We start from the raw sequence: 57,671 nt of genomic DNA on the forward strand, positions 1-57,671 counted from the left end.
ATGTATATGACAACCCTGACATGGTTTTACAGAACCTGGAAGACTGTGAAGATGGCACCACAGGCAAACAAAGCTTTAACCTGAATGATGCAGTAACCAATGCCGATGGCGGAACTGTTAGCTTCTACAGCACACTGGCCAATGCCAATGCAGGCACATCCGGGATTGCAAGCCCGTCAGCCTACAGTGTGAATATCGGTCAGACAACGCTCTGGGCACGGGTAGACAACAGCAGCGACAGCGATGAAGGCTGTTACTCGGTAGGCAGCTTTACCATCGATGTGAATCCCTTACCCCGCTTAACGAGTCCTTTAACGATTGACGGAGGTGTTTGCAGTAATCAGCAATTTACTTATACGCCTGAGTTCTCGGAATCTAGCAATGGAACCTGGGAATGGTCGAGGGCTGAGGTAGAGGGTATTCGTAACCCCGGGGCTACCGAAGGAGGTAGGCTGGATCTTCCGAGGGATATTACAGAAACGTTGGAAAATGTGACAAACGCTCCGATAGATGTTGTTTACGAATATACTTTGACGAGTGCAGAGGGCTGCTCGAATGTTTATTCTGTAACGGTTACTGTTAATCCTACTCCTGAATTTGATTTGGAGGACGAATTTGTTATTTGCGAGGGAGAAATTGTTACATTAAATGCTAATCCGGGTTTATTGACGGGGCTGACCTATGTATTGACTTATGATGAAGGAGCTTATAATGATGGCACCTATCCCGACACTCAGGCTCCGACAGCCATCACGAATCAAACGGGAGAATTTAGCCTAAGCCCGGTGGTGGGAGTTCATACCTATGTGTTAACAGTATCGAATGACTACTGTGCCTATTCCAAGGTTTTCACTGTAAAGGTATTTCCTATTCCGTTTTTAAATGTATCCCCTTCGTGCTTTGAACGTGCTGTAACAGTCTCCAGTGATCTTGAGGAAGCCAACTTTACAGGTGGTGATCGAGGAACTGTGGAATATTATTACGAGAATCGGTTGCCTGATGCATGGACGACAGAGGAAACGTGGACAGAAATTCCTTACCAGACAGTTACCGTTCATGCCCGAAACACGGCATACCCTGATGCGGCATGCGAAGCTGTTGTTACGGTTATCATTGGCTTGGAGACTGTTGAATCGTATGATGTGAGTATTTGTCAGGACGACCCTGTTTCGTTGCTGCATGCGCTTGCCTTGTGTTATGGCTGGAGTAATAAATCACACGTGAAAGATGTAGACCCACAAGTGGAATATAATTTGGAAGTAGATCCGGATTACCCGGATGGTGTAACTGTTAATTACGGACTCACCGATATCTTTAAAGTCGATGAAGACAAGCCGCAAGTAACCTTTAACGATTGTAATAATAAAGATATCTTCAGTTATTCTCTTTACGAGTACCCATTTAACCCAGCCAATCCTTCGGTCAATTTTGTGACTTTTATTCCCGTTGGTGCGGCCTGTAACTCGTTTACCCTTTCAGGTCTTAATCCTGACAAGTACTACCAGTTGGTGGTGAATGACTATGATCCGAGTTCTGGTGAAACGGTAAATATTCAGTTTAATCAGAGTGATAAAGCTGACTTTCTGGAAGGAACGGCCAACGATATTCACTGGTATGATGAGAATATGAATCCGATTTTTAATGGTACTCCCTTTGATCCGGTGGCCAATGGGGATATTCCAAGTACGAGTATTCCCGGCGATTGGACCTTCTTTGTCAATTGTGGCGATGATCCAGAATGCAACCAAGAGGTTCATTATCGTATTTATCCGAGGATAGTCGAAATTGAAACAACAATTGATGAAAATGTTATTTGTTCAACCGATGAGGTTGAGATTGAGCTGGTAAGTTATGGTGTAGATGCAGGGGGCAATCCTTATCCGATAACAGACCCCGCTATTGCCGACCTGATTACATACACCTGGTCGGCAGAGGTCGTTTCCGGAGATAACACTTCCGTTGAAATTACCCCCGCGTCATGTGCAACAAATTGTGGCGATGTAATTTCAGCAATCATTACCAATGACGGAACGACAGAGGTTAACGTTCGGTTTACCATAACTGCTACATCGGACGAATGTTCAGAAGTAACTAAGACGATAGACATTACCGTTCAGCCAGAGCCCACCTTCGAAATTGTAAACAACAATGATGTAATCTGTCCTTCTGAAGATCCGCAGATTGATCCGATACGTGTTAATACCCTGACTGGGCGGTTGATCGAGGGATTGATTTACAAATGGTATTATACAATACCGGCAGGGGTTGATGTTACAGCAGTGCCTGCCAGCGGCGAAACCAGCAATGTTGATTTCGATATTTCAGGCGTATTGGTTAGCGGGTTACCGCGTCAAATACAAACGGTACAATTAACCGTTGAAGCCTGGGTAAACGGACATAACTGTGTTTCGAAAACAACAACATTGCAAGTAGGAGATAACTTAAAGCCCGAAATTACCTGCCCAACTTCTCCTTCAGAACCGTTTGATTGCTATGAGGATTTGCCTGCACCTGCTACTGATTATGACTCATTTGTAGACATTGGTGGTTGGGCAGATGATAATTGTACTAAGCCCCCATTCATTACCTATGAGGATGATTTAGAGGGAACTGAGTGTAATGGAGTAATAACCCGAACCTACCGTGCTAAAGACTATGCAGGCAATATCAATGAATGTACTCAGCAATTTACAATCACTGCCCCGCCTCTGGAAGTTACGGTTGATCAAAATGAATTTGAATGGTGTGTGACCAAATTGTTTGCAGCTACTTACGATGGCGTGATTGGTTGGGCTTCGGATATTCAGGAAGACCGGCCAGACTATTATGATCTCACTATTGGAGATAAAGAAATGTTAGATAACAATGTTCATACCGGAGATGTTTGTACGACGACCAACTTGCAATGGTCTTTGTATGCCGAAGATCCCAATAATCCGGGGCAACCGGGTACTGCGGTCGTTGAATACCTATCAGGCGGTCAGCCTCTGGTTGATCAAACCGGAACCATCGCTTCGCGAACGATACGACTAATGGGTGCCGACAGTGATAATGATGATCCCTCTTTTCCGAACAAGCATTACTATTTGATTTATGAGTTGGTTGATGACTGTAATAACGTGTCAGAACCTGCAACGGTAAGAATAACGATAACACCGCGGCCCCAGGTGCTAAAAGTGAGCATACCTTAAAAACGAAATAAAAGAACAAGATAAATGAAAAACTTAAAACAAAGGCCTATGATCAAAAACGAATAAACAACTCTGCTTACCCAAAGAACCAGGCATTCCTGCCGGCTGCTACACAACCAGCAGCCATTATTCACCAAGCCGCTTAGGACCCGGCTTACCGAACAGGAATCGTGCTTCAACCGGTAAGCAACCTTTTGGCGCCCGGGCAGCCCGGGTGTTGAAATTCCCCTTGGGGAAGCACGGAACGGACTCCTCCTGGTGAATCAACAGAACAATTGATCACCGGGACGAACAAACAAATGAAACCAACCGGCAAGCTTGCCAAAAAGCAAACCAACCGGTAGAAACAAACATTTTCACGAATGATAAATACACGAATTAACAAACAATTAGATCTTAAAACTTAGTATTCATTTTAAATTTTGACACAATGAAAAAGCAAATTTTATTTCTAACATTTTTGGTGCTAGTTGCATTACTTAATGTAAATCATGCATTGGCACAGGGGCCTGTTACAGGTACTATTGCAACTCCAATAATTGCAGATGGTAATCCAAATCCTTATGTAGATTACTTAGCAACAGCAACACCGGCCACAGCTTTAGTTACAGATCCAGGCTGTTTGCAAGGAACAAGTTCTCTTACTCCACAAGTTGGGGCTACTTATACATATGAAGTAACTGTTTCTGATCCTGGAAATGATAGGATTCATTGGTTTGTTACTGATGAGGTAAATATTCTTGCCGCTATAAATAACATTACTGGAACTACTGTAGATCAGGCAGATGGTAGTGAGTATATAATGACTGCAGGTACGGAATATAATAATGCAACAAATACTGACAATACTATTGATATTAGTTGGAATGCATTTACGACCACTGATCCTGTATTATTGGTTACTTATGTTGTTGATGCTGCAGGTTGTACAGATAATATTAAAGTTTACCGGATTGAACCGAAATTTAAATTCACATTGGATCTCGCTGCATATACTGATGAAACTGGTTCTTCAGTTGTTACTGATGGATCTGGAAACGATTGTGTTTCACCAATAGAAAGTGCAACTTTCTCTCTTGATGCAGATGGTTCAGGTACTCAAGGCTTGATAGTTGACTACGGTGAAAACTGGATTTTCTTCTCAGTAAGTGCAGCTTATTTTTCACACTCATGGCAACCGTCTTTCCGTTTAAACTATGCTGGTCAAACATCCGAAGTTCTTGAAGTATATTGGAATTATGAAGACCAAGCAACCGCTAGTGCTGCCGGATGGAATGCAGTAACTGAGTCTACAACTGGTTCAGGTATTTATGATGTCACAGCCCCTGTTTTAATACAAAATTCTGATGGTACTGATGATGGAACAGGAGAAAGCATTGTTGTTGCTGTACGTGTTGATCATGGAACAGTAGAAAATCCGGAGGCAGGCGATCGTGTACTTACTTTTGCGGTTAACGGAACAATGTATAATGGAACAGACTATAGTGATTCTAGTTTGGATGATTTAGGTCCGGATACTTTACTTGCAGATGGAACATCTGGTACTGACGGAGAATGTGACCAAGTTGATTTTGATGACGAAACAACTTTCACTCTGACTCCAAGACCTTCTGTTCAGTCAAATACACCAGCTAGTTCAACTGATGCTACATTACAACTGTTTGTCCCTGTTAATCCATAGAATAAAATATTGCTTTTTCATTCCCGTCCCTCCCGACCTCGAACCCTCGGGGTTGGGAGCGACCCAGGGAAAACGGAGAAGCGTCCCCAGTGAAATCGTCACTACGTGAATTTCACGGGGTAAACGAAGCGTAAATAATATGGAACACGGAGAAAGGAACACGGAGAAAGGATATGAGTAGTGAGAAGGACTTTAAACGAAGGCACGAACACACGAAGGCAGGAAGGCACGACTGGAGGAAAGAGTCGTGAGTATCTGAGAATCTGAATATCCGAACATCAAGATTATGGAAGACGGAGAAAGGAATAGGAAGGAAGGAGTTGCGAGTCAACGGAGTAGTCAACAACCAAACGTTGACAGGTCTGCCGAACTGTCAAGTTTGCAAACCAGGTTCTGATCGACCTGTCAGCATGCAAAGTTTCTGACAGCGTCAGAAAGAAGAGGTATGGAAAAGTTGCAAAAATCCAGTATCCGATGATCCGCATATCCAAATAGTAAGGAAAGGAGGACAACATGAGTCGTAAGGAACCAAAGAACTGTGACAAGGAACAGGAATTTGATGTTAAGGAACAGGAAAAGCACGGGAAGGAATGGCTCAGGCGTCAAAAGGAATCCGAATCCAGCGATAAGGAACCTAAATCTGATGTTAAGGAATATGCAACAGGAAAGAAGGAGTTGCGAGTCAGCTGCTTTAGTCAACAACCAAACGTTGACAGGTCTGCCGACGCTGTCAAGTTTGTGAATCAGGCTCGGATCGACCTGTCAGCATGCAAAGCTTCTGATAGCGTCAGAAAGAAGAGGACTGAAAAGTGGCAAAAATCCAGTATCCGAAGATCAGAGTATCTGATAACTGACAACTGTGAACTCTAAACTGATAATTTATCCTGTGAAATTCACGGAGTGAGCATTTCATAGGACTGTCAACTGTCAACTGATTTAAAATGAAAAACAAATGCCTATGAAACCTTTAGGAACCAGGCCTCCGGCACGGAACACCGGAGCTTCGAACAAAGATGGGCCACCTGTCTTTCGGCCGCCAACCGGTTGGGCGCACATTCGGGGCAAACCGCGCACACGCGAACCCGTGGCAGACCATCCGCCGGACAACAACCACCCACCATCCCATTCCCGGACCAGCACCGCTGGCTACCGAACAGGAGAGGAATGGTTGAAGTGAGTCGGGAGTTGAAGACGAGCAAAAGAGCGAGTATAAAAACGTTGACAGGTCTGCCGATGCTGTCATGTTTAAAAAGCTCAGCTGGAACACCATTCACCAATGAGTGTACGAAATTTCAGACAGTAGCAACGAAATAGCAAAAAGGTTAGAATGTAAAAAAATGATGCAAGAACGACTCATACAGGGAAATTACTACCACATCTACAACCGTGGGAATAACCGCTGTGATTTGTTTGAACGTGCTGATAACTACGAACATTTTCTGGGCTTGTATGATAAATACATCAGCCCGGTAGCAGATACCTTTGCATGGGTACTTATGCCGAATCATTTTCATCTGCTGGTGAAAATTAAAGAAGATGTAGTCTATCAATACACGAACGTTGACAGATCTACCGATGCTGTCAAGTTTGAAAATCACAAATGGGAAACGATCGACCTGTCAGCGTGCAAAGCTCCTGACAGCGTCAAGAAGCCTGTGCCACATCGTCATTTTGCACATTTATTCAACGCATATTCAAGGTATTTCCAACAGTATTCAGGCCGAAGCGGCAACCTGTTTGAAAGACCTTTCAAACGAAAACCAATTGAAAATGAACATTACTTGAAACAAGTCATCCTCTATATTCATAACAACCCGGTCCACCCGGTCAAATAATTTTAAATTTTTTTAGTATGAGAGATTATTACTACACCTATGTATTAAGAAGCCTGAAGGATGGTAAGAACTATACAGGCTACACTCAAAATTTAAAATTAAGATTTGAACAGCACATTAATGGGGAAGTAGCATCGACAAAACACAGAAGGCCTTTAATCTTAATCTATTTTGAAGGTTGTCTAGATAAACAAGATGCTACACATCGGGAGAAGTATTTGAAAACACATTATGGGAAACTGTTTTTGAAAAATAGATTAAAGCAATGGAGTTATGATGAATCAAATCTTATTTGACAGGGTCCACCACGGATTTTGTAGTCACCCACTGGAATATCCATGGTCAAGCTACTTATCCTGTGTTTCGATCAAGCCAACAAAACTCAAACGAGAGAAGGTAATCGGCTGGTTCGATGATCAGGCCAACTTTAAATATGCACATGAGGGGCAAGTTGAAATTGAAAAAATAGAGCAATGGCTGCAACTAAATTAAACAGACTATGGAGCGAAGACGAAAGAACGAACTTACGAAGACACGAAGTCACGACCGAGAGAAAGAGTCGCGAGAATCTGAGCATCCGAAAATCTGATAACTGATAACTGATAACTGACAACTGTGAACTCTAAACTGTAAACTGACAACTGATTGACGTGAAACGATTGATGTACCATATAATCCGTCTGGCGCTGGCACTCTTGCCGGTGATGCTGACTGTGGCTTCTGCTACGGCCCAGATGCGTACGGTATATCAAGGCGAAACCACGGAACTGAGTATCGAACAACAGGCTGGCGACAGCTACACCTGGGATTTGTATAACGATCCGAGTGTCAACTTTGCGACAGTGGACGGCAACGCGTTTGCTTCCGAAGCGTTCTTTGTAGATGACATCAACACCGGGCCAACCGTAAATGTTACCTGGCTTGAACCCGGTATCTATTTCTACCGCGTGCTGGCGGTGGATGAGGAAGGCTGTACCAACAACCTGAAAGTGGGGCGGATTGAAGTGCTGGAAGCGCTGCCAACCGCCGAGCTGGCAACCAACGAAATCTGTATTGGCGATCCCGGCTTTATCACCGTTACCTTAACCGGAACAGCGGTTTGGGAGATTAAACTTGAAGCAAGAAACCAAGCCGGAGAGGTCACGGATGTAATACCCGTCACGGTAGGCGAGAATGATCCGAATCCGTTTAATATTCCAGTTAATCCGATTGAAACAACCATTTACCGGGTGATCGAGCTAAAAGATAAGAATGGCAATAACCTGGATCCATCAGAAAGTGTCACTTTAACGGTGCATCCATTGCCGGTGAACTCAAAAATTTATCGGGTAACGCAGTAAGACGGAAGAACGAAGGCACGAGGGCATGAACGTACGAGGGCACGAAGACAAGAGGAAGAAGGAAGAAGGAGAAAGGTTAAAGGATAAAGGATAAAGGGAGAAGGCAGTAGGCAGAAGTAAGAAGGAGAGAGTGTGAGAATAGGAGAGTGCGAGAATTTGGGAAACTGTGAATAGACAATAGACAACAGACAACAGATAACTGACAACTGATAATGAAGGCACGAAGACACGAGCACACGAGGGGTAGCAACTATCAACTGAAAACTGATAACCGCTTACAGATGACAACTGTGAACTGATAACTAAATATGAACAGGCTGAAATACATACTCATACTGCTGATGCTGACTGTTACCGTCCAGGTAATGGCCCAGGGAAGCTATGTCATTGATGAAGTATGTATTGGAGCCGAACGAACCTACCGTATCGATGGAGAAGAAGGTTCTACCTGGGAATGGCAACTAACAGCTGCCGATGGCACCAATCAGCCATTGAGCAATCCTTCGGGAACCGACTTTGCCGATAAAGCACAGGATGGCAGCCTCGTCTATGGCAGCGAGGTCTCGATCGACTGGAACGTGGCTCCCGGTATTTACAGCCTGTGGGTTCAGCAAACCAGCATCTTTACTTGTCAGGATCATGAGCTGGGCACCATCGAAGTCTTCCCGATTCCACTGGCTAAGGCCGGAGAAGACCTCACGGCTTGTCCAAATGAAACCATTGAACTAAGCAATGCCACGGCCAGCCATTACAGCAGCCTGCAATGGACTACCTCGGGCGATGGTACATTCACCGATGCCACGATACTGAATCCGGGCTACACTCCTGGCCCTAACGACTTGCAAAGAGGAAGCGTACGGTTAACTTTAACGGCCACAAATCCCTGTACTTCGCGCATGAGCGACATCACCATCACCATTCTGCCACAGAACCTGCCTCCGGTAGCTATGGCTGATCAGACTTCAACAGAGCACGCCACAGAAGTCATGATTGATGTACTGGCCAACGACTCGGATCCGGAAGGTAGTCTGGACGGCACAAGCCTGCAGGTAACCGCTGAACCCGCACACGGAACCTGGCTGGTGAATGACGACCACACCATTACCTATATTCCGGAGACCGGCTACGTAGGAGACGACCAGTTCACTTACCGCATTTACGACACCGACCCCTGCGAACCGCTTTACGACGAGGCTGTGGTGAGCATCTCTATTGCTTCGCCCAACCAGGCGCCTATTGCTGATGTGGATCGGTTTGTGGGAGCCTGCGAAAGTATTTTTGGCGATCTGCTGCAAAATGACTACGATCCGGACGGCGACCAGCTGGTCATTAACACCACGCCAATCAAACAACCCGTGAATGGAACAGTGACGCTGTATGAAGATGGAACCTTCCTGTATGAATTTACTCGCGGCACCGCCTTTACCGACAGTTTCAGCTATGGGGTTTGCGACGACCATATCCTCACCCTATGCGACCAGGCCATGGTTTACATTACCGTGGAACTGGATACCGACTGCGACGGCGTACCTGATAACATCGACATTGATAAGGACGACGATGGTATTGTAGACTGGGTAGAAGGCGATGATTCGGTGGATACCGATGGCGATGGTATTCCCGATTACCTCGACATTGATGCGGATGGCGATGGTATTCCGGATAATATTGAAGCGCAGGAGTTCTATCCGTACGTACCTCCTTCCGGCGTGGATGAAAATGGCAATGGACTGGATGATATTTATGAAACCGATGGCCGCCTGGGATTGGATCCAATCGATACAGACAAGGATGGTATTCCGGATTACAAAGATACTGACTCGGACAACGACAATGTGCCCGATTATATTGAAGGTTATGACATTGGTGCCAAGGGAATCGCTGAGGTTGATCCACACCACTCCGACATTGACCGGGACGGGCTGGACGATGGTTACGACAGCTTCTACGGAGGCGTGGACTACAACAGCCCGGATAGTCCGTACGGATCGAACCCGCACTTGCAGGACTTTGACGGAGATGGTATTCCTGACTGGCGCGATACCGATGATGATGCGGATGGTATCCCAACCAAATTCGAGGACTTGAACCTGAACGGTATTTATTACGATGATGACCTGGATGGCGACGGACATCCGGAGTACCTTGATATTAATGCCGACTGTGTCATGTTCATTCCTGATGCCTTCTCACCCAATGGTGATGGCATCCACGACTACTTCCAGATTTTCTGTATTGAGAAGTACCCGAATGCCAAACTGCTGATTTTTGACCGCTGGGGTAAAAAAATGTACGAGCACGAGCATTACGGAAACCTGGATTACTGGGATAGCTTCGAGAAAGCCTGGTGGGATGGCACACGCACCAACGATGGTGGATTGGATCAGCAAAAGCTGCGGCCGGGCAACTATTTGTATGTGCTGGTTCGGGGAGACGGAAACAAGGATAGCGGAACGGTCATGCTATCTTACTAAAATTGATTAATATCGTGAGCAAGATGAAACGAAGCATAACATATCCAACAACGCACCAACCATTAGCACGGATGCTTATCCTGTTGATACTGGCCGTGCTGTGGGCTGTGCCTTCGTTTTCACAGTCCGATCCCATCTTTACCCAATACATGAACAGTATTCAAACCGTAAACCCGGCCTATGCGGGTATGTGGGACAAGGTAGGGATGCAGGTATTTACCCGTCAATACTACGTAGGACACGATCGTGCCCCGCTCACCCGGTCGATCATGTTCTACAAACCCATCAAAAATGAAAACAATGCCATTGGTCTGGATATTATTGATGACCGGCTGGCTTACGAGAAGAAGCTCACCATCACGGCTGACTATGTGTATCAGGTACGGTTGGACTGGAAAACCAACTTGCGCTTGGGACTAAAAGCGGGAATTGTGAATTACGACAACCTCCTGACCAAATACGAGTTATACCCCGATGGCATTGAAGACCCCATGTTCCTGAATGATGTGGATATCCGGCTGATGCCTACTTGGGGAATTGGTGCAATGGTCTATACCAAGGACTACTTCATCAGTTTGTCCATTCCACAGATTATTGCCAACAGCTTCCAGGCTAATCGTACCAATTATTCCTCCCTGGCCGATGTGCAGTACGCTTACTTAATTGGAGGTTATCTGTTTGGCACCCAGCGCCAGATTCGCTTCAAACCCACCATCATGGTGAAGGGGGCCATCAATGCTCCGGTGCAGATGGACCTTTCGGCCAACATTATGCTGTACGATAAACTCTGGCTTGGAGTCATTTACAGAACCACGCACACCGTAGCCGGCGTATTGCAGCTGGAAGTGATGCGCAACCTAAAAATCGGGTACGCCTTTGACTATTCGTTGTCGCAGGAATTCAGCAAATACCACTACGGAACCCATGAACTCCGAATGATTTACGAGTATGATTTCTACCGGCGTCCCTACACCAAGAAACGCTATTTCTAGGAGCCAAGAGCAGAGGGCGAAGAGCATGGGAAGAAGGAGATGCAAGGTTAAAGGGAACAAGGATAAAGGTTAAAGGTAGTAGGCAGAAGGCACTCACGAAGGCACGATTGCACGAACTGTCAACTGATAATTTATCCTGTGAAATGCACGGAGTGCGTATTTCATAGGACCGACAACTGAAAACTGACAACAGTCTGCTTAACCGCCAAGACGGAAAGCATCGCAGCGAACAGAGCACACGAAGGCACGAAGGGAAGCTGTCAAATGGAAATGGTGAGAATCGAGCATCCAATGAATGACTATTATTGACAACCAATGACTAATAAGGTCAAGTTTTTAGCTTTAATCACAGAGGACTACAGCTGGTTTCCACCGAGTTACACGGAGGAAGACAGTGGTGAGTTGGACAACTGATAACTTTCAACATTTTTTTTCAAGTCCCTCATTTCGCCGTAGGCGAAAGCAGAGGGGGCGTCAAACTCGCCCGGGCCGGCGACGGCGGGAGCGGTTTTTGGTGGGTATTCAGGGATGTGGTCCGGAAAGAAAAAACCGTGAGGCGCGAGGAAGGATAAGTTTGACAAGATTTTTTTCCTTGGTTTTTTCATCAACTGGAAAAAATGAAGTCCTGTCCGGAAGGACAAGTAAGCGATAAGGTTAAAGGGAACAAGGATAAAGAAGATGTAAGGTTAAAGGCAGAAGGCGATCACGAAGGCACGAACCCAGGAACACACGGTCGCACGAACTGTCAACTGATAATTTATCCTGTGAAATGCACGGAGTGCGTATTTCATAGGACCGACAACTGAAAACTGACAACAGTCTGCTTAACCGCCAAGACGGAAAGCATCGCAACGAACGCAGCGAACAGAACACACGAAGGCTGGAACCCTGATTGATTCCCCCCCCCCCCACCACTTCACCGCCAGGTGAAAAGTTCGGCCTACGAGGGTTTTGAAACAGAAAACAAGGGAAGGAGTCTGCGCGGGACTAGCTAAGAAAATCCTGTTTGACGACCAACGGGAGGAGTTGGTTTTCGGGGAGAGACTGATCCGCCGTTTTCGTTCAAAAGCATCGTCAGCCTAGATCTTTTCGTTCTTTTGGATCATGCCAAAAGGACAAGTTGGTTTGATGCTGATACCATTTTATTTAACCACCAAGATGCAAAGAAAGGAATACAATCACACTCGAACACACGAAGTCATGAAGGTACTTGGTTACTTTCAAAAAATCCGGCAACCTGAACATCAGGGAGTCCGAATATATGAAGGCAGGGAGCAGAGGGCAGAGGGGCACTGAGCACTTGAGAAGAGCTTTTTAGCTAGACAGTAGTTAGTAAGCAGAAGTAAAAAAACGATGCCCCGTACGCTCTGCTCTTTTTAGGAACTTTGTGATTTTCGAAGTCTAAAAGCACCAATTGAAAAAATATATTTTGTAGGAATTCATTAGAACTTTACCCGGACAGTTTTATTATCTTAGGCTCAATTCATTATCGTCAATGCAATCACTTGCAGGTGTTGCTCGGCGGATTACCGATGCTTATCGGAGGTCTGCAGATGCATGCAATAGAGTTCAGTATAGATTAGAATGAAAGTTTGATTTAAGACAAAAGAACCAACTATAAAACAAATAAACTTATGAAACGAAGAGATTTTTTACGGACTGGGGGAACTGCTTTTGCTGCTGCTGCCGGAGTTACCATCATTCCATCAACGGTATTGGGAAAGGCTTTTGGAAGCGTTGCTCCCAGTGATAAGGTTAATTTGGCTTGCTTTGGAATTGGGCACCGGGGAGGCGCTATCATTAAAGCGCTTCATAATACGGGACTGGCTAACGTGGTCGCTTTGTGTGATGTGGACATGGGGGCTGAGCATACCTTGGAGGTGATCCGGAAATTTCCGAAGGCTGCCCGCTTTCAGGATTTTCGCGAACTGTTTGATAAAATGGGAAATCAGTTTGATGCGGTGAGTGTGGGAACACCTGATTTTTCGCATTTCCCAATTACCATGCTGGCCATGTCGCAAGGGAAGCATGTATATGTGGAAAAGCCGATGGCACGTACTTTTGGCGAAGTGGAGCTGATGATGAAAGGAGCTGAAAAATATAAAGTGGTCACGCAAATGGGGAATCAGGGCCATTCAGAAGCCAATTATTTTCAGTTTAAGGCCTGGAAGGAAGCCGGGGTCATTAAAGATGTAACTGCTATAACAGCCCACATGAATGGGAAGCGGCGCTGGCATGGTTGGGATACGGGAATGACCAGATGGCCTGCAGGTGAACCTGTTCCGGAAACGATGGACTGGGATGCCTGGTTGACGACAGCTCAACATCATGATTACCACAAAGATTTTGTGCATGGGCAGTGGCGCTGCTGGTACGATTTTGGAATGGGTGCCTTGGGCGACTGGGGTGCTCACATTATGGATACCGCCCATGAATTTTTAAACCTGGGCTTGCCCTACGAGATTGATCCATTGAAAATTGAAGGGCACAATCCGTTTTTCTTTCCGCAGGCTTCTACTTTGGCGTTTAAATTTCCGGCACGGGACAACATGCCTCCGGTAACCATTACTTGGTACGACGGGGTGAACAATGTGCCTGAAGTCCCGGAAGGCTATGGTGTTTCCGAGCTTGATCCAACTATTCCACCAGCCAGCAATGGCAAGCTTCAACCTTCGAAATTGAATCCGGGCAAGATTATTTACAGCAAGGAGTTGACTTTTAAAGGCAGCTCGCATGGTAGCACCTTATCCATTATTCCGGATGAAAAAGGCAAGGAGATGGTAGCGAAGCTTCCTGAAGTACCAGTGAGTCCGTCCAACCACTTTGCCAATTTTTTGCTGGCTTGCAAGGGGGAAGAGTCCTGTCGCTCCTCATTTGATGTAGCCGGTCCGTTAAGCCAGGTTTTTAGTTTGGGCGTGTTGGCGCAGCGGCTGAATACCAAGCTAATTTTTGACCGCGAGAAGAAACAAATTACGAATAACCCATTGGCCAATGCCTTGCTTGCAGGCGCTCGTCCCCGCGCAGGATGGGAGGAATTTTATCAACTTTAATGGGGCTCGGATCAGTCTATGAATTTATGATTAGGCGGTGGAAAACAGTTGGTTCAGATTGTTTCTCATCGCCTTTCAACTTTATATGAGCATGTTGTTCTTCTATTGCATTTTGCAAGGATGAGATAGGCATGGTTGAATGATTTTCTCTTTGTAGGTGACTGTTCTTATTTTTTTTGCTCTTGCCCTTTGGTATGAGCGTTCGTAGCCCTTCATATTCGAATTTCCGCTTTTTAGCTAAAACGCATATGACCTGATTGCAATTGGATGCTTTTAAGCAGGAAGTTTGTGGCCTTTTGCTTTTTAATGAGGTTTTTAGGGGATTGAAGAGTTATCTCTCATTAGGGTTAGTAAAAATATTTATTAAATAGTTCTTGAAAACTAAAATATTTTAATTTACTTAGCTCTCCTAAACCAATAAAACTTTAGTGATGAGCCTTTCGATATTGATTTATACCCTTTTTTTATCGTGGACTGTGCTCGCTACTTCCAATGATAGTGAGGCTTATGGGAAGACAGATATTGCTGATCTGGTATTGATTTACCAAGGTGGAACTCATCGTCCGATGGAGTGGACAAAGGATCAGTTCTTACCTTATGTGGTGCATGAGAATCAACAAGGGGAGAAAAACTGGTTGTTTGATGGCTTCTTGTTTTTGGAGTTCAAGGATGGACAAGGACGCAATTATGCCCCGGGCTACGATAAACTGAATGCGCGGAAGCCGGAATGGGCATGGTTACTCGATCGCCGGTTTGAAAAGGGCAAAGCTTTCTCTGCATTAAATCAATGCATTGAAGATCAAATTTCGGAAATCGGAGCTCCCGGTTTTAAGCATAAATTAATTTCAGGTATTCCTTCTCCCATATTGAATCAAGAAGATTGGGGTGAAATAAATGGGCAAAAGTTGGACTTTCGTAAGCAAGAAGATCGACTGACAGCCGGAAAATGGTATATCGATCGTTTTCTGGAACGCTATGAGCAAGAAAACTACCAGCACCTTGAGTTGAAAGGGTTCTATTGGGTGGATGAGGATGTGCGTGGTTGTGCCGATATTTTGATTCCATTAGGTGATTACATTCGATCCAAAGGGCTCCAATTTTACTGGATTCCTTACTGGACAGCCCCCGGACGGGGAGACTGGGCAGAATACAAATTTGACTTTGCCTGGATTCAGCCTAATCACTTCTTCCATAAAGAAATCAGCGACGACCGATTGGATGAAACGTGTGACTTTGCCTGTGCAAAGAAGATGGGGGTAGAGATGGAGTTCGATGGCAGGGCCTTGGCAGATCATGAGTCGGGGTTCAGAACTCGTTTGGAAGCGTATATCGATGCCTATGATAAAAACGGGGTATTCGAGCACGCGTCGATTGCCTATTATGAGGGAGGTAATGGGGTTTACCGCTTTTCGAAGTCGAACAATCCGAAGGACAAAGAGCTGATGGACCGGCTGGCGAAGCATATTATTGAGCGAAAAAACAAACGATTTTTAAAACATGAATAGAAAGAATTTTTTATTGTCGATGGGTGCTGCAGCAATGGCGGGCCCTTTTCTTATGAATGATCTGCAAGCGGCAGCTCGAAAAAAATCAAACATTAAACCCATTGTTGGTTCGTGGTTCGAATTTCAGCACCACAGTGCTGCCGAAGGGAAGTACTGGAATCCGACTTTGGAAAAATTTACGGCTGAGCAGTGGGATGCTAAAGTAAAAGAGATTGCCGATGCCGGCATGCGCTACTTGGTTTTGCTGGATGTGGCTATTTACGGCAAAAGCTTTTATCCAACTTCATTGCTGCCAAAGCATGAAATGGGCTGTGAAGATCCGCTGGAAGTCGTGCTGACTGCTGCCGATAAATATGGGATCCGCTTTTTTGTGAGCAATGGATTCTTTGGCGAATGGACCAAGCCAGGCATGTTGATGCAGGATCGGGAGGTGAATAAATTGCGCTTGAAAGCCATGAATGAACTGGCCGAAAAGTATGGTCATCACAAAAGTTTTTACGGATGGTATTATCCGAATGAAACCGGTATTTACGGGCATTACGACGACTTCTTTATCAATTATGTGAATGAATCTTCGGCGGAGGCAGCCCGGTTGATGCCTAAAGCAAAAACCTTGATTGCTCCGTACGGAACGCGCAATGTGAAGGCTGATGATCAATACGTACGCCAGTTGGAACAACTGGATGTCGATTTTATCGCTTACCAGGATGAAATTGGAGTAGAGAAGACTCAGGTCGAGGAAAGTGCCGGCTTCTTCGAGAATTTATACAAGATGCATAAAAAAGCCGCTAAATCACGTCTTTGGGCCGATGTTGAGGTATTCCGTTTTGAAGGGAAAGTCTACCAGAGTGCCCTTTTGCCAGCTCCTGCTGAACGCGTAATTCAGCAACTGGAAGCTGTGTCTCCTTATGTCGAAAAGATTTTGATTTACCAGTACATCGGAATGATGAACAAGCCAGGATCAGAAGCCTTTGCCGGGCATCCGGATTCAACAAAATTATATACGCAATTGCGCGAGCATAAAGCGATAAAATAAACCGGATAGCGTGACTCATTTTGGAATAAACGTTACTTTTTGTCGTCGGCTTTGGCAGCAGAAGCAGCAAGGCTTTTGGATGATTGGGCTGATTGTCGGGTTGTTTGCTTGTGGGCAGCGAAATAGTTCTCAGGAGCAACCCGACAAATTCAATGTGGTTTATTCTGAAGGTCACTTGAGCTGTGAGTTTCAGCTTCCGGACAAGCAGTTGGCAGTAGAATTTTTCCCTTGCGGCGTTAATCAAATTTTTGCCCTAGGAAAGCTTGCTTATGATACCTCATCTGTAATGTCTGAAGAGAAACAGTCTACGCTTGAATTTCCGTCGGTGACAGATTGGGTTGGCCCGTATCAGGTAAGTTTGTTGGAGAATGCGTCCAGCGATCAGCCCAAACAATTTACAGGTGGCTGGCACGGTTCAAATGGAGATGGGGCTGGCGAGCCAACAGCTACGACGAAGCGTGTAGCTGTGACGGTTGATGGCGAGCTGAAGAGTTCCGGTTTCTCTGGAATGAGTGAGCAAGTAAGTTTGAATGTTGTGAATTTAATACAAGGGTATGATTATTCTGAAACAGCCAGCTACCTGCTTGAGGAGTCAGTCAATTATCAGCTTTTGCCTAACTGTTCAATCGAGGTTCGTGTAACCATTACCGCGCTAAACGATGTGGTGATTCACCGTTATTATGGAATGCAAAGTCAGAACTTCGCTGTTTTTGATTCGGTGAGTTATGCCTCTCCAACGGAGATCATGAATACAGAGCCGGTACGAACCAATAACTCATGTCTGAAAAATGACGCAGTCAATCGAATCATTCTGAGTGGAGAACAGGGGGAATATGAATTGGAACTTATTTTGAATACAGAAAAAGGCTTGGGTACATTTGATTATTTAGCAGATGGTGTGCCGTGGGCTTTTTCTGCGGATTACGGGAAATCATACTTCAACCTGGTGAATGGGAAAAAACTGATACTAAAGAAAGGGGAGTCGGTTTTTTGGGAAGGAACTTATGTGTTTAAATGAGTTTATTTTAAGAGTCAGAAATTAACGTAACTAAAGAATAAATCTAAACGAAAATGAATAAGGTAAAATTGAAGGAATCATCAGTACCAGAAGGACGTAAGAGGAATATTCTGCTCGGCTTAACTTGCTTTGTTGCATCTCTTGGTGGCGTTTTATTTGGTTTTGATACTGCTGTTATATCGGGAACCTTCGGCATGGTAGAAACTCAGTTTGGATTGTCGAAATTGATGGTCGGTTGGTTCGGAAGCTCCGCATTGATCGGAGCCATTGTTGGTGCTTTTATTGCCGGAACGCTGAGTGATCGTTACGGGCGAAAACCGATTTTGATTTTGGCTGCCTTTCTCTTTTTTATGTCAGCTTTTTTCTCCTCCGTACCGCCAAGTTTTACGTTATTAATTGTTGCTCGTTTGGTGGGAGGACTGGGTGTTGGAATGGCTTCTGTGCTTTCTCCAATGTATATTTCCGAGTTTGCCCCTGCAAAAATACGCGGACGCTTGGTGGCTTTGTATCAGTTATCCATCGTACTGGGGATTTTGCTGGCTTATTTTTCAAACTGGGCGTTGTTGCGCTATGCTGCTTCTCCTGACAATATTTTCACACACGGAATCCTGCAGAAAGTGTTTAATACTGAGATTTGGCGAGGAATGTTTGCGGCAGAAATGATTCCATGTGGACTGTTTATTGCGTTGTTGTTTTTAGTGCCCGAAAGTCCGCGTTGGTTGATCGATAAAGGCTTTGTTGAAAAAGGTGTGGCTCTGTTAAAACGGATCAATGGGGAATTGGACGAGAACCTTCTTCACCCTAAAAAGGAGGACAAGAAAAAGGATGTTGGCATACGGGAGCTGTTAAAGCCCGGAATGCGGCGTGCGCTGGCAGTAGGTATTGGTCTTTCGGTGTTTGGTCAGTTCACCGGGGTGAATATTGTGATTTACTATGGCCCGACTATCCTTGAAGGAGCTGGTTTTGCTTTGGATAATGCCGTTCAGTTTCAAGTGCTGATTGGAATTATTAACTTGATTTTTACGGTTATTGCACTGACAAAAATTGATAGCTGGGGACGTCGGCCTTTGCTCATTGGTGGTATGACAGCGGTTTTCTTTTCATTGTGTGCCATCGGAACCTTGTTTGTTACCAACATTGCATCGGGCATTTGGACTGTGGTCTTGCTTTGTATTTACATCGGTAGTTTGGCGATTTCGATCAACGCCGTTATTTGGGTGATTATTGGCGAAATTTACCCGACCCATATTCGAGGACGAGCCATGTCGTTGGCCACCTTTGCCAACTGGGGAACCAACTTTGCAGCAGCCTTCCTTTTCCCTTGGTATGTGGCAAATGTTGGCATGGGAGCTGGCTTTTTCACCTTTGCAGCATTCTGTTTGGCGGGCACCATCTTCTTCTACAAGCTTATTCCTGAAACCAAAGGGAAAAGCCTCGAAGAAATTGAGCGGTTTTGGAAATAGAAAAGTAAGAATGAGGGTAAATCGACAATTGGTAATCCGTTTATTTTGGAGTACTTGCATGTTGCTCCTAGGCTTGACTGCCGCTCAGGCGCAAGAGTTGGCTGATGTTCAAAACCGGGGAATTGCCGGAAACAGTTCTGCTGATCTTTTGAATCGGGTAGACGCTGACGTGTTAAGTTATCAGCCGGACCTGGTCGTTATTTTGGTGGGGACCAACGATCTGCTGAATACGAAAAAAATGGTTTCGGTGGCTGACTATTATCGCAATATGGATCAGCTGACTGATCTTATAATGCAGCAGGATGTTCAGGTGGTTTTGGTGAGTCCGCCAACGGTGGACACGGTGTATCTGTTTGAACGGCATGATGCTTCGCGTTTTCCCCAGCCTCCCATGCAGCTACTGGCTTTGTGCAGAGACACTTTGCAGGTCATTTGTCGGGAAAAGGAATTGCCCTTTGTTGATTTATTCTCACACCTTCAGCAGGTCGGGATTCCCTGTCATGATCAGGATGATATCATTCTTAATGAAAAGAACAGTGGACGGAGAGATGGCGTTCACCTAACGCCCAAAGGCAACCGCTTGCTGGCGTGGCTGATTTATGAGCAACTGAAGGAATCGTTTACTGATTTAGCTGGTTTGAAGATTGTTTGCTTTGGCGACTCTATCACCTTTGGCGTGTTTTTGGACGGAGAGGGAACAACCGAAGGTGACACGTATCCGGCTGTACTCAAGCAATTTATTCAGGATGGGATATAAGGAGTGAGCTCAGGGGTAGTGGGACCAGATTAGTTTAGAAAAAATATTTCTGCAGAAATAAGGACTTTGGGAGAAAGGACTTGGCAGAGGAAACTGCAATAGCAGAAAAGGGACCTTCTGTTAGTTCAGAAGATCCCTTTTTGGGGGCTATGCCCGACTGGGAAGAGTAAGCAAAAGAGGGGGTGTCAAAACGCGGAGATGGTAGTGTTCGATTTTCATTTTATATTGATAGATGGAGTATTTAATGATTTTTTTCATTTGTTCTTTGGGGTAAAAAACGGTTTGTTTTAATTAATTCTTATTTTTAGTGACTTCATTCATTGGGGACTCATGAAGGATTTAATTGACTGGAATAAAATAAGGGAAGGTGATAAATCAGTATTCGAAAGGATGTTTGATTTGTACTTTCAGCCTTTGTGTGGATTTGCGTCAACCTATCTGAAAAATAATCATATTGTAGAAGATATTGTCATTGAATGCTTTGTTGAGATCTGGGAAAAACGGGAGTCTATTGTCATCAGGTCCTCCCTTCACAATTATTTGCTTACGGCTGTTAAGAATTCTTCAATCAGTTTTTTGCGTAAAAATAAGGTTCAGTTTTCCGAACTGGAAGGCTTGACATTAGACTACGATGACTCCAAAAATCCCTTGGATGAGCTACCCATTCTGAATCGCCTGTACCTAGCGATTAACAAACTTCCTGAAAAGCGGAGGCAGATTTTAAAAATGGCAGCTTATGAAGGAAAATCTTACCCAGAAATTGCAGAAGAGCTTGGAATTTCAATAAACACTGTGAAAACACAGATGTCCCGCTCGTATAAGTTTCTTAAAGACGAACTTAACGTTTCCGATCGCTCTATTTTCTTCCTTCTTTCATTGTGAATTTGTCCGAAGGAGGATTACAGTTTGAGGTTTTTGGCTGAAAAATTGCATAAATATTTTTCTTGAAAGTGGCGTATTTCGAGGCTTTACGCGTTTTAAAGTAGTTGACTGTAAAAAAGATTGGATTTGCTGTCACCCTAAATGCATTCTTTGGCGTCAATGCTAAAAACGAACGAGGTGAAGAACAACGATAACTATTGGGACCGCTTGATTGAAGGAGTTTACCATGGCGAAAGGTCTAAAAAATATGATTTAGCAGAAGAGGCGGATTATCAGTGGGTAAAACGAACGCATGGGCGCTTGAAAGAAGTCTTTAATTGGGATCAATTTGATAAGAAAGAAGCAAGGCTACGGTTAGAACATCGCATGGGACGTAAACCTTCCCTCCTTCAACGTTTTAATCAGCAGGTCTGGATGAAAGCAGCCGCGCTTTTACTGGCGCTTATTACAGGAGCCGTGTTGCATGCAATTATTCCGATAAAATATCAGGATGCAAACTATTCTGAAGTTATTGTTCCACCGGGGCAAATGAGTCAGATCCGACTTGCTGATGGCTCTGTGGTGTGGTTGAACTCAGTCTCTGTTTTTAAGTATCCTTCTTCATTCGATCAGAAAAAGAGAGAAGTTTTTATTGATGGAGAGGCCTTTCTGGAAGTGGCACACAATCCGAAAAAGCCCTTTGTGGTCAATGCTCCTACGTTTGCCGTTGAAGTGTTAGGAACTTCATTTAATGTGGATGCTTATGCTGCTGATTCAAAGGCGAGTGTTACCCTCGTTGACGGGGAGGTGGTGTTGCATGCCAATGAAGAGAAGGAAATACAGCGGATGGCTCCGGGACAAAGTGTAAGTCTTTATCAAGGAAAGATTAATGAACTGACGAATGTGAATACCGACTTCTATACTTCGTGGAAAGAGGGAAAGATTGTTTTTCGCCAGGAGGCATTGGAAGAAATTGCAAAGAAGATGGAGCGTTGGTACAATGTTGAAATTCAGTTTGAGGATGAGATACTTAAGAAAATGGTGTTCTCAGGAACTTTCCTGAAATACAAACCGGTGGAGCAAGTGCTTCAATCATTAAGCATTATGAACGATCAAATTGACTTTATCTCCGAAAATAGAATCAACCAAAAGAACATTATTTATATCGTCAAAAAGAATAACTAAAAACGAATTTTATATGGCAAAAACCTAAACGAAGTACAATCAAAAAATGATGGGAATACCGCCAGTATCCCCATCTTTTTAAACTAATTCAAAAGCCGTTGGAGCGGCTAATTAATTAATTAAAAACCATTTCAAAACTATGAAAAAAAAACGAACAATTCATGGCTCAGGCGAGCTATGGGCTAAATTATTTTTAGTTATGCGGTTGGCTACTTTTCTATTCTTTGCGTTTGTTTTTGGGGCTCAGGCGAAATCATTTTCGCAGTCATCTAAACTGACGCTTGATTTAACAAAAACCCGATTGATTGATGTCTTGAATGAGATTGAAGAGCAGTCAGATTACTATTTTTACTTCAATCTCGATCTGAATAACTACCAGGTAGACGAGTTGAATGTTAAAGACAAGGAGATCTGGGAAGTTCTAAGTGTGGTGCTGACGGACTTAGGCTTAACTTATGAAGCAGTTGATCGTTATATAGTTATAAAGCAAGCTATTGATCCAGGCAGCTTAAAAGCTAATTCAAAAACTGGACAACAAATAGATATTACCGGAAAGGTTAGCGATAGTGCAGGAACACCAATTCCTGGAGTTGCTATTATTTTGAAAGGAACAACTAAGGGGACCACCTCAAATTCAAACGGAGAGTTTTTTTTATCAGCCATTCCTGGAAATGGTAGCCTTGTGTTTTCATTTGTTGGTTTAGAGACACTTGAAGTTCCTGTAAATGGACAAACGTCAATAGACGTTGTTATGCATGAAACTTCTATTGGAGTAGACGAAGTAGTTGTAACAGCGCTTGGGATAAAAAAAATGAAGAAGAGAGTTGGATACTCAGTACAGGAGGTTAAAGGCGAATCGTTGCAAAAAGCCAAAGCACCAACGGTTATTGAGAATCTGACAGGAAAAATTGCCGGTGTGATTGTAGCCAACACAAGTGAATTCTTTGGTAATCCTCAGGTGTATCTTCGTGGTAAACAACCTCTGATTGTTATTGATGGTGTTCCTGTTAGTGCAGATGGCTGGAATTTTAACTCGGATGATGTTGAAAATGTGAGTGTATTGAAAGGGCCTGTTTCTGCTGCTCTCTATGGATCACGAGGACTGAATGGAGCCATTCAAATTACCTTAAAGAAAGGTGTTCAGAAAGAAGAAAAAACAACCGTTAGTTTTAACAGTACTAATACTTTTCAAACCTCTTTTATTCGTATTCCAAGGGCACAGACTGAGTTTGGTCCGGGATCGCGTGGTCAGTACGAATACTATGATGGCCGTGGCGGTGGTATTAACGATAGCGACTACGATATTTGGGGACCACGATTTGATGGTCGCTTATTGCCTCAGTGGGATAGTCCCATTGATCCGGAAACCGGAGAGAGAATCCCAACTCCATGGGTAACACGAAATACAAATAATCTAGACGACTTCCTTCAGACAGGTTTTACCGGAACTTATAATTTGACGGTTAGAAATACAGGGAAGTATGGTTCGGTTATTTTATCAGATACCTATCGGAAAGTAAAAGGAATTGTCCCTGGAAGCAAATTGGATATTAATACGTTTAGAATTGCAGGAGATTTAAATCTATCAAAGAAACTGACGATTGAAGCTTCTCTGCAGTACAATACTCAGGAAACTCCAAACATTCCCCGAACGGATTATGGACCAACCAGCCCGATATATCTTATTTCTATCTGGGGTGGAGCGCATTGGGATATTAACGATATGAGAGACTACTGGGAAGAAGGGAAGGAAGGAATAGAACAACGTTTTGCTGAGAAATGGAGATACAACAATCCATGGTTTTGGGCAAAGGAGAGGAAAAGGAGTTACGATCGATCAGATATTATTGCTTTTGCTAAACTGAACTATAAAATAAGCGATAAGATGAATGTGTTTGTGCGTCATCATATTCATGATAATAACCTGATTCGCGAGAGCCGTGATCCATTCTCTTTTTATGATTATGATATCGCTGACAGAGAAGGGAGATACGCTATCTATAATTATAAAACAGTCACTAAAAATACCGATTTCCTATTCAATTATACGAATAGTTTTTTCAATGATGAATTAGAGGTAAATGCTTCCTTTGGAGGAAATATTCTAGATGATCATTATCAGAGTTCTTCGGCTCGTACTTCAAAATTAATTGTTCCGGGACTATATACCCTGAGCAACAGTACTGAGAAAGTATTGCCTGAAAGTTACTTGTCAAAGAAGGCTGTAAATAGTTTATATAGCTATGCTGATATTGGTTTTAAAGACATGGTATTTTTGAATGCCACTTTGAGGCGAGATCGTTCTTCTGCTCTAATTGATGGTAATGATGCTTTCTTTTATCCTTCCGTTTCGGTAAGCGCTATTGTTGATAAGATGGTAAAACTACCTGAGGTAATCAGCTTTTTCAAGTTGAGAGGAGCTTATGCCAAAGTAGGTGGCGATTTAGGAACCTACTCTGCAATTAATACTTTGGGAACTTCAACGAGACGGAATATGCCAACAGCATGGGTGTCGGGGACATTAATCGATCCCAACCTGCAACCACAATTCAATTCATCGTTCGAATATGGAGTTGATCTTCGTTTCTTTGATAATCGCTTAGGTTTTGATGTAACTTATTTTAACCTGATTAACGGACCGCAAATCTATAATCAATCAATTTCTAATGCAACAGGTTATGGTTACCATAAAACAAACGGACGAGAAGTTGAGCGTTATGGATGGGAAGTTGTTTTAACAGGTAATCCGGTTAAAACGAACGATTTTTCGTGGGATATGACCATTAACTGGGATATGTATCGGGAAACACTAAAAAGCTTGCCCGACAATCTGGATGGATCACCTCGTTTGGCAGAGGGAAGAACTAAGATTGGAGACAGAACCGGTAGTTATTGGTACTACAATTGGCAAAGAACCTCGGAAGGAGATCTGATAATTGGATCAAATGGTCTTCCGCTACGTACCGAACATGTGCAAAAACAAGGCTACTATGAGCCGGATTGGACTTTTGGTTTTACGAATAATTTGAGTTACAAGAATTTTGATTTGTCTTTCCTGATTGATGGTAGGTTCGGTGGATTTTTATTTGATAATCTTACCAGAGATTTATGGCGTTCAGGATCACATCCTGATGCAATAGGGCAAAATCGCGAGTTGGGTAATCAGGGGATAAAAACCATGCTGGTTCCCGGTAAAGTAGTGGTTTCGGGCGAGGCGACCTACGATCCCGAAGGAAACATTATTGAGGACACAAGAATGTACGAAGACAATACGCAACTGGTGTTTTACGAAGACTGGGCAAAGCGCTACAAAGCAGACTGGCCTAGCGTAACCTTGGAAAAAACCTTTATAAAACTTAGAGAAGTGTCTTTAACCTATAATTTCAATGATTTAGCATTGAAAAACCTACCATTTTCAAAAGCTAGCTTCTCACTGGTTGCTCGTAATTTATTCTACTGGACAAAGAATGACACTTATGCGGATCTGGACAGTTTTACTATTTCGGGTAAATCAGGAGTTAGAGATGAAGCTGGTTTACAGTTACCTTCAATGAGAACCATCGGTTTTAATATTGATTTGACTTTTTAATACTGAAAAAAAATATTAAGATGAAAAATAAGAAAATAATTACACTATTATCCTTATTACTTCTGTTCAGTAGCAGCTGTGCTGATTTCGAAGAATTGCGGGTGAATCCCAATGAACCTACTAGTGTGGCTCCCTCTTTGATATTTACGAATTTCTTACCTGTTGCCAGTAGTCCTTTTTCCGGCACCTACATGACTTCTCAACATCACCATTCTATTGGTGGAGATAGTGGCCCGGTTCTTTATGTAAATTACAGGGGGTACTTTTATCATAAAGACATACAGAGCCTTGAGTTTATGGTGGAAGAAGCCGAAAAGATTGGTGCGAGAGGATATGTTCCATTGGCAAAATTTCTGAAAGTTCATACCTATTTTGAGATGGTACGTCGAATGGGAGATATTCCGTTAAGTGAAGCTTTGCATTTGGAAGAGGGGATTATCTATCCGGTTTATGATTCTCAAAAAAGCATTTTTATTCAGCTTTTGAAGTGGTTAGATGAGGCAAATTCTGAAATTGCTCCTTTGGTAGAGGAAAGACTTACAGTCGCCGGAGATTTTTATTACAATGGCGACCTGAGTATGTGGCAAAGAGTGATAAACTCCTATACACTGCGTATTTTAATTGAGTTAAGCAAGAAAGCAGACGATTCTGAGCTGGATATAAAAGGCAAATTTGCAAACATTGTAAATAATCCGGAAAAATATCCGCTTTTCAGAGGGAACGAAGACGACATGAAATATGAACACTGGGACGAGGACGGTTTTCGTTTCGGGCTTAATCCTGACTCGCCAAGTGCCGTTGACCGTACGGTTGTAGGAGGTCTGTATGTTGATTTATTAAAAGCGAATAAAGATCCCCGTTTGTTTATGGTTGCTGATCCAACACCTGCTGCACTTGAAGCCGATCCAAATGCTACTTCCGATTTTGCTGCTTATGCAGGACCATATGTTTCAACAGCTTTAGGGGAGTTGCAAAGTGCTAAAAATGCCGGATTGTTTTCCAGAGTCAAGAACAGTCGTTACATCAATTATGTGGGTATTCCCAATGTGTTTTTAAGTTATGTGGAGCAGGAGTTTACTCTGGCTGAAGCAGCAAACCGTGGTTGGATACCTAATGCAAAAATGCACTACGAGAATGCCGTAACTGCATCGATGGAGTTTAACGGAGTTGCCCCGGAAGATATCTCAGGCTTCCTGAACGGATTGGGAGCGTATATTGGCGACAACATTGATGGCCTGGAACAGATTCTTACCCAAAAATACATCGGATTCTTCCAGAACTCCGGTTGGGAGTCCTTTTTTAATCAGCGCAGAACAGGTATTCCTGAGTTTGCTGTTTCTTCTGAAAATACGCCGAGGGAAAAGATTCCTGTACGCTGGATGTATCCTACTGTAGAAAGAGATACCGATAATCCTGTAAACTACAGAGAAGCTCTGGTTCGCCAGTTTGGCTCTGAAGTGGATGATGTTGACGATGTATTATGGCATATGAAATAATACGTTTGACATTTCATAATCAAAAAATGAATAAAGATGAAAAAATCATATAGTAACATAAAAACACTTCTTATGGCAGTTGTTCTTATGATGACAGCTGCCTGTGAGTATGATATAACAGACCCCAATATTGTTCCATATATCATTACAGAAGATAACAAGGCAATATTTACCCCCATTAATCCCGAGACTGGAAGTGCATATACTTCCGAAGAATTGGTCGAACTGGAATACAATCCGAACGAGGAAAATACTTATTTGGAAGACCAGACCATAGGGTTTGATTTTGTCCTGCGTCTCGAGCCAGTTAAACTGGAAATACTGGAATCGGACCAAGCTACTTTAATTAAAGAATTTACCGAATTTCAGAAAGAAGGAGCTACTTATAAGCTTTTGATAAATACAACTCTGGCAGAATTAGGTATTGGAGAAGGCAAAAGCAAAAAGATGCTTTTCAAGTTTTATTACTTTAACCCGAACGGGATTCCTTTTATCGAAGGAATGTTTTACACCGCGCGTTTTAAATCACCTCCACCTAAATTGCCTACAGGGTATGAGTTAATTCGTAAACAGGGTGAAAACAAACATATCCTGGCAAGCAATCCGGAGGCTGCACTTACTGTATTTGAAGCCAATCGTTACGGACACAGTTACGGCGGGAATGCTGCAAACTATACAACGGTTGAAGGCGATCCTGACCTTAATTTCAGAGGGACTAGCGATTTCTCCGTTTCTTTCTGGGTACGTACTTTGTCTTCGGTCAGCGATCCGGCAATGATGGGCGATCAGGATTGGGGCAGCTCAAACAATACCGGTTTTACAATTGCATTTACCGGCGATGCCTGGCGAGTGGCAATTTCGGATGGAAATGGCAACAAAGCAGACGCAAGTACCGATGGTGTACCATTTAATGACGGCGACTGGCATTTGCTGGCAGTTACTTTCGATCGCGATGGAAATATGTCCATGTACCAGGATGGAGTAGAAGTTGCCAGCGATGATATGTCAGCTGTAGGAAGTATTCTCAACGATTACTTTATTCACATTGGGCAGGACGGTACAGGAACCTATGGAGTCCCGTTCGTTGGAGATATTGCAGAAAGTAAAATCTACGATTATGTATTGACTCCGGCCGAGGTGGCTGAAATTTCCAAAGATCCTTCTACCGGTGTCACGGTTGAAATGGCAGCAGGTCTTAAGAAATTAATTCCGGTTGAAAAAACAGGTGACATTGCCATGGAGAATTTTGGCAATGGACTAAAAGGTTATCCGTTTAACGGAACCAATCAATACGCAACTTTGGCCGACGATGATCTTGGTTTCAGGTACGAAGGAGATTTTTCAATTTCATTTTGGGTGAATACAACTTCTGCAGACAGTGATCCGGTTATGATTGGAGACCAGGATTGGGATAGTTCCGGTAATACAGGTTTATCCATTGCTTTTCGGGGGGATAACTGGCGTGTAGCTGTATCTGATGGTGGCGGAAACAAGGCGGATTGGAGTACTTCGGGCGATGGTATTCCGTTTAACGATGGAAACTGGCATATGTTAACTGTTACCTTCGACCGTGATGGAAATATGACCATGTATCAGAATGCTGTTGCTGTAGGTGGCGCCGATATGTCGGCAGTTGGAAGTATTAACAGCGGAAATCCGTTAAGAATGGCGCAGGATGGTCCGGCCACATACGGACAATTTTTTGAGGGGAAAATGGCCAATGTTGTGATTTATGACTACGTCCTTACCCCTGAAAATATAACAGATTTGTTCAATAACTAATACTCGGAAGAACACAAATGAAAGGGGAACGGGCTTTGGGCTTGTCCTCTTTCATTCTTAAAACTTGCGAAACAACATTGATTATGAATCCAATTAACAACATAGTTGTTGGGACATTCTTGTTATTCTTTTTCTCCATTTCAATCGGCAATGCTCAAGACATAACAATCCAGCCTTATCTTCAGGATGTAACCCCCAATTCGGCATACATATTATGGGAAACGAATCAAACCAATGAAAGTGTGGTTGAGTGGGGAACTTCCAATGAACTGGGAAATTTAAGTTATGGAACTTCGTTTTCGGCCAACGCTTTGATAGTACACCAGGTTCAACTTGAAAACCTCTCCCACTATACCCGGTATTACTACCGGGTAAAAACGGGAAGTGCCGTTTCCGATATTTTCGAGTTCAAAACACCTCCTCTGGCAGCTGACGAAAAACCTTTGCGCATTGTTGCCATGAGCGATATGCAAAAGGATGGAGATCACCCTAACAAATTTAAAGAAATTGTGGAAGAAGGGGTTTTGAAATATTTCAAGACCAAGTATGGTGGTAAAATTACTGATAATCTGGCGTTGGTTATGCTTCCGGGCGATTTGGTGAGCAATGGCTTAACTTTTAGTCAATGGAAAAACGATTTCTATAATCCGGCAGAAAAATTATACAGCCAGGTCCCGGTTTACCCGGTTCTGGGAAATCATGAAGATAACTCGGCCTATTACTTTAATTACTTTAAATTGCCTGAAAACGGTACCGAAAACTACAAAGAACACTGGTGGTTTAAAGACTACGGGAATCTTCGGATTATTGGGTTGAATTCCAACAGTCCATACAATGGTAATGTTCAACTGGCATGGTTACAACAAACGCTGAACAATGCTTTAACAGCCGACTCTATCGATTTTGTATTTGCCCAAATGCATCATCCTTATAAATCGGAACTGTGGACACCCGGGGAATCCGATTTTACAGGGAAGGTGATTGAAAAGCTGGATAATTTTGTGGCACAAAGCGGAAAACCGGTAGTACACCTGTTCGGTCATACGCACGGGTATTCCCGGGGACAGTCGAGAGATCAGAAACACCTTTGGATTAATGTGGCTACCGCCAGTGGGGCCATCGATAACTGGGGCGAATTTCCCAACCGCGATTACGATGAGTTTTCGGTTTCGCAGGATGAATATGGTTTCGTTGTAATAGATGTAACCGATGGTAATGACCCGAAACTGGTTTTAAGACGGATTAGCCGCGGAGATCAGGATCAGGTGATAGAAAACCAGCAAACGGATGTTTTAACCATCCGAAAAAATACCTCTCTTGTAAACAGACCGGAAGGAGTCAGTCCTGCCAATCAAAAATTAATACCGGAATGTGTTGTTTTAAAGGCTGATAATTTTTCTTCGACCAATACAAATGCAGAGCATGCACAAAGCCACTGGCAGGTATCGACCAGCGCCACCGATTTTTCAAATCCTGTGGGCGACAGCTGGAAGACGTTTGAAAACTGGTACAACGAGGTTAATACTCAGGAAGGTGATGATTTAACCGATGAACCTATTGTCGGATTAAGTGAAAATACGAACTATTGGTGGAGAGTCAGATATCGCGACAAGGAATTAAACTGGAGTGAATGGTCGGAGCCACTGCCTTTTTCAACCGGTGAATCCCAATCGCTCCCCAACCTTTTAAAAAATCCGGGAGCAGAAAACGGACTGGATAACTGGCAAACGATACAAGGAGTTGTAGAAGCTTTGGGTGAGGGAGAATGTGACGGCACTAGTCCGTACAATGGTCAAAAATATTTTATTGTAGGAGGTTTATGCAATTCAAGCGCCGTTGCAAAAGCATCTCAATATGTCGATGTCAGTTCTTACAGCGATTCGATAGCCACAGGGAATTTTAAGGTAAATTATGGCGGGTACTTGTCGAATTACAATGGGAGCGATCGTCCTGAATTAAAAATCCGTTTTTATGACTCGAATAACCAGAAGATCGGCGAAGGAAATACGTTGACTACCCTCAATAGCAACTGGACTCTTTTAAGCGCGACAACGCATGTTCCGCAACATACCAAAACCATTAAATTTGAGCTGAAAGGGACACGGAATGCAGGAAACGATAACGATAGTTATTTTGACAACTTGTTTCTTACGGTAGGATCAGCGAAAGTAGATTGCAGTGTAGTTACAGTGGTTTCAGGGATCAAACATCCGTCTGTCTCAGAATTGAAGGTGGTGCCAAACCCGATGACGTCTCAATCCTACATCCAGTTATCCGACGAAAACTATTCCCAACTGAAATTTAATTTGGTTGATCTAAATGGACGTAGGATAAGCTGTAAATATCGGGTTGAAGCAAATCGGATTGTTCTTGAAAGAGAGTCTATAGTGGCAGGTTTATACATTTTTATAGTTAATAATGGAGAAGTGCCAATTGGACGAGGAAAGATGCTAATTGCTGATTAGCCGTCCGGATGGCATCTGTATTATAGCAATAGCAAGTTGAGGGAAATTGCTTTGTTGAATTACACCTCTGAATACTAAGGCGTTGGTTTTTGTGGTGTTTGATAGGGACAAAATAAATTATAATAGAAGTGCACCCATGGTCATCCTTCGTCAGAATATACAGATTTTAAAGGGGAGTTACATTAGATGCATAACAAATCAATAATTTCTAAAAATGAAAATTACGAGTTTACTTTTTTTGAGTGCTGTTTTAGTTATTTCTAGCTGTACTAAACCGCACAACCAATTGACAGAACAGGAACAGGCCGAAGGCTGGGAGTTGCTGTTTGATGGTAAAACCCTTTCGGGGTGGCGTGATTACAACGGGGAAAGCTTGACTGGCCCTTGGGTTGTAGAAGATGGTTGCATCAAGGCCGAAGGACATGGCAGCGATGCCAGTGGCTATGTGGTGAATGACCAGATCTACAAAAATTTTGTTTTGACTTGGGATTGGAAAATATCTCCGGGAGGAAACAGCGGAATGCTTTACCATGTGGTTGAAAGTCAAAAGTTTAAAACACCTTACCTTACTGGTCCCGAGTATCAGTTGATTGATGATGAGAATTTTGCTGAACCACTCGAAGACTGGCAAAAGTGTGGGGCTGACTATGCAATGTATCTGCCTGATCAGGCTAAATTGAAAGTAAACCCGGCAGGCCAATGGAACAACTCTAAAATTGTTTTCGATAATGGTCATGTTGAATATTGGATGAATGGCGAGAAGACACTGGAGTTTGAAGCTTGGAGTGAAGACTGGTTTAAGCGTAAAAACAGTGGCAAGTGGGAGAATATGCCGGAATATGGTTTAGCAACTAAAGGTGTTTTCTGTCTTCAGGATCATGGCTATCCAGCTTGGTTCCGGAACATTAAAATACGTGAGTTGCCTGAGAAAACGTTCAAAAAAGAGCTTTTTAACGGAAAAGACCTAACTGGTTGGGAAGCTTATGGAAATGAGAAATGGTATGTTGAGGATGGCTTGCTGATATGTGAAAATGGCCCCGATAAAGGCTACGGTTATTTGGCAACAACTCGTTACTACGACGACTATGACTTAAGTGTTGAGTTCAAGCAAGTTTCTAACGGAAACTCTGGGGTGTTTATTCGTTCGTTTGTTGAGCCAGGAGTTTTGGTGAATGGCTGGCAGGTTGAAGTCGCTCCAAAAGGACACGATACGGGTGGTGTTTACGAATCATACGGACGTGGCTGGTTGATCCAAATTCCGGAAGAAAAAGAAGATATTTTGAAGGAAGGTGAATGGAACACACTACGAATTCGCGTTCAGGACGATCATGTAACAACTTGGCTTAACGGTGAAGAAATGATGAACCTGACCGATGACGTAATCGGACGTGGTCAAGGTCGCATTGCCCTTCAAATACACGACGGAGGCGAAATCAAAGTCCTCTGGAGAAACCTAAACTTAGAAACCTTATAAATCACTAAATAGAGATGAAGAATATAAGCAGAAGAAAATTTGTAAAAGCAACTGCCTTGGCAGGCGCTGCATTCTCAGTAGTCCCAAGTACCGTTATGGGAAAATCATTTGGACATACTGCGCCGAGTGATAAACTGAATATCGCCGGAGTTGGTGTCGGTGGAATGGGACGTAACAACCTGCGTAACATGAGCGCTGAAAACATTGTAGCTCTGTGTGATGTGGATTGGAAATATGCCGATAAAACATTTAAAGATTATCCGAAGGCAGAACGATTTAATGACTGGCGCGAGATGCTGGATAAAATGGGTAACTCAATTGACGCGGTAATGGTGGCAACGCCAGACCATACCCATGCTGGTGTAACAGCACACGCCATGACTTTAGGCAAGCATGTTTACACACAAAAGCCTTTAACACACTCTGTATATGAATCACGCCTGTTGACCAAACTGGCTGAAAAATATGGTGTTGCCACGCAAATGGGTAACCAGGGGAACTCCGGTGACGACATTCGTCGTGTGTGTGAGTGGATCTGGTCCGGAGCCATTGGCGAAGTGACTGAAGTACATGCCTGGACTGACCGTCCGATCTGGCCACAAGGGTTACAGCGTCCAACTGAGAATGTGAAAGTTCCAAAAACCCTGGATTGGGATCTGTTTTTAGGGCCGGCTGCTTACCGTCCTTATCATCCTTCATACACACCCTGGAACTGGCGTGGCTGGTGGGATTACGGCACAGGTGCCTTAGGCGATATGGCTTGTCACGTACTTGATCCGGTTTTCTGGGCCTTGAATTTAAAATACCCTTCAAAAGTTGAGGCTTCTTCAACTTTGGTAAATACCGAGAGTGCTCCTCATGCCGAAAAGGTAACTTATACGTTCCCTGCCCGCAAAAACATGCATGATGTTGGTATGCCAGAGGTTAAAGTGGTATGGTACGATGGTGGTTTCCTTCCCGAACGTCCGATTGAACTTCCTGATGGTGAAGTTTTAGGTAAAGACAGCGGCGGTGGTTTGCTGTTTGTGGGAACCAAAGGTAAGATCATGACCAGCTATTATGGTATGCAGCCTACCTTGTTGCCTTACGAAAGAATGGAAGATTTTAAAGAGCCAACACCAACGATTGCTCGTATTCCAGGTTCAGAAGCCGGCCCTTGGTCGGGAGCGCACGAGCGTGACTGGATCCGTGCCTGTAAAGAATCGAAAGGCAGCCGGAAAGAGGCAAGTGCCAACTTCGCTTACTCCGGACCATTCAACGAAATGGTTGTGATGGGAGTGCTGGCCGTACGTCTGCAGTCGCTGAACCGGACCCTTCACTGGGATGGTGAAAATATGCGTTTTACGAATATTTCTGATTCAGATAAGATTAAAGTGGTAACCGTTGATAAATTTGAAGTGGTGGATGGCGATCCTCGTTTCGATCGTCAGTTTGCTGATTTCAATGCGAAAGCGATTTCAGAAGAGTGGATTAACCACACCTACCGCGAAGGCTGGGCTTTGCCACCAATGCCTAAATAGGCTAAAAGCAAAATACTTTAACAGGAGAAACCGGTGCAAGCTGGTTTCTCCTGTTAGAACACAAAACCAACAACAAACACTAAAATTGAAGGATAATGAGACAAACGATGAAGACTTGTGGTCTTTTTTTAATTGCATTAGTAATGGCATTTCCAGTAGTAGCTCAACCAAGTAAAAAATTAAAGAAAGCCGGATGGGAACTAGGCGTTCAGAGCTATACTTTTCACCGTTTTACTTTTCAGGAAGCAGTAGATAAAGCACAGGAACTGGGCTTGAACTACATGGAAGTCTACTACGGTCAGCCATTGGGAAAAGACATTGAAGGAACCATGGATTTCAAAATGGATAAAGCCACTCAAAAAGAGGTGTTGAAATATGCTAAATCCAAAGGCGTAAAAATTAAGGGCAGTGGTGTGGTTATTTGTAAAGATGAAGCAGAATGGGAACAACTGTTCCAGTTTGCGGATGCCATGGGCATTGAAATTATCACCTGCGAGCCCGAATACAAACACCTGAAGTTTGTTGATCAGCTGGCCAACAAGTACAAAATTGATGTGGCCATCCACAATCACCCCAAACCATCCAATTACTGGTCGCCAGAGTTGTTTTTGAAAGCTGTTGATGGATTGAGCGATCGCATTGGTGCATGTGCTGATGTTGGTCACTGGAAACGGATGGGCCTTGATCCGGTTGAAGGGTTGAAACAATATGGAAGCCGTTTGAAATCGCTTCACTTTAAAGATATCAAAGAAAAAGTGGAAGGCGAAGCCGAACAGCATGATGTAATTTGGGGAACAGGAATCCTGCCTTTGAAAGACATGTTGGAAGTTTTGAAAGAGGAAAAATTTGAAGGATTATTCTCCATTGAATACGAATACAACTGGGACAACTCAGTGCCTGATATCAAAAAGAACATCGCTTACTTCAATCAGGTAGTTGATGAACTATTCTAGAAACGTGTTAAGTTTTGGGTGGATGAAGTCCTTGCTGCTTGGTTTGGCTTTATGTTTCGGCCTGCTTGCACGAGCTGCTGAGCCCCAAAATCTTCAAAATACCAAACAGGAGACAATCCGGGTATTGAGCTACAATATCCGGATTGCTCATCCTCCTTCGGGAGGTTGGGAGCTGATCGACTTGCCGGCTATCGGAGAAGCAATTAACCGCATTAAACCTGATTTGGTGGCTTTGCAGGAAGTGGATGCATTTACCGAACGTTCAGGAAAAACAGTTCATCAGGCTAAAGAGTTGGCCCAAATAACGGGCATGAACTATTTCTTTGCCAAGGCCGTTGACCGCTCGGGTGGCGATTATGGTGTGGCCGTTCTTTCCCGCTTCCCAATTGTTGAGGCTCAGGCTTATCGCTTGCCTGTTCGTGATAGCATCAAATCTGAAATCAGAGCATTCGCCTTGGTCAACGTGCAGTTGCCTGATGGCAGCCTGCTGGCTTTTGGTTCAGCTCATCTCGATCATCTGTCGGATGAAGACCGTTTGCTACAGGTAAAAACCATGATCAATGTGATCGATGCTTATCAACAATTTCCGTTGGTTATTGGAGCGGATCTTAATATGAAACCGGACAATTCGGTCATGAGTGATTTGAAAGAAGCGCTTGTTCCAGCTTGTGTCAATTGTCCGTTAACCTTCCCTGCTGATAATCCGGATCGTACGCTGGACTACATCTTATTGAATAACCAGGCAAATGATCAATTTGAAGTCTCGGACTATCAGACTGTGAATGAAACTTATGCTTCGGATCACCTACCCCTCGAAGCAATTTTGAAAAAGAACTAGCCTGCCCTTTTTTACTTTTTAAAATTCTAACAAACAACTATGAAAATGTCGAACATAAACTACTTTGATTGGAAAGGAAGAACCTTAATTGCTGTTCTTCTTTTTGTGCTAATTAGCTTAAACGCCTCGGCCGGATCTGGCTTGAAGTTTAAGGATCAGAAATTCAAAATCATTCAGTTTACCGATCTGCATTATGTGCATTCAGATAAGCACAAGGCACAGAATGACAGCACTATCGAGCTGATGAGGCTTTTAATTGAAGAAGAAAAGCCTGATTTGGTTGTCTTCACTGGCGATGTGGTGGTTTCTTCTCCGGCTTTAGAAGGCTGGGACCGGGTTACGCAGCCAATGACTGAGCTACAGGTGCCATTTGCCGTTAATTTTGGGAACCATGATACTGAAACAGATGTGACCACCAGCGAGATTTTGGAACATTTGAGCAAAAATCCGATGAGTGTGACTGTGAACCAGAAGAAAGGGATTTCCGGGCAGGGAAATTGCTCGTTGCCAATTCAGTCTTCTGACGGGAAGCAGGATGAAATGGTGGTGTATTTGTTTGACTCAAAGGCCTATTCCGATCATGAAAAAGTAAGTGGCTATGGCTGGGTTAAACACGACCAGATTGACTGGTATCGGGAAACAAGCCAGGCGTATGCTAAAAAGAATAAACGTGTCGTTCCGGCTTTGGCTTTTTTCCATATTCCGCTGCCTGAGTACGCCATTGTGCGCGAACAGGAAGCCACCTTGGGAAACAATACGGAGAGAGTTCATGCGCCGACGATGAATACCGGTTTGTTATCAGCTTTTGTTGAAATGAGTGATGTTAAAGGCGTTTTTGTAGGGCATGATCATAATAATGATTTTATAGGTAGTATATTTGGAGTTGCTTTGGCCTACGGACGTAAAACAGGCTATGTCCCTGCTTATACGGAAATCCTGGATCGTGGTGCCAGAGTGATTGAGCTGACTGAAGGAGCAGATTTTTTTGAAACATATATTCGGACACGTTCTGATAAATTGTTAGAGTACACTTTTCCTTATTAATCGGCTTTTTTGCTAAAAGCATAAGGACACAGACGGTTATAAGGAGGCACATTGTTTATGAAGAGGAGAGAGTAAATGAATAATTTACTTTAAAATGAAAAAGAAATGAAAATGTTACGAATGGGTATTGCTGGCTTGTTGCTGGCAGTTATCGGCTGTAGCTCGCCCACTGCAGAGTCTCCTTCCGGAGGCAACAAAAGTTCAACGTTTAAACTGAGTAAAGCTGAACTTCAGGATAAAATTAAAGGGGGTTGGGCAGGCCAGGTTATCGGATGTTCGTATGGTGGGCCAACCGAGTTTAAATGGCTGGGCTCCATGATTAATGATCAGGTCCCAATTGCCTGGGACGAACACCAAATGACCATGTGGTACGATCAGTTTCCGGGCTTGTATGACGATGTGTACATGGATTTGACCTTTGTGTCGGTATTTGAAGAACATGGCATTGATGCCTCTGACTCTTTGCATGCAATGGCTTTTGCAACGGCAGACTACATGCTTTGGCATGCCAATCAAGCTGCTCGTTATAATATTCTTCAAGGAATTATGCCTCCTGCTTCAGGTCACTACCTGAATAATCCACATGCCGATGATATTGATTTTCAGATTGAATCTGATTTTGCGGGGCTGATGTCTCCCGGAATGATCAATGCTTCTTCTGAATTGTGCGACCGCATTGGCCACATCATGAACTATGGAGATGGTTGGTACGGCGGTGTTTTTGTCGCTGGCATGTATACGCAGGCTTTCATTTCCGACGACATTAAATTTATTGTTAGCGAAGCCTTAAAAGCGCTGCCCCAGGAAAGTCGGTTTTACCAGTTAATTTCTGATGTCATTCGGTGGCACAAAGAATACCCGGATGACTGGAAAAGAAACTGGTTTGAAATTCAGCGCAAATGGTCCTTCGAGAAAGGCTGCCCGGATGGCGTGTTCAAAGCGTTTAATATTGATGCAAGCCTTAATGCTGCTTACATTGTATTGGGCTTGCTTTATGGAGATGGCGATTATGGAAAAACCGTCGACATCAGTACTCGTGCCGGACAGGATTCGGATTGTAATCCATCGAATGCTGCTGGAATTTTAGGAGCCATGATCGGATTCAGCAATATTCCGGACTATTGGAAACAAGGATTGGACCGCGTGGAAGACCGGAATTTCAGTTATACTGATTTGGCACTTACCGATGTTTATCAGCTAGGTTATAAACATGCTTTGCAAATGATTGAACGCGGAGGTGGAGAAGTTACCAATGATTCTGTTGTTATTGCTTACCAAGCCGTTCAGCCAGTACGCCTGGAACAGTCTTTTGATGGTTTATATCCACGCGAACGTGTTGAGCACCAGTGGCCACTTGCTGAGAAACAAATCACACATGCTGAAAAAAGTTACCGGATTGATTTTAAAGGTGCCGGCATTGTTTTGACTGGTTATGCACAAAGAACCAATGGTGCCTTGCCCGAAGAGGATTTGAAATTAAATGTTTTGCTGAATGGCGAACAAATTGATGTACTTACCCTGCCTACAGAAGTGGCCTCTCGAAAAACAGATGTTTACTGGAATTACGAACTTCCGGAAGGCGATCTTCAATTGGAGCTGGTTGCTGCCGATCTTCCAGAAGGATACCGGGTTGCAATTACGTCAGCTCTTATATACAATCAAGAAGAGTAAGGACAAGAGAGTCGTTTTAAGAAGGAGACCGACTTTAAAGATATTTGGCTTGAAACCGTTGGGATTATTTCCAACGGTTTTTTCACACATAAGCAGAAGCGATACTTTTATGCTTGAATTCCCAAATTTTTCGACTTTTTAATTGAAGTCAAACGATTGCATTGAATTGTGTGGATGTTAAAGGTGTTTCTATCTCTAATTATTACAGGAGACTCTTTTTATTGATAGATTTAGTATGTAGTAAATTCTTTTTTCAATGATGTTTTGATTACTTTGTTGGAGATGGAAAAGGGGATGATTAAGCTGCATTGATTACTCGGTTATTTTAAGACAAACGGTTGTGTAGAATTTAGGGATTTGTTTATTTCTGAGACCTCTCATCATATGTTGGTTGTCTGTTACTAGCTTGCTGAAAGGGGCTGTTGTTTTGAAGGGTAAACACGTTGAAGTTATGGTAAGGCTAGTTTTGATTGTGCTGTAGCTAACTTCAAATTATGAAGATAAAATAATATCGATGGGTTTGAGTTGATTTTTAATGTTTTTGCAAGGAGGAAGGAAGTCTCCAGGTATTTGATTTTAAGCAGAACGACCTGCCTTCTTGTCGCGATTAATAGGTTATTGTAATGAATAAAATTGGTCTATTAGTAGTGGTTTTGTTGTTTTTAGTACCCCAAAGTCATGCTGTTGGAAAATGTGGAAAAGATTTTATTGTTATTGAGAATGTTGAGATGTCTTTGGTTTTAAGTACCGATGGCAAGGCGATTAGTTTGAAGCATAAACCAACTGGGCAGGAATGCCTTGAAAAGGGAACAAACTACCCGGTATTTGCACTTACCGAATTCCGGCCTTATGACAATGAGCTTTTTTTGACCTATCCGGCAAAACCACGAACTTTTGCTGCTGATACGTTATGGCGGGAGGGAAATAGTTTGAAAGTAGGTTTCGAAGAAATTGCCTACACCGCTACCATTTCGCTCAATATTACGAATGATTATATCGGGTTCAAGCTTACCGCGTTGGATTATGAAATTGAGAAGTTTGGAATAAAGCGAAGAACCGAGATTGATGAATTTACTTTATTGCAATTGCCCGTAAAGAAGCGGCGTTATTTTGGGGAATGGTTGAATGTTGAATGGGATGATAAGGTTGCTGTGAATGTTTTGGCAACAGATGAATTCGCGCGTATTGATGCTTTTGATAAGGGAAGCTGCCGATTGCTTTATGCCGGCATGGATAACCGGGTGAAATTGATGAATGTTGGGGCAGCATTAATAACCACGACGAAAGAGAAACTACTTGACCGAATAGAGCAGTTGGAACGAGATTATCAGCTTCCTTTGGGAGTTGAAAGCCGCAGACAAGAAGCCTATAAGTACTCTTACTATGAGCTGCGAAATGTGACAACGGAGAATATTGACAAGCATATTGCTTTTGCCAGGAAAGGTGGGTTTAAAATGATGGTCATCTACTATGTTGACTTCGCCAAATCAATGGGGCATTTCAATTGGCGGACAAATTACCCGAATGGGATGAAGGATTTGCAGACGATTACCCAAAAAATCAAAGATGCCGGAATGATTCCTGGTTTCCACATTCATTACAATAAGGCAGCAAAAAATGATACTTATGTTAGTCCGGTTCCTGATGCACGGCTTAATTTAAGAAGGATATTTACCTTGGCTGATTCAATTGGAGTGGAGGCTTCAACAATTCAGGTGGAAGAAAACCCTGAAGGTTGCACCATGGAAAATGGGAGAAGACTTTTAAAAATAGGGAATGAATTAGTTAGCTATTCGGGCTATACGACCCAGCCACCTTATCAGTTTACAGGATGCCGGCGAGGAGAGTTAGGGACCACTGTAAAAGCTGTTGAAAAAGGCTTTAAGTTTGGCTTGCTTGACGTTGATACCTGGCCTTTGTTTATACGCTTCGATCAGAAGACCAATATCCAAAATGAAGTTGGAGAACGAATTGGCAGGATTTGTCAAGAGGCAGGTTTTGAGTTTATTTATTTTGATGGGGCTGAAGATGTTCATCCTCCTTATTGGTACAATGTTCCAAAGGCACAACTGGAAGTTTACAACAATTTGAATCCGGATCCTGTTTGCTCTGAGGGAGCAACCAAATCACATTTCAGCTGGCACATGATTACCCGGGGAAATGCTTTTGATTTATTCCAGCCAGAATACATTCGGGAAGCTACACAGAAGTATCCGATGTATGCCGCGGAATATACCGCTCAGGACTTTACTTCAATCAATTTTGGGTGGAACGATTACCTGGCTCCGGATAGCTCTTCCACTGGTATGCAACCCGATATGTATGAATACATTTGCAGTAGAGCTGCTGCCTGGGATTGCCCGATTGCCTTGATGGGAAAATTGCAGGAACTGGAAAAACACCCCCGAACAGCTGATAATTTGGCGGTTGTCAGAAATTGGGAAGAAGTACGCATCAATGATTTACTTACGAAGGAGCAAAAAGAGGAACTAAAAAATCCGGATCAGGAGCATATTTTGTTAAAAAATGAAGACGAAAAGTTTGAGTTAATCCCATACCAACAATTGGATGGGATGTCAGAGGATCTTCGTGCCTTTTGGTTTCGGCGTGATGGAAAAACGTGGGTGGTTTACTGGCATGTTCGTGGAGAAGCTCGTCTTCATCTTCCCATAGCAGCAGGAAAAATACAGTTGTTGAAACAGCCGGGTGTTGAGATGAATTTGAACCAGGAAGGTGAAGGGGCGATTGTTCCTGTCGGTGACCGAAGATTTCTTATCCTTGATGTGCCTCCCCGCAAAGTAAAGGACTTATGGATGCAAGCAACCTTGCCGTAGCATTGGGCATATATCTATTCTCTGTTCAAAAGGGTAGCCTGGTAGGTTGAATTTGGCTGTTTATCGTAATAATTTAAAGCATATTTTTATCTTTGAAAAAGGAAGTTTTTTTAGTGTAAAAGATCAAAATATACGGAGAAGGAAGAAAAAATGGTGAGTACGTTGTTCCCTTCATGAACGAAAATAATCAATAACTAATCCATTTAATTTAAGGGCAATTGGACGATAACTACGATGTTATAGGTAGTTTGGGAAAAGCATGCCTGGATGATTCCATACCTGTCGCACTTTTATGCTGGGGAAAAGAGCCATCGAAAGTGATGTTTATCCAGTTGTTTTGAAAAAACATAGTATTGAAAAGATAAAATAACCTAAATCAACAAACCAATTAAAAGAAGAACAAATCGAACGAAAAGTATGATTGTGGTGGTGTTGGCTTTACTGCTGATGTCTTGCGGCGGAGTCAAACATGTAGTCCATGTTAGTGGTACTGCGAACAATGACTTGATTAACATTCTGAAAACACATAAAAATATCCAGCTAACTTTTCATGATTCGCCTGAGCAGGCCATTCAGAAAGCTCAAACCGGTGATGCACTTTTAGTCTTATCTTCACATTATCCAAACAAGCCTGAAGAATTGGGCGACAACTTTTATGACTTGCTAAAGGAGAAAGGAGTCCGGGCCTATTTGGAATTTCCATCATCTCTGCCTGATCGGGCTATCGGAGGGATTGAGCAGTCTAATAAAGAGCGTGTCGTCGTCAATTCAACCTTTTTCAATGGCTATCCTGATAGTTTAGCCATTTTGGGTCTGAACGGGCTTCATTACCTGAATGTGGATCCTAAACGCTCAAAGGTGCATATGGTCGCTGCAAAAGTTGCTGGTTTCGATTTGGCAATTTTTGGCTTACCTGAAAAACAATATCCATTACTTCTGGAAATGAATGACTGGCCGATCTTATTGTCAACTACGAACTTGAGTGGTTTTGTTTCCGGGCGCTATGCCCCATCTAAAGAGTGGGGAGCGGTGTGGCAAAACATACTTGAGTTTGTTATGCCAGGTATTGAATTGGAAGATTTGAGTTGGGAGCCGGTTGTTGGAGCAACTTATGCGAAAGAAGAGCCCATGCCTGCCGATTATGAGAAGGAAAGCTTTTCTCGTGGTGTGGAATGGTACAAAAATGCTCGAATGCTTATCCCTGCATCTTATAAAGATACCTTACGAAAAATGGTCGATTCAGGCATCGAACGATTGGCCTGGAGCGAAGATATTCCTGCGGGAGAAGGATCTAGCGGGGTATTCGAGTGTATCTTTTCTGAGATTGATGAAAATGGCAACCAGCCGATTGGTATTATGGAGCGCGGTGATTGCATTAGCGAAACAGCCATGGCTTTTGCAACTGCAGGTAAAGCTTTAGAAAATGACGAATATTTGCAAATTGCGCGTAACCTGTTGGACTATTATCTTTTAAATTCAATAGCCACAAAGAATGAGTATGCTGATCCTGATCATGGAGCTTATGGATTAATTCCTTGGGGAATTAGCAATTACGTGTGGTACAAGGCTAGCTATGGCGATGATAATGCTCGCTTTTTTCTTGGAGCCTGGACAACTGCAGCACTTACCGGATCGGATCATTGGGATGAAATTCTGATGAAGTCATTATTGGCACTGGCTCGCACAACAGGGCAAAATGGGTTTAGAGGTAGCCGGATTGATTTACCTCACTTTGAGAAGAATGGATGGAGGCATTATTTCGATCAGGAGATTGTCCACTTGGCTCCGCATTTTGAGAGTTATTTGTGGGCTTGCTATTTGTGGGCTTACGATAAAACTGGAGATGATATCTTTCTGAAGCGGGCAAAAAATGGGATTCAGATTATGATGGAACATTATCCTGATGGCTGGACGTGGACCAATGGGTTGGCGCAGGAACGGGCACGAATGATTTTGCCTTTGGCTTGGTTGGTTCGCGTTGAAAACACGGACGCCAACCGAGCGATGTTGTTAACTGTAGTCAATGATTTTCTGGAGTTACAGGATGAGTGTGGAGCAATTCAGGAAGAATTGGGGGCTATTGAAATGGGAAATTATCCGCCGCCTCAATCCAATGAAGCTTATGGAACCAATGAAGCCTCGCTGATTGCTCAAAATGGTGATCCGGTGAGTGATTTGCTGTATACAACCAACTTTGCATTTTTAGGTTTGCATGAAGCGTGTTATGCGACCGACGATGCTGAGGTTAAAAAGGCCACCGACAAGCTTGCTGAATTTTTGTGCCGTATTCAGGTAAAATCGAATAACCTTCCGGAGTTGGATGGTGGCTGGATGCGTGCTTTTGACTACCAGCGTTTTGAGCAATGTGGCTCAAATGCTGACCTTGGCTGGGGAGCCTGGGCCATTGAAACGGGCTGGACACAAGGCTGGATTACTGCTATTCTGGCGCTACGGGATATGGATGTATCCATTTGGGATTTGACTAAGAATTCTGAAATTGCCAGGCATCATGCCAAACTGAAAAAAGAGATGATACCTGTAGAATAGGGATTTAGGTCCAGATCATGATTGAAGGTTAGCAAGAATAGGGTTGCTAACCAGTTTGAGAGAGACTTTACTTGTTGAAATGTGCTTGCCACGTTTCCAGGTAAAGTCTTTCTTTTGAAATTCGCGGTAAAAAAGTTTTTTATGCTTATTAGATGCGGATGCCATTGAAGAGACTTTTCTAAGTTGGACAAAGTGAATAAGGTATGATTGTATCGCGGATTATTTTTAGGGTTGGATTGTATTTTAGTCAAGCAGAGTGTTTGAATATACTTGACAACTACTTGTTTCGCAGCGCGTTTTTTTTATCTTTGATTACTCATCTATCGCTATGCACGAGCAACTATTTTCTTTATCGAAGGAGCAAAAAAGCAGCTTCCGGGAGGTTTACGATAAATATTATCAACCTCTTTGCCATTTAAGTAAATACTATCTGGGAGATACGGCGGAAGCTAAAGGAGTTGTTCAAGAGGCATTTGTAAAGTTGTGGGAAGTCCGAAAGGAAATCGATCAGGATTCAAATCTAAAAAACTTCTTATTCACCTTAGTTAAAAATAACAGCTTAAATATTCTCAAGCGACGTCAGATTTTATTAAAGCATCATGAGCAAATAAAATGGATGGAAATTCATTATCAGTATGAAAGTTTGATGAAGGTATCGGGGAGTTACCTGGAATTTGAGGAGTTAAAAGAAAATATTGATCGTGCCATCGAAAACCTACCGGAACATTGTCGTGCAGTTTTTAAAATGAGTCGCTTCGAAGATTTAAAGAATAAAGAAATTGCGGCGAAGCTTGGCGTAACTTTGAAAACCGTTGAAGCCCACTTAACCAAAGCGTTAAGAATTCTACGCAAGGAATTGAAAGACTACCTCCCTCTGATCATGATATTGACCAATTTCCTGGATTAACAACTTTCTTCATTTATATTTTTTCAGAAATTATTCATTTTTTCATTAGGGTAACAGTATTCTTGTTTGTTCATTCATAAAGAAGCATGAAATGAGCGAAGATTTATTACTACATATACTTACAGGTGAGGCATCAGACGAAGAGAAGGAAGTTTTCTACAAGCAGTTGTCGCAAGATAAGAAGCAGGAAGAACTTTTCATGGAATTAAAAAGCTTATGGTTAAGAACTTCAATTAAGAATACGAAAATTGATGAGGGCGCTGAATTCAATGAGATTTGGCGGAAGGTGAAAAAAGGAAGAAAAAAGGTTCTTAACACGACTCTCAAAGTTGCTTTCAGGTATGCTGCCATTTTAATTGTGGTGATTGGGCTTAGTGGGGCAGTTGGTTATTTCATTTCACAAGGAAATCTTGAGAATAAGTATTCTCAAACACAGCGATTTATGGCAACGAAAGGGAGTGTCAGTGTCATTGAATTAGCTGATGGAACCAAAATCTGGTTGAATTCTGACTCAAAATTAAGCTTTCGGGAGAACCATAAAAAGAAGGAACGCCAAGCAACACTGATTGGAGAAGCTTACTTCCAGATTGCCCATCGTGAAGATTTTCCATTTATTGTAAAAACTGGTAAGCTCATCGTACGCGACTTGGGAACAACCTTCAATATAAAAGCTTACCCGGAGGATAATTTTATTGAAACATCGCTTGTTGAGGGTGAAGCTGATATTTTATCGAATGAAGGAAGTCGGATTTTGAGTTTGACTCCGGGAGAAAGTGCATTGTATCTGAAAGAGGAAAACCGGATGGAGTTAAGATCGCTCTCCTCTCATGTTTTATCAGCATGGCGCGACGGCAAATTTGTAATCAGAGATGAGCGTTTGGAAGATATTTTTAATGAACTAAGCCGGTGGTATGGGGTCGAATTCAAGTTTGAGAATGAAGCCTTGCGCGATTATCGTTTTACTGGAAATATTAAAAAGACCACGACAGCTCAACATGTACTGAAAGTACTAAAAGCAGCAACTGATTTTGATTATAAGATTATTGAGAATGTTGAAAAGGCAGATGTGATCATCCTATACTAAACCCAAATAAAGGAGATAAGTACAGCAACTATTTTAATATGCCTATGGAATAAACCAATTAACCTGAACTAGAAATACCGAGATGCGCAAACATCTCGGTATGATTTTGAATTTTTTGGGCTATGGTAATTTTAGCGGGTCACCATAACCTGTTTATTAACAAAAATCAAACAAAACTATGAAGAAAAAACGGTTTTTCCGAGCCTGTGAAAGGCTTGGAATAGTAAAATTATTAGTGATTATGAAACTGACAACCTTGCTCTTGTTTCTCTCCGTAATGAGTATGGCAGCCACAAGCTACTCTCAAAATGTTCGATTTGACTTAAATGTTAGTAATGCTTCAATTATTGAGGTATTGGAAGAGATAGAGCGCTTAACAGAATATGGCTTTCTGTTTAAAGCAGATGAACTTAACTTGGAAGAGAGGTACTCTTTGGTGATTGAAGGAACCAGAATAGAGAACGTAATGGACGAGATTCTGGATAAGGATTTGTATTCCTACAAAATAATGGATCGGATCATTGTAATCTCGCGAAATGGGCAAAAAAGTTTTCGCCAAGTAAAACAAGATGCAACAAGTGTTTCCGGACAAGTGACAGATATGGAAGGCCTTCCTTTGCCCGGTGTCGCTGTATTAGTAAAAGGAACTTCTAAAGGAACAGTAACTGATACAGATGGTGGTTTTAGGCTTATGGATATCCCTCAAAATACCGTATTGCAATTCTCTTTTATTGGGATGAAAACTGTTGAATTCACCGTTATTGATCGGCGCCAAATTTCAATTAAAATGACAGATGAGGCTATTGGTCTAGACGAAGTTGTTGCAATTGGATATGGAACCATGAAAAAAAGTGATTTGACCGGCTCTGTCAAACGAATATCAATGGATGATAAAGAGAATCAGGCGAGCATGAATCTATTGGAAACGCTTTCTGGTAGTTCTGCTGGTGTTAATATTGAAGCGCGGGGTGGAGCTGGGGGACAGCCGGCCTTTTCAATTCGCGGACAAACATCTTTGTCCGCGAGTTCAAGTCCTTTGATTGTTGTAGATGGTATCATTTACAATGGATCAATGGCATCTATTAACATTAGCGATGTAGAATCAATTGACGTTTTAAAGGATGCGAGTGCTGCAGCTGTTTATGGATCAAGATCTGCTAATGGGGTAATTCTTATCACAACCAAAAAAGGAAAAACAGATAAACCCGTACTCTCCTTCAGTATGTATTACGGGTATCAGGATATGACAAATAATCCCATGAAAGTGATGGATGGGGAACAGTATGCCATTCGGTTGGTTGATTATTATTATCAACAGGAACTGTATAGTTGGTATCGAACTAATCCGACAAGTAGTTCAGGGAAGCCAGTAAGGCCAGATGTAATGAGTCGTGAGGTTGTCGCTCAGCGACTGCGCACCCAGGAAGAAAGAGATAATTACATGGCAGGAAATTCAATCAATTGGGTGGATGAAGTTCTACAAATTGCTCCTATTCAGAATTACAACCTAAGCTTGTCTGGAAGAGCTACTGATAAAGTCAATTACTACTTATCAGCATCAATGGCAGAAGAAGAAGGAATTCAGTTGAATGATAAATTTAGCCGATTTACCTTTCATAATAATTTGGAGAGCGAAGTGACTGATTGGTTGACATTGAATCTTGTTACTTCTTATTCTTATTTAGATTATTCAAGAGTCCCGGCAAGTCTGGCTGATGCTCGTGTCGCGAGCCCGTTGGCTAACAACTATATTGGAAAGCCTACTTTTGATATGTATTTGACACAAGAGCAGTATATGCCATATCCGCTTCAATATTTAGAAATTGATAATGAAGATGTGCGCAATGAATTAAATCTGACAGTTCGGGCCAAAATATCCATTCCATGGGTGAAAGGGTTGACTAACGAATTAAATTATTCACATCGTTACAACAATCGGAATAATAATACTTTTTATCCGGCAACGACGACAGGTGGTGCCACCAACAAAGGAAGGGCAGTTAAAGAACCAACTGAAGGAAGAGACTGGATTGTAAATAATATTATCACTTACCAAAGAGATTTCAATGATCATCGGATAAATTCAACTTTCCTGGTTAGTCGGGAAAACCGAAAGGGAAGTGCTTCGAGCCTTGAGTCAAGTCAGTTTGAGAATGAACTTTTAGGTTATAATAATATGGGGCTCGGAACAATTTATGATGTAGGCTCCTCGGCTTGGGAAGAAAGCAGTATCTCTTATATGGCGCGCTTAAATTACAGCTATAAATCTCGGTACATGATCACTGGAACTATACGAAAAGACGGGTTTTCCGGATTTGGGGCCGATAATAAGTGGGCAACGTTTCCTTCGGTTTCTCTGGCTTGGGTTATGTCAGAAGAACCTTTTTGGAAGGAACGTTTTGATCAAACCTATTTGAAATTGAGAACTTCATATGGTGTGAATGGAAACCAAGGAATTGGACGGTATGCAAGTTTAGCAAGAATGGGAACAAATTACTACATCTATGGAGCTGAAACAGCTGTCGCAATGTATCCTACCACTTTGAGCAATCAAGATCTTCGTTGGGAAAAAACCAACTCGTTGAACCTTGGTGTTGATTGGGGTATTTTAGATCAGAAAATAACAGGTTCAGTTGATGTTTACAAGGCAGTTACGAATGATGTTTTGGTTACGAGAGGTTTGCCTCGGAGTTCTGGCTTTAATAGCGTTTGGGCCAATATTGGGGGAATTGAAAATAAAGGAATTGAGATTGAGTTACGTTCTTTAAACCTAGATCGGGACCTTCGTTGGGAGACGAATTTCACATTCTCTTTGAATCGAGATAAGATTACGAAACTATATGGCGATGAGGAGGATATGGATATTGGGAACTCTTGGTTTGTAGGAGAGTCTATTGGCGCAATTTATGATTATGAGATGGCTGGAGGCGTGTGGACTGAAGAGGAACTCTATCGAGGAGAGATTTTGGATGGTTGGTATCCTGGGCAGTTCCGTTATGTCGATCAGAATGATGATAATGCCATTGACCCATCCAATGACAGAAAAATCATAGGTTATAAATCTCCAAGCTACCGTTTTAGTATTAGTAACAGCTTTGTGTATAAAAACTTTTCTTTTTCTTTTTTAATTAATTCGATACAAGGAGGAGATAAGTATTATTTAGAAGATAATGCAAGTGCTACAAATGTTGATTGGGTTGCTGATGATGTGCTTCGAAAAAATCAAACAGCTGTACGCCCATATTGGACTCCTGATAATGGGGTAAATAATGCAACCGGAATATATAATAGCCCTGCTCAACAGAGTGGTATCTATCAAAGTCGGAGTTTTGTCCGATTACAGGATGTCTCTCTAGCTTACTCTTTTAGTAAAGAGACTTTAGGACGTTTAGGTATGAAGAATTGTCAGGTCTATATTTCCAGTAAGAATCCTTATACCTGGACGAAGTGGGAAGGTTGGGATCCAGAAAGTGGGATCAGTAATTTCCCCGTGATGCGTAATATTACGGTAGGAGTCCGGTTCAGTTTATGATTTTTGATTGAAATCAATGATTAAACCTAAAAAATGATTGAAATGAAAAAATATACAATTGAAATGAAAAAAATAGGCGGATGGTTTATGGCTATTCTGTTTCTCTTTTCTTCTTGTAACGAAGACGTTCTTGAGGAAAATCCGCTAAGCTTTTTGACTCCTGAAAACTCGTATTTAACAGAGGATGGAATTCGACAGGGAATCTCTGGGCTACATACTGAAGTGCGCGAGGCTTTTTATGCCATGACTCGATTTACAACTATGCTTACTTATCGTGGGCTGGGAGCTGATCTAGGGTATTTTGGTGAAGACCCGGGAACAAACCGTTATTTAGTCGATTATGTCACTTATTTGACCCCTTCATCAAAGGAGGTAGAAGACTATTGGAACACTGGTTTCCGAATAATTGCTCGGGCAAATTTACTTATTGAGAGTATTGAAAAAGCTGAAGAGGAGGTGTTTTCGAGTGAACCACGGAACGTTTACTTGGCAGAAGCTCGATTTTTTCGAGCTTGGGCATATCGCTCGTTAGTCTCAACTTATGGAGATATTCCGCTTCTAGAAGAGCCTGTAAAATCAGCTAGGGCTGATTTTGTAAGGGATCCAGTGGCTAAAATTCATAAGCTAATGGAAGACGATTTCAAATTTGGAACCGAGCATTTGCCAACCCCTGGAAGCGAAGCTGCTCCAGGACGAATAACTCAAGGAGTTGCGTGGCACTATTTAGCCGAAACTTACCTGGAACAAAGAAACCCACAATTGGCAGTAGAAGCAGCTACTCATGCTATTGATGATTATGACTATGATCTAATGACTGAGCGTTTTGGAACAAGGCTTGATAATGATGTATTTGGAGCTGGCGATCCCTTCTATGATCTTTATGGCTTTGGAAATCACAACTTGGCAGAAAATAAAGAGGCGATGTGGGTTATTCAGGTTGAACCGTTTTTGACAGGAGGTTCAAGGAATGGCAGTGGTTATATTTTTGGCCCTTCATATTTCAGGATGGGGAATACTCCAGATGGATATCCTGCCTTCTTAGGAATTATGTACGAAGGCAAATACACAGGCTACAATGATACACTAAGTAGGCCTGTAGCTACGATGCGAGGAACCAATTATTCTTATTATGATATTTGGGCAAGCGATTGGGATAATGATTTGAGAAATGCGGAGCATAACATCAAAAGGAATTTCTACTTTGATAATCCGGCTTCTTCGTTCGATAAGCAAAAAATAGATTTTAGCTTATATGAAGATGGTGCAAGGGATGCTCTGAGAGATACAAATCAATACATATTTCCATGGCACAGTAAGTTTGGTGATGCTTGTAATTACTTTGAACAACCACATCGAGCAGGGGGGGGGATAACCCATAAAGATGCATATGCTTTGCGATTTGCAGAGACACTTCTTGTGCGAGCCGAGGCTTATCTAGGGATTGACCGTGCAGATCTTGCGGCAGATGATATCAATAAAATTAGAAGTAGATCTAATGCTTCCGCAGTTTCAGCAGAAAGTGTAACCTACGATTATATCTTGGATGAATATGCAAGAGAGCTTTGGTGTGAGCACTGGCGTCATATCATTTTAAGAAGAATGGGGAAGTTAGTGGAAAGAACAAGAAAATATAATAGTAATCCCATTTTCCCAGGGGCCAGAATCCAAGATCATAATAAGTTGTGGCCAATTCCGCAAAGTCAGATTGACTTGAATGTTGATGCAGAATTTCCTCAAAATCCTGGCTATTAGAATAAATAGAATATCCAGGCTGGAATATTAAGTGGAGCTTATCCTCTTAATGTTCCAGCTTGAAAGCCGATGTATTAACATATACTTTGAAAGAAGAACTAGTTGTTGAAGAGGCTCAAAAGTTTTATTTAAGAAGAACGACAGGTAGAATGCAAGGAGAGGATATGAGTTATTCTCAGTCCAAGCTCCGGATAAAATCGATTATTTAAAAGATGTTGATTTTTCTTGTTACTTTGTGGGTTAACTTCATAAATTAAAGTCTATAAGATTCCAGAGTTTATTTGGCTATGAGAAAATCAAAAGTGAGCATAAAAGAGATGGCTGAGCGCTTAGGGGTTTCGCCTTCTACGATTTCCAGAGCGTTGCAAAACCATCCGAGCATTGGTAAAAAGCGAACTGCTGAGGTTCATAAATTAGCCAAAAAGCTGGGATACTATCCAAATTCGGTGGCTTCAAACCTTCGTCGGAATAGAACAAACCTGATTGGAGTTATTATTCCGCGGATTGATCGTTATTTCCAGTCATCAGCAATTGCCGGAATTGAAGAGGTGGCGAGCAAGGCCGGTTATTATGTGATTATTTTTCAGTCAAATAACTCTTATGAGCGGGAGAAGGAGAATGCCCGAATGTTGCTCTCCAGTCAGGCTGATGGGGTAATTGCTTGTTTGGCAATGGAAACCGATAATTATGACCATTTGGCTGTTTTTAAAGACAACAATGTTCCCTTGGTCTTTTTTGATCGGGTGTGTGAGGAAATCGAAACGCATAAAGTGATCATTGATGATTTCGGTGCGGCGATGAAGGCAACGGAGCATCTCATTTCAATTGGTTGCAAGCGAATTGCTCATATTGCCGGAAATCAGAAGGTCGCCATTTTTCGAGATCGACTTCGAGGTTATCAAGAGGCCCTTCGGAAGCACCAATTGGAGCAGTCTGAGGAATTGATCTACTATACCGAGGATTTGAGTCGCATGGAAGGGGAGCAGGCCGTTGCTCATTTTTTGGAAAGCGATGCAGCGCTTGATGGGATTTTTTGTTCCAATGATACAAGTGCAATCAGTGCCATTCAAACAATTACGAAGCAAGGGAAAAAAGTACCTGAGGATATTGCCGTTGTTGGCTTTAGTAATACACCGACCTCATTGATTGTCAGCCCAGCGTTAACCACCATTGATGATCATGCATTTGAGATGGGACAAGCTGCTGCGCGCTTATTAATTCGGCAGATTGATGAGAAACAAGAGACCGTTGCCTCTGAAACCATTACCATACGAAATGACTTGGTTGTGCGAGAATCGACCATGAAAACTCAATCAAATTAAGTGTTGAGCAATAAATGTTTTTAGAGGATTAAATGAATGATATTACGCAATCGTTTGTTTTAGTCTGAGTTGACTAATTCGGAATAAAGAATAATCGACCAATTATCAGCCGTAAATATGTCTTTGTTCGTTTTTAATTTCTTCTATTAGTGACATTTGTGTGTTTGTTTAATTTTTAAATCAAACATTGAAAAGGTCAACTGTCCTAAAAATTTGATGGATAAAGATATTGTAAAACATTTGAATGAATTTAAACAAACGATTGTGTAAATGTTTTTATTTTCTATTTTTGTTTGAAGATAAAACTCTTTGAAGCTAATAACTAACGCGATAAAAACTAAATCAATAAAATATGATAAACCGACGAAACTTTATTAAAACAACAACTTTGGCAGGAGTTGGGCTTGGGTTGACTAGCTATGCAATGGCAGGAAATTCTGGAGCTCAGGGCAAGAGAGTGGGAATTATCGGCTTGGATACTTCTCACAGTATTGCGTTTACCAAGGCATTGAATGGCGCTGATGCCGGCAGACAATTTAAAGGGTATAAAGTTGTGGCTGCCTATCCCAAAGGCAGTTTGGATATTCAATCCTCTGTCGATCGGATTGAAGGCTATACCGAGCAAATTCAAACCTATGGGGTGGAGATTGTTGGTTCTGTGGATGAACTTTTGACAAAAGTGGATGTGGTGCTTTTGGAAACTAACGATGGACGCAGGCACTTGGAGCAGGCACTTCCTGTTTTAAAAGCAGGAAAGCGCATGTTTATTGACAAGCCAATGGCAGCTTCCCTGGCTGATGCAATGGCTATTTTCGAGGCATCTCGTCATTATGGCGTGCCTACTTTTTCTGCTTCTTCTTTACGCTACATTAAAGGGATGGACGACGTTAAAAGTGGTGCTGCCGGAAAAGTATTGGGCGCTGAAGCATACAGCCCATGCAAGACAGAGCCCAGTCATCCGGATTTCTTCTGGTATGGGATTCATGGTGTAGAGACGCTTTTTACGGCAATGGGAGTAGGTTGTCAAACGGTTGTACGCATAACAACTGAAGATACCGATGTGGCTGTTGGAACCTGGAAAGATGGACGAATTGGTTCTTTTAGAGGATTGCGTGCCGGAAAAGGAGATTATGGTGGAACCATCTTTGGAGAGAAAAGCATTGTTAAGCTCGGCTCCTATAATGGCTACAATCCGCTTTTAGAGGATATCATTCACTTTTTTGAAACAGGGGAAGTGCCGGTTCAACCAGCCGAAACCTTGGAGATTTTGGCTTTTATGGAAGCTGCTGATTTAAGTAAGAAGAAAGGCGGCATTCCGGTGTCGGTCGAGGCAGTGGTTAAAAAGGCTGAAAAAGAAAGTAAAAAAGCAATCCGGTTTTAATAAAAAAGAAATAGATCATGGAAAATAATAGAAGAGATTTTATCCGAAAAACAGTTTTAGGAACGGCAGCCTTAACAATTGGAGGTGTGTTGCCTGGGTTTAGTGCTCGTAGTTATCGTAATATTGCTGGGGCGAATGAGCGCATCAATGTTGGCGTAATGGGGGTTAATTCCCGGGGAAATGCGCTGGCGCAAAATTTTGCCATGCAGAAAAACTGCAATCTGGTTTATGTGAGCGATGTGGATACGCGAGCTGCGGCAAAGTGTATTAATGCTGTTGCAAAAATTACCGGTTCAAAACCAAAGGGCATGCCCGATTTCCGAAATGCCTTGGAAGCGAAAGATATGGATGCAATCGTGGTTGCCACGCCTGACCATTGGCACGCGCCAGCAGCTTTATTGGCCATGAAGGCGGGCAAGCATGTTTACCTGGAAAAGCCATGTAGTCATAGTCCTGAAGAGGGCGAGATATTGGTGCAGGCTGCCGCAAAATACGGACAAGTGTTGCAGATGGGAAATCAGCGACGCTCGTGGCCCAATGTTGTTGAGGCAATCAAGGAAATACAGTCCGGAGCAATTGGTAAGCCGTATTTTGGGAAAAGCTGGTACACTAATAAGAGAGGTCCGATTGGGATTGGAAAAGAAGCGGCAGTTCCTGATTGGTTGAATTGGGATTTGTGGCAAGGACCAGCTCCGCGGAAGGCATTCAAAGATAATTATGTGCATTACAATTGGCACTGGTTCTGGCATTGGGGAACGGGTGAAGCACTGAACAACGGGACGCATATGGTTGACCTTTTGCGCTGGGGAATGGAAGTGGATTATCCAACCCGGGTGAGCTCCAACGGTGGTCGTTTTCATTATCAGGATGATTGGGAAACTCCCGATACGCAGGTGATTAGTCTTGATTTCCCGGGCGGATTTACAATGACTTGGGAAGGCCGAAGCTGTAATGCCCGTTCGATTGAAGGAAGTTCGGTTGGTGCTCAGTTCTTTGGAGATAAAGGTTCGCTGCTGATTACCGGTGGAAATGGTTATACCTTGTTTGATGTGAGTGGAAAAGAATTGAAGAAGGTCGTGGATAAAGATAAAATTGATCCTCGTAATGCGGCTAGTCCTGCTCAGCAGTTGGATGCGCTTCATATTCAGAATTTCTTCGACGGCATTTTAAAAGGAGCTCAACTTCATTCTGATATCGACTCAGGACACAAGAGTACCTTGTTGGTTCAGCTTGGAAACATTGCCCAACGAGTTGGTCATTCGTTGGATATTGATCCTCAAAACGGTCATATTCTAAAAGATCGGGACGCTGAGAAATTGTGGTCACGACGTTATGAGAAAGGTTGGGAAATGAAGCTTTGATTAAGCAAAACCTGATTTAATGAAATGAAATACGAAACTAACTATACGAAACTGCAAACCTATTCTTTGGTCTTGTTGAGATGGCTGATTGGCTGGCATATTCTCTACGAAGGAATTGCCAAGTTGCTAAATCCTGATTGGTCGTCTCTTGGTTTTCTACAGCAGGCACAAGGAATAATGTCCGGTTTTGCCGGCTGGGTAACTTCTCATCCGACTGTTTTATCAACTGTGGACTTCTTAAACACCTGGGGATTGATCGCGATTGGAGTTGGTCTGCTCCTCGGAATTTGTGCTCGAACCGCCGCATGGGCAGGTGCAATCTTGGTTTTCACTTATTATCTCACTTGCCCGCCTTTGATTGGAGTGGAATACGCGCGACCTGTGGATGGCAACAACCTGATTGTCGATAAAACCCTGCTTGAATCAATTGCTTTGGTTGTGCTGGCCGTATTTCCTACAAGTGCGGTTGTTGGGCTGGATGCCATAATTCAACGGTTGAAAATAAAAAGAAATGGAGGTGTGAAATGACCGAAAAAAACAAGCAGGAAAAGACCAATACTTCCAGTGAAAATCAACGGCCTGAGGGAATGAAACGCCGAGCGGTTTTAAAAGCATTGGCGGGTGTTCCGGTGGCTGGATTGTTGGGCTTTGAGATTTTGAGAAAGACTAACTACGAAGCCGATAAACGCAAGCAGATTGTTCGCGAACTTGGGCTTGATGATATTGAGTTTCCGAAAATGGATTATGGAAATGCAAAGCCTTCGGGCGATCTTATTCGGCTTGGATTTATTGGCTTTGGAACTCGTGCCCGGCAGCTTTCTCATGCCTTGGGATTTATGCATCCCACAGATACGGAAAGTTGGAAAAAACGAAAGCTGTTGAATGACTGGCTGCAGCAGGAATATCTGAATGTGGCCATTACCGGAATCTGTGATGTGTTTGATGAGCATGCTCAAAACGGGATTGATACTGCAAGTAATAAGGCCAGGCCTGGTGGTGATGGTGCTGCCGCTTTGCGGGTAAAACGCTACCGAACTTATCACGAAATGTTGGCAGACGATTCAATTGACGCTGTTTTGATCGCTACGCCGGATCATCATCATGCACGAATTGCCATTGATGCCGCAAAAGCAGGAAAACATATTTATTGCGAAAAAAGTGTTGCTTTGAAAGAAGATGAGCTGAATGAACTGTATGAAACCGTTAAGCAATCGGGTGTTGTTTTTCAGCTGGGGCACCAAATCACGCAGAGTATTGTTTTTAAGCAGGCCAAAGAAATTATTAAGCGAAACCTGCTGGGGAAAATTACCTTGGTTGAGACAACCTCCAATCGGAATACAGCGAGTGGTGCGTGGATCAGGCATTTGGATGCCAAAGGAAATCCTAAGCCGGGCAATGAGCAGACGATTGATTGGAAGCAATGGCTGGGAGAGGCGCCGTACGCCCCTTTCAGTGTGGATAGGTATTATAATTGGACCAAATGGTTCGATTATGACTCTGGAATGATTGGCCAGTTGTTTACGCATGAATTTGATGCAGTGAATCAGTTGCTTCGTATCGGGATTCCAAAGTCAGTAATGTCGTCTGGTGGAATATACTACTGGAAGGATAACCGTGAGATGCCGGATTCTTTGCATTGCGTTTTTGAATATCCGGATAAAGATCTTACGCTGATGTATAGCGGAAATTTGGCGTCCAGCCGTGGTCGTGGTCGGGTATTTATGGGGCACG

39 protein-coding genes (1 of these 39 running past the window's edge) are annotated in these 57,671 nt (G+C 42.8%); all 39 read left to right on the forward strand.

Annotated elements, in window-relative coordinates:
• On the forward strand, nucleotides 1-3,191 hold a 3,191-nt coding region (locus tag ACRD6K_RS10140), incomplete at its 5' end, for a PKD-like domain-containing protein (RefSeq protein WP_430973163.1).
• Nucleotides 3,192-3,621: 430 nt separating this feature from the next.
• Nucleotides 3,622-4,872, forward strand: a complete 1,251-nt coding sequence (locus tag ACRD6K_RS10145) for a hypothetical protein (protein WP_430973164.1) — start codon at nucleotides 3,622-3,624, stop codon at nucleotides 4,870-4,872.
• A gap of 513 nt (nucleotides 4,873-5,385) precedes the next feature.
• Complete coding sequence (locus tag ACRD6K_RS10150) at nucleotides 5,386-5,742, forward strand: hypothetical protein (RefSeq protein WP_430973165.1); 357 nt, start codon at nucleotides 5,386-5,388, stop codon at nucleotides 5,740-5,742.
• 88 nt (nucleotides 5,743-5,830) lie between these two features.
• Nucleotides 5,831-6,049: a hypothetical protein gene (locus ACRD6K_RS10155; protein WP_430973166.1), complete on the forward strand. Its 219-nt coding sequence runs from the start codon at nucleotides 5,831-5,833 to the stop codon at nucleotides 6,047-6,049.
• Nucleotides 6,050-6,209: 160 nt separating this feature from the next.
• A complete protein-coding gene (locus ACRD6K_RS10160; protein WP_430973167.1) occupies nucleotides 6,210-6,707 on the forward strand; it encodes a transposase in 498 nt (165 codons plus the stop codon).
• Between the two features lie 17 nt (nucleotides 6,708-6,724).
• Nucleotides 6,725-7,003: a GIY-YIG nuclease family protein gene (locus ACRD6K_RS10165; protein ID WP_430973168.1), complete on the forward strand. Its 279-nt coding sequence runs from the start codon at nucleotides 6,725-6,727 to the stop codon at nucleotides 7,001-7,003.
• Entirely contained in the window at nucleotides 6,981-7,199 is a 219-nt protein-coding gene (locus ACRD6K_RS10170) for a hypothetical protein (RefSeq protein WP_430973169.1), read from the forward strand. Before ACRD6K_RS10165 ends, ACRD6K_RS10170 begins: the two co-directional genes overlap by 23 nt.
• 158 nt (nucleotides 7,200-7,357) lie before the next feature.
• Nucleotides 7,358-8,047 carry a cupredoxin domain-containing protein gene (locus ACRD6K_RS10175; RefSeq protein WP_430973170.1) on the forward strand — a complete coding sequence of 230 codons (690 nt, stop codon included), beginning with the start codon at nucleotides 7,358-7,360 and terminating at the stop codon, nucleotides 8,045-8,047.
• A gap of 308 nt (nucleotides 8,048-8,355) precedes the next feature.
• Nucleotides 8,356-10,521, forward strand: coding sequence for an Ig-like domain-containing protein (locus ACRD6K_RS10180; protein WP_430973171.1), 2,166 nt, complete (start codon nucleotides 8,356-8,358; stop codon nucleotides 10,519-10,521).
• Between the two features lie 23 nt (nucleotides 10,522-10,544).
• Complete coding sequence (locus ACRD6K_RS10185; protein WP_430973172.1) at nucleotides 10,545-11,513, forward strand: PorP/SprF family type IX secretion system membrane protein; 969 nt, start codon at nucleotides 10,545-10,547, stop codon at nucleotides 11,511-11,513.
• Nucleotides 11,514-13,147: 1,634 nt separating this feature from the next.
• Nucleotides 13,148-14,563, forward strand: coding sequence for a Gfo/Idh/MocA family oxidoreductase (locus ACRD6K_RS10190; protein ID WP_430973173.1), 1,416 nt, complete (start codon nucleotides 13,148-13,150; stop codon nucleotides 14,561-14,563).
• Nucleotides 14,564-14,994: 431 nt separating this feature from the next.
• On the forward strand, nucleotides 14,995-16,068 hold the full coding sequence (locus tag ACRD6K_RS10195; protein WP_430973174.1) for a DUF4855 domain-containing protein: 1,074 nt from the start codon (nucleotides 14,995-14,997) through the stop codon (nucleotides 16,066-16,068).
• Nucleotides 16,061-17,104, forward strand: a complete 1,044-nt coding sequence (locus tag ACRD6K_RS10200) for a DUF4434 domain-containing protein (protein WP_430973175.1) — start codon at nucleotides 16,061-16,063, stop codon at nucleotides 17,102-17,104. Before ACRD6K_RS10195 ends, ACRD6K_RS10200 begins: the two co-directional genes overlap by 8 nt.
• A 10-nt stretch (nucleotides 17,105-17,114) precedes the next feature.
• Complete coding sequence (locus tag ACRD6K_RS10205) at nucleotides 17,115-18,122, forward strand: hypothetical protein (protein WP_430973176.1); 1,008 nt, start codon at nucleotides 17,115-17,117, stop codon at nucleotides 18,120-18,122.
• Between the two features lie 53 nt (nucleotides 18,123-18,175).
• Complete coding sequence (locus ACRD6K_RS10210; RefSeq protein ID WP_430973177.1) at nucleotides 18,176-19,585, forward strand: sugar porter family MFS transporter; 1,410 nt, start codon at nucleotides 18,176-18,178, stop codon at nucleotides 19,583-19,585.
• Between the two features lie 10 nt (nucleotides 19,586-19,595).
• Nucleotides 19,596-20,342: an SGNH/GDSL hydrolase family protein gene (locus ACRD6K_RS10215; protein WP_430973178.1), complete on the forward strand. Its 747-nt coding sequence runs from the start codon at nucleotides 19,596-19,598 to the stop codon at nucleotides 20,340-20,342.
• Nucleotides 20,343-20,672: 330 nt separating this feature from the next.
• Nucleotides 20,673-21,224: an RNA polymerase sigma-70 factor gene (locus ACRD6K_RS10220; protein ID WP_430973179.1), complete on the forward strand. Its 552-nt coding sequence runs from the start codon at nucleotides 20,673-20,675 to the stop codon at nucleotides 21,222-21,224.
• A 177-nt stretch (nucleotides 21,225-21,401) separates the two neighbouring features.
• Nucleotides 21,402-22,388 carry a FecR family protein gene (locus ACRD6K_RS10225; RefSeq protein ID WP_430973180.1) on the forward strand — a complete coding sequence of 329 codons (987 nt, stop codon included), beginning with the start codon at nucleotides 21,402-21,404 and terminating at the stop codon, nucleotides 22,386-22,388.
• Between the two features lie 139 nt (nucleotides 22,389-22,527).
• Nucleotides 22,528-25,977 carry a SusC/RagA family TonB-linked outer membrane protein gene (locus tag ACRD6K_RS10230; RefSeq protein ID WP_430973181.1) on the forward strand — a complete coding sequence of 1,150 codons (3,450 nt, stop codon included), beginning with the start codon at nucleotides 22,528-22,530 and terminating at the stop codon, nucleotides 25,975-25,977.
• A gap of 20 nt (nucleotides 25,978-25,997) precedes the next feature.
• Nucleotides 25,998-27,473 (forward strand): SusD/RagB family nutrient-binding outer membrane lipoprotein, encoded by a 1,476-nt coding sequence (locus ACRD6K_RS10235; protein ID WP_430973182.1) that lies wholly within the window; start codon nucleotides 25,998-26,000, stop codon nucleotides 27,471-27,473.
• A gap of 72 nt (nucleotides 27,474-27,545) precedes the next feature.
• On the forward strand, nucleotides 27,546-29,255 hold the full coding sequence (locus ACRD6K_RS10240) for a LamG domain-containing protein (protein WP_430973183.1): 1,710 nt from the start codon (nucleotides 27,546-27,548) through the stop codon (nucleotides 29,253-29,255).
• A gap of 83 nt (nucleotides 29,256-29,338) precedes the next feature.
• Nucleotides 29,339-31,720 (forward strand): metallophosphoesterase family protein, encoded by a 2,382-nt coding sequence (locus ACRD6K_RS10245; protein ID WP_430973184.1) that lies wholly within the window; start codon nucleotides 29,339-29,341, stop codon nucleotides 31,718-31,720.
• Nucleotides 31,721-31,934: 214 nt separating this feature from the next.
• On the forward strand, nucleotides 31,935-33,194 hold the full coding sequence (locus ACRD6K_RS10250; protein WP_430973185.1) for a 3-keto-disaccharide hydrolase: 1,260 nt from the start codon (nucleotides 31,935-31,937) through the stop codon (nucleotides 33,192-33,194).
• A gap of 14 nt (nucleotides 33,195-33,208) precedes the next feature.
• Nucleotides 33,209-34,714, forward strand: coding sequence for a glycoside 3-dehydrogenase (locus ACRD6K_RS10255; RefSeq protein WP_430973186.1), 1,506 nt, complete (start codon nucleotides 33,209-33,211; stop codon nucleotides 34,712-34,714).
• Nucleotides 34,715-34,857: 143 nt separating this feature from the next.
• The gene (locus ACRD6K_RS10260) at nucleotides 34,858-35,667 is read left to right on the forward strand and encodes a sugar phosphate isomerase/epimerase family protein (RefSeq protein WP_430973187.1); all 810 of its coding nucleotides are present in this window, start codon (nucleotides 34,858-34,860) and stop codon (nucleotides 35,665-35,667) included.
• Entirely contained in the window at nucleotides 35,654-36,505 is an 852-nt protein-coding gene (locus ACRD6K_RS10265) for an endonuclease/exonuclease/phosphatase family protein (protein WP_430973188.1), read from the forward strand. The genes ACRD6K_RS10260 and ACRD6K_RS10265 overlap by 14 nt, the downstream gene beginning before the upstream one ends.
• Nucleotides 36,506-36,550: 45 nt before the next feature.
• The gene (locus ACRD6K_RS10270; RefSeq protein ID WP_430973189.1) at nucleotides 36,551-37,549 is read left to right on the forward strand and encodes a metallophosphoesterase family protein; all 999 of its coding nucleotides are present in this window, start codon (nucleotides 36,551-36,553) and stop codon (nucleotides 37,547-37,549) included.
• A gap of 105 nt (nucleotides 37,550-37,654) precedes the next feature.
• Nucleotides 37,655-39,220 carry an ADP-ribosylglycohydrolase family protein gene (locus tag ACRD6K_RS10275; RefSeq protein ID WP_430973190.1) on the forward strand — a complete coding sequence of 522 codons (1,566 nt, stop codon included), beginning with the start codon at nucleotides 37,655-37,657 and terminating at the stop codon, nucleotides 39,218-39,220.
• A gap of 623 nt (nucleotides 39,221-39,843) precedes the next feature.
• The gene (locus tag ACRD6K_RS10280) at nucleotides 39,844-42,054 is read left to right on the forward strand and encodes an alpha-amylase family protein (RefSeq protein WP_430973191.1); all 2,211 of its coding nucleotides are present in this window, start codon (nucleotides 39,844-39,846) and stop codon (nucleotides 42,052-42,054) included.
• A gap of 417 nt (nucleotides 42,055-42,471) precedes the next feature.
• On the forward strand, nucleotides 42,472-44,601 hold the full coding sequence (locus tag ACRD6K_RS10285) for a hypothetical protein (RefSeq protein ID WP_430973192.1): 2,130 nt from the start codon (nucleotides 42,472-42,474) through the stop codon (nucleotides 44,599-44,601).
• 328 nt (nucleotides 44,602-44,929) lie between these two features.
• Complete coding sequence (locus ACRD6K_RS10290; RefSeq protein ID WP_430973193.1) at nucleotides 44,930-45,508, forward strand: RNA polymerase sigma-70 factor; 579 nt, start codon at nucleotides 44,930-44,932, stop codon at nucleotides 45,506-45,508.
• A 91-nt stretch (nucleotides 45,509-45,599) separates the two neighbouring features.
• The gene (locus tag ACRD6K_RS10295) at nucleotides 45,600-46,592 is read left to right on the forward strand and encodes a FecR family protein (protein WP_430973194.1); all 993 of its coding nucleotides are present in this window, start codon (nucleotides 45,600-45,602) and stop codon (nucleotides 46,590-46,592) included.
• A 178-nt stretch (nucleotides 46,593-46,770) separates the two neighbouring features.
• Complete coding sequence (locus ACRD6K_RS10300) at nucleotides 46,771-50,124, forward strand: SusC/RagA family TonB-linked outer membrane protein (RefSeq protein WP_430973195.1); 3,354 nt, start codon at nucleotides 46,771-46,773, stop codon at nucleotides 50,122-50,124.
• A gap of 42 nt (nucleotides 50,125-50,166) precedes the next feature.
• Nucleotides 50,167-51,876: a RagB/SusD family nutrient uptake outer membrane protein gene (locus ACRD6K_RS10305; protein ID WP_430973196.1), complete on the forward strand. Its 1,710-nt coding sequence runs from the start codon at nucleotides 50,167-50,169 to the stop codon at nucleotides 51,874-51,876.
• A 287-nt stretch (nucleotides 51,877-52,163) separates the two neighbouring features.
• Nucleotides 52,164-53,198 carry a LacI family DNA-binding transcriptional regulator gene (locus ACRD6K_RS10310; RefSeq protein WP_133464616.1) on the forward strand — a complete coding sequence of 345 codons (1,035 nt, stop codon included), beginning with the start codon at nucleotides 52,164-52,166 and terminating at the stop codon, nucleotides 53,196-53,198.
• Nucleotides 53,199-53,550: 352 nt separating this feature from the next.
• Nucleotides 53,551-54,579, forward strand: coding sequence for a Gfo/Idh/MocA family protein (locus tag ACRD6K_RS10315; protein ID WP_430973197.1), 1,029 nt, complete (start codon nucleotides 53,551-53,553; stop codon nucleotides 54,577-54,579).
• A gap of 17 nt (nucleotides 54,580-54,596) precedes the next feature.
• Nucleotides 54,597-55,940, forward strand: coding sequence for a Gfo/Idh/MocA family protein (locus ACRD6K_RS10320; RefSeq protein WP_430973198.1), 1,344 nt, complete (start codon nucleotides 54,597-54,599; stop codon nucleotides 55,938-55,940).
• A 24-nt stretch (nucleotides 55,941-55,964) separates the two neighbouring features.
• Nucleotides 55,965-56,468, forward strand: a complete 504-nt coding sequence (locus ACRD6K_RS10325; RefSeq protein ID WP_430973199.1) for a DoxX family membrane protein — start codon at nucleotides 55,965-55,967, stop codon at nucleotides 56,466-56,468.
• Nucleotides 56,465-57,671, forward strand: partial view of a Gfo/Idh/MocA family protein gene (locus tag ACRD6K_RS10330; RefSeq protein WP_430973200.1) — the 5' portion only. 389 nt of this gene lie beyond the right edge of the window; the window shows 1,207 of its 1,596 coding nt (coding positions 1-1,207); the start codon lies at nucleotides 56,465-56,467; the stop codon falls past the right edge of the window. The genes ACRD6K_RS10325 and ACRD6K_RS10330 overlap by 4 nt, the downstream gene beginning before the upstream one ends.

The sequence above is a fragment of the Sunxiuqinia rutila genome, assembly GCF_050589705.1.
GTDB classification, from domain to species: domain Bacteria; phylum Bacteroidota; class Bacteroidia; order Bacteroidales; family Prolixibacteraceae; genus Sunxiuqinia; species Sunxiuqinia rutila.

Coding starts and splice junctions, on each gene's coding strand:
- ACRD6K_RS10145 (WP_430973164.1), top strand. CDS start 3,622: ATGAAAAAGCAAATTTTATTTCTAACATTTTTGGTGCTAGTTGCATTA.
- ACRD6K_RS10150 (WP_430973165.1), top strand. CDS start 5,386: ATGAGTCGTAAGGAACCAAAGAACTGTGACAAGGAACAGGAATTTGAT.
- ACRD6K_RS10155 (WP_430973166.1), top strand. CDS start 5,831: ATGAAACCTTTAGGAACCAGGCCTCCGGCACGGAACACCGGAGCTTCG.
- ACRD6K_RS10160 (WP_430973167.1), top strand. CDS start 6,210: ATGATGCAAGAACGACTCATACAGGGAAATTACTACCACATCTACAAC.
- ACRD6K_RS10165 (WP_430973168.1), top strand. CDS start 6,725: ATGAGAGATTATTACTACACCTATGTATTAAGAAGCCTGAAGGATGGT.
- ACRD6K_RS10170 (WP_430973169.1), top strand. CDS start 6,981: ATGATGAATCAAATCTTATTTGACAGGGTCCACCACGGATTTTGTAGT.
- ACRD6K_RS10180 (WP_430973171.1), top strand. CDS start 8,356: ATGAACAGGCTGAAATACATACTCATACTGCTGATGCTGACTGTTACC.
- ACRD6K_RS10185 (WP_430973172.1), top strand. CDS start 10,545: ATGAAACGAAGCATAACATATCCAACAACGCACCAACCATTAGCACGG.
- ACRD6K_RS10190 (WP_430973173.1), top strand. CDS start 13,148: ATGAAACGAAGAGATTTTTTACGGACTGGGGGAACTGCTTTTGCTGCT.
- ACRD6K_RS10195 (WP_430973174.1), top strand. CDS start 14,995: ATGAGCCTTTCGATATTGATTTATACCCTTTTTTTATCGTGGACTGTG.
- ACRD6K_RS10200 (WP_430973175.1), top strand. CDS start 16,061: ATGAATAGAAAGAATTTTTTATTGTCGATGGGTGCTGCAGCAATGGCG.
- ACRD6K_RS10210 (WP_430973177.1), top strand. CDS start 18,176: ATGAATAAGGTAAAATTGAAGGAATCATCAGTACCAGAAGGACGTAAG.
- ACRD6K_RS10215 (WP_430973178.1), top strand. CDS start 19,596: ATGAGGGTAAATCGACAATTGGTAATCCGTTTATTTTGGAGTACTTGC.
- ACRD6K_RS10220 (WP_430973179.1), top strand. CDS start 20,673: ATGAAGGATTTAATTGACTGGAATAAAATAAGGGAAGGTGATAAATCA.
- ACRD6K_RS10230 (WP_430973181.1), top strand. CDS start 22,528: ATGAAAAAAAAACGAACAATTCATGGCTCAGGCGAGCTATGGGCTAAA.
- ACRD6K_RS10235 (WP_430973182.1), top strand. CDS start 25,998: ATGAAAAATAAGAAAATAATTACACTATTATCCTTATTACTTCTGTTC.
- ACRD6K_RS10240 (WP_430973183.1), top strand. CDS start 27,546: ATGGCAGTTGTTCTTATGATGACAGCTGCCTGTGAGTATGATATAACA.
- ACRD6K_RS10245 (WP_430973184.1), top strand. CDS start 29,339: ATGAATCCAATTAACAACATAGTTGTTGGGACATTCTTGTTATTCTTT.
- ACRD6K_RS10250 (WP_430973185.1), top strand. CDS start 31,935: ATGAAAATTACGAGTTTACTTTTTTTGAGTGCTGTTTTAGTTATTTCT.
- ACRD6K_RS10255 (WP_430973186.1), top strand. CDS start 33,209: ATGAAGAATATAAGCAGAAGAAAATTTGTAAAAGCAACTGCCTTGGCA.
- ACRD6K_RS10260 (WP_430973187.1), top strand. CDS start 34,858: ATGGCATTTCCAGTAGTAGCTCAACCAAGTAAAAAATTAAAGAAAGCC.
- ACRD6K_RS10265 (WP_430973188.1), top strand. CDS start 35,654: ATGAACTATTCTAGAAACGTGTTAAGTTTTGGGTGGATGAAGTCCTTG.
- ACRD6K_RS10270 (WP_430973189.1), top strand. CDS start 36,551: ATGTCGAACATAAACTACTTTGATTGGAAAGGAAGAACCTTAATTGCT.
- ACRD6K_RS10275 (WP_430973190.1), top strand. CDS start 37,655: ATGAAAATGTTACGAATGGGTATTGCTGGCTTGTTGCTGGCAGTTATC.
- ACRD6K_RS10280 (WP_430973191.1), top strand. CDS start 39,844: ATGAATAAAATTGGTCTATTAGTAGTGGTTTTGTTGTTTTTAGTACCC.
- ACRD6K_RS10285 (WP_430973192.1), top strand. CDS start 42,472: ATGATTGTGGTGGTGTTGGCTTTACTGCTGATGTCTTGCGGCGGAGTC.
- ACRD6K_RS10290 (WP_430973193.1), top strand. CDS start 44,930: ATGCACGAGCAACTATTTTCTTTATCGAAGGAGCAAAAAAGCAGCTTC.
- ACRD6K_RS10295 (WP_430973194.1), top strand. CDS start 45,600: ATGAGCGAAGATTTATTACTACATATACTTACAGGTGAGGCATCAGAC.
- ACRD6K_RS10300 (WP_430973195.1), top strand. CDS start 46,771: ATGAAGAAAAAACGGTTTTTCCGAGCCTGTGAAAGGCTTGGAATAGTA.
- ACRD6K_RS10305 (WP_430973196.1), top strand. CDS start 50,167: ATGAAAAAATATACAATTGAAATGAAAAAAATAGGCGGATGGTTTATG.
- ACRD6K_RS10310 (WP_133464616.1), top strand. CDS start 52,164: ATGAGAAAATCAAAAGTGAGCATAAAAGAGATGGCTGAGCGCTTAGGG.
- ACRD6K_RS10315 (WP_430973197.1), top strand. CDS start 53,551: ATGATAAACCGACGAAACTTTATTAAAACAACAACTTTGGCAGGAGTT.
- ACRD6K_RS10320 (WP_430973198.1), top strand. CDS start 54,597: ATGGAAAATAATAGAAGAGATTTTATCCGAAAAACAGTTTTAGGAACG.
- ACRD6K_RS10325 (WP_430973199.1), top strand. CDS start 55,965: ATGAAATACGAAACTAACTATACGAAACTGCAAACCTATTCTTTGGTC.